The organism is Streptomyces sp. NPDC057424 (genome assembly GCF_042803315.1).
In the GTDB taxonomy this organism is placed as follows: Bacteria; Actinomycetota; Actinomycetes; order Streptomycetales; family Streptomycetaceae; genus Streptomyces.
This window is the reverse complement of record NZ_JBHVCP010000023.1, coordinates 1-56,093: the sequence shown is the minus strand read 5'-3', so window position 1 is coordinate 56,093 and position 56,093 is coordinate 1. Positions and strand designations below refer to the sequence as shown.

At 70.8% G+C, this 56,093-nt stretch carries 48 protein-coding genes, 2 tRNA genes and 3 pseudogenes (1 of these 53 running past the window's edge); 21 read left to right on the top strand and 32 right to left on the bottom strand.

Translation table 11 applies throughout. The features are described from left to right. A protein-coding gene (locus tag ACFU3E_RS19845) for an SOS response-associated peptidase (protein WP_384159538.1) crosses the window boundary here: on the bottom strand, positions 1–86 show its start. Its footprint begins 730 nt before the window's first position; the window shows 86 of its 816 coding nt (coding positions 1–86); the start codon lies at positions 84–86; its stop codon lies off the left edge, out of view. Positions 87–156: 70 nt separating this feature from the next. Between ACFU3E_RS19845 and ACFU3E_RS19840 the strand changes: the two genes are divergently transcribed. The 4 genes from ACFU3E_RS19840 to ACFU3E_RS19825 all read left to right on the top strand — a co-directional run bounded on the left by ACFU3E_RS19840 (position 157) and on the right by ACFU3E_RS19825 (position 3,789). Then, a complete protein-coding gene (locus ACFU3E_RS19840; RefSeq protein WP_384159535.1) occupies positions 157–879 on the top strand; it encodes a M50 family metallopeptidase in 723 nt (240 codons plus the stop codon). A 103-nt stretch (positions 880–982) separates the two neighbouring features. Then, positions 983–2,299, top strand: coding sequence for a 3-phosphoshikimate 1-carboxyvinyltransferase (gene aroA, locus ACFU3E_RS19835; protein WP_384159532.1), 1,317 nt, complete (start codon positions 983–985; stop codon positions 2,297–2,299). Between the two features lie 17 nt (positions 2,300–2,316). Further along, positions 2,317–3,327 carry a ribosome small subunit-dependent GTPase A gene (rsgA, locus tag ACFU3E_RS19830; RefSeq protein WP_384159529.1) on the top strand — a complete coding sequence of 337 codons (1,011 nt, stop codon included), beginning with the start codon at positions 2,317–2,319 and terminating at the stop codon, positions 3,325–3,327. Positions 3,328–3,465: 138 nt separating this feature from the next. Further along, a complete protein-coding gene (locus ACFU3E_RS19825) occupies positions 3,466–3,789 on the top strand; it encodes a DMT family transporter (protein WP_384159526.1) in 324 nt (107 codons plus the stop codon). Here ACFU3E_RS19825 and ACFU3E_RS19820 read toward each other — a convergent pair. The 4 genes from ACFU3E_RS19820 to ACFU3E_RS19805 all read right to left on the bottom strand — a co-directional run bounded on the left by ACFU3E_RS19820 (position 3,746) and on the right by ACFU3E_RS19805 (position 7,129). Further along, positions 3,746–4,402, bottom strand: a complete 657-nt coding sequence (locus ACFU3E_RS19820; protein ID WP_384159523.1) for a TetR/AcrR family transcriptional regulator — start codon at positions 4,400–4,402, stop codon at positions 3,746–3,748. The two genes, ACFU3E_RS19825 and ACFU3E_RS19820, sit on opposite strands and share 44 nt — an antisense overlap. A gap of 236 nt (positions 4,403–4,638) precedes the next feature. Continuing rightward, positions 4,639–5,457, bottom strand: a complete 819-nt coding sequence (locus ACFU3E_RS19815; protein WP_384159520.1) for an ABC transporter permease — start codon at positions 5,455–5,457, stop codon at positions 4,639–4,641. Then, entirely contained in the window at positions 5,454–6,425 is a 972-nt protein-coding gene (locus ACFU3E_RS19810) for an ATP-binding cassette domain-containing protein (protein WP_384159517.1), read from the bottom strand. Before ACFU3E_RS19810 ends, ACFU3E_RS19815 begins: the two co-directional genes overlap by 4 nt. A 32-nt stretch (positions 6,426–6,457) precedes the next feature. Continuing rightward, entirely contained in the window at positions 6,458–7,129 is a 672-nt protein-coding gene (locus ACFU3E_RS19805; RefSeq protein ID WP_384159514.1) for a DUF4097 family beta strand repeat-containing protein, read from the bottom strand. A 222-nt stretch (positions 7,130–7,351) separates the two neighbouring features. Here ACFU3E_RS19805 and ACFU3E_RS19800 point away from each other — a divergent pair, with 222 nt between their 5' ends. From ACFU3E_RS19800 to ACFU3E_RS19790, 3 genes are all read left to right on the top strand, one after another. Next, a complete protein-coding gene (locus tag ACFU3E_RS19800) occupies positions 7,352–8,098 on the top strand; it encodes a helix-turn-helix domain-containing protein (RefSeq protein WP_384159512.1) in 747 nt (248 codons plus the stop codon). Between the two features lie 33 nt (positions 8,099–8,131). After that, positions 8,132–8,932 carry a histidinol-phosphatase gene (gene hisN / locus ACFU3E_RS19795; protein ID WP_384159509.1) on the top strand — a complete coding sequence of 267 codons (801 nt, stop codon included), beginning with the start codon at positions 8,132–8,134 and terminating at the stop codon, positions 8,930–8,932. Positions 8,933–9,196: 264 nt separating this feature from the next. Continuing rightward, positions 9,197–9,943 carry a hypothetical protein gene (locus tag ACFU3E_RS19790; RefSeq protein ID WP_384159506.1) on the top strand — a complete coding sequence of 249 codons (747 nt, stop codon included), beginning with the start codon at positions 9,197–9,199 and terminating at the stop codon, positions 9,941–9,943. A 546-nt stretch (positions 9,944–10,489) separates the two neighbouring features. Here the strand turns inward: ACFU3E_RS19790 and ACFU3E_RS19785 are convergent. Then, positions 10,490–10,748, bottom strand: a pseudogene (locus tag ACFU3E_RS19785) (ATP-binding protein); the annotation flags it as partial. Between the two features lie 111 nt (positions 10,749–10,859). Here ACFU3E_RS19785 and ACFU3E_RS19780 point away from each other — a divergent pair. Further along, entirely contained in the window at positions 10,860–11,252 is a 393-nt protein-coding gene (locus tag ACFU3E_RS19780; RefSeq protein ID WP_384159503.1) for a cyclic nucleotide-binding/CBS domain-containing protein, read from the top strand. Between the two features lie 70 nt (positions 11,253–11,322). Here ACFU3E_RS19780 and ACFU3E_RS19775 read toward each other — a convergent pair whose 3' ends face one another. Further along, positions 11,323–12,774 carry a catalase gene (locus ACFU3E_RS19775; RefSeq protein ID WP_384159500.1) on the bottom strand — a complete coding sequence of 484 codons (1,452 nt, stop codon included), beginning with the start codon at positions 12,772–12,774 and terminating at the stop codon, positions 11,323–11,325. 145 nt (positions 12,775–12,919) lie between these two features. Here ACFU3E_RS19775 and ACFU3E_RS19770 point away from each other — a divergent pair, with 145 nt between their 5' ends. Further along, a complete protein-coding gene (locus ACFU3E_RS19770; RefSeq protein ID WP_384159498.1) occupies positions 12,920–13,336 on the top strand; it encodes a Fur family transcriptional regulator in 417 nt (138 codons plus the stop codon). 126 nt (positions 13,337–13,462) lie between these two features. On the opposite strand, the gene ACFU3E_RS19765 is transcribed toward ACFU3E_RS19770, so the two are convergent. The 4 genes from ACFU3E_RS19765 to ACFU3E_RS19750 all read right to left on the bottom strand — a co-directional run bounded on the left by ACFU3E_RS19765 (position 13,463) and on the right by ACFU3E_RS19750 (position 18,756). Beyond that, positions 13,463–13,536 (bottom strand) — tRNA-Met (locus ACFU3E_RS19765). A gap of 83 nt (positions 13,537–13,619) precedes the next feature. After that, a complete protein-coding gene (locus ACFU3E_RS19760) occupies positions 13,620–15,443 on the bottom strand; it encodes a tetratricopeptide repeat protein (protein ID WP_384159495.1) in 1,824 nt (607 codons plus the stop codon). A gap of 234 nt (positions 15,444–15,677) precedes the next feature. Next, positions 15,678–15,751, bottom strand: a tRNA-Met gene (locus ACFU3E_RS19755). A 56-nt stretch (positions 15,752–15,807) separates the two neighbouring features. Continuing rightward, entirely contained in the window at positions 15,808–18,756 is a 2,949-nt protein-coding gene (locus ACFU3E_RS19750; protein WP_384159678.1) for a UPF0182 family protein, read from the bottom strand. A gap of 162 nt (positions 18,757–18,918) precedes the next feature. On the opposite strand from ACFU3E_RS19750, the gene ACFU3E_RS19745 reads away from it, so the two are divergent. Continuing rightward, on the top strand, positions 18,919–19,461 hold the full coding sequence (locus ACFU3E_RS19745) for a PPA1309 family protein (protein WP_384159493.1): 543 nt from the start codon (positions 18,919–18,921) through the stop codon (positions 19,459–19,461). 47 nt (positions 19,462–19,508) lie between these two features. Here the strand turns inward: ACFU3E_RS19745 and ACFU3E_RS19740 are convergent, their stop codons facing one another. The 4 genes from ACFU3E_RS19740 to ACFU3E_RS19725 form a co-directional block, all read right to left on the bottom strand. Next, entirely contained in the window at positions 19,509–20,600 is a 1,092-nt protein-coding gene (locus tag ACFU3E_RS19740) for a PDZ domain-containing protein (protein ID WP_384159490.1), read from the bottom strand. 102 nt (positions 20,601–20,702) lie between these two features. After that, positions 20,703–20,867 carry a hypothetical protein gene (locus tag ACFU3E_RS19735; protein ID WP_384159487.1) on the bottom strand — a complete coding sequence of 55 codons (165 nt, stop codon included), beginning with the start codon at positions 20,865–20,867 and terminating at the stop codon, positions 20,703–20,705. Positions 20,868–20,982: 115 nt separating this feature from the next. Beyond that, entirely contained in the window at positions 20,983–21,444 is a 462-nt protein-coding gene (locus tag ACFU3E_RS19730) for a molybdenum cofactor biosynthesis protein MoaE (RefSeq protein ID WP_384159484.1), read from the bottom strand. A 94-nt stretch (positions 21,445–21,538) separates the two neighbouring features. Then, entirely contained in the window at positions 21,539–22,660 is a 1,122-nt protein-coding gene (locus tag ACFU3E_RS19725) for an SDR family oxidoreductase (RefSeq protein WP_384159481.1), read from the bottom strand. 192 nt (positions 22,661–22,852) lie between these two features. Here ACFU3E_RS19725 and ACFU3E_RS19720 point away from each other — a divergent pair, with 192 nt between their 5' ends. Continuing rightward, positions 22,853–24,313: a zinc-dependent metalloprotease gene (locus ACFU3E_RS19720; RefSeq protein ID WP_384159478.1), complete on the top strand. Its 1,461-nt coding sequence runs from the start codon at positions 22,853–22,855 to the stop codon at positions 24,311–24,313. Here ACFU3E_RS19720 and ACFU3E_RS19715 read toward each other — a convergent pair. After that, positions 24,299–24,349, bottom strand: a pseudogene (locus tag ACFU3E_RS19715) (hypothetical protein); the annotation flags it as partial. The gene ACFU3E_RS19720 and the pseudogene ACFU3E_RS19715 sit on opposite strands and share 15 nt — an antisense overlap. Between ACFU3E_RS19715 and ACFU3E_RS19710 the strand changes: the two are divergent. Continuing rightward, complete coding sequence (locus ACFU3E_RS19710; RefSeq protein ID WP_384159675.1) at positions 24,337–24,837, top strand: NUDIX hydrolase; 501 nt, start codon at positions 24,337–24,339, stop codon at positions 24,835–24,837. The pseudogene ACFU3E_RS19715 and the gene ACFU3E_RS19710 sit on opposite strands and share 13 nt — an antisense overlap. A 164-nt stretch (positions 24,838–25,001) precedes the next feature. Here ACFU3E_RS19710 and ACFU3E_RS19705 read toward each other — a convergent pair whose 3' ends face one another. The 4 genes from ACFU3E_RS19705 to ACFU3E_RS19690 all read right to left on the bottom strand — a co-directional run bounded on the left by ACFU3E_RS19705 (position 25,002) and on the right by ACFU3E_RS19690 (position 28,956). Next, the gene (locus ACFU3E_RS19705; protein WP_384159475.1) at positions 25,002–25,757 is read right to left on the bottom strand and encodes an AIM24 family protein; all 756 of its coding nucleotides are present in this window, start codon (positions 25,755–25,757) and stop codon (positions 25,002–25,004) included. A gap of 16 nt (positions 25,758–25,773) precedes the next feature. Then, positions 25,774–26,454, bottom strand: a complete 681-nt coding sequence (locus tag ACFU3E_RS19700) for an AIM24 family protein (RefSeq protein ID WP_031112077.1) — start codon at positions 26,452–26,454, stop codon at positions 25,774–25,776. A gap of 11 nt (positions 26,455–26,465) precedes the next feature. Next, positions 26,466–28,205: a TerD family protein gene (locus ACFU3E_RS19695; RefSeq protein ID WP_384159472.1), complete on the bottom strand. Its 1,740-nt coding sequence runs from the start codon at positions 28,203–28,205 to the stop codon at positions 26,466–26,468. A gap of 142 nt (positions 28,206–28,347) precedes the next feature. Continuing rightward, entirely contained in the window at positions 28,348–28,956 is a 609-nt protein-coding gene (locus tag ACFU3E_RS19690; RefSeq protein WP_384159469.1) for a M48 family metallopeptidase, read from the bottom strand. 333 nt (positions 28,957–29,289) lie between these two features. Between ACFU3E_RS19690 and ACFU3E_RS19685 the strand changes: the two genes are divergently transcribed. Together ACFU3E_RS19685 and ACFU3E_RS19680 are read left to right on the top strand one after the other, a co-directional pair. Then, on the top strand, positions 29,290–30,504 hold the full coding sequence (locus ACFU3E_RS19685; RefSeq protein ID WP_384159466.1) for a TOMM precursor leader peptide-binding protein: 1,215 nt from the start codon (positions 29,290–29,292) through the stop codon (positions 30,502–30,504). Continuing rightward, complete coding sequence (locus tag ACFU3E_RS19680) at positions 30,497–31,867, top strand: ABC1 kinase family protein (RefSeq protein ID WP_384159463.1); 1,371 nt, start codon at positions 30,497–30,499, stop codon at positions 31,865–31,867. The genes ACFU3E_RS19685 and ACFU3E_RS19680 overlap by 8 nt, the downstream gene beginning before the upstream one ends. Positions 31,868–31,883: 16 nt before the next feature. Here ACFU3E_RS19680 and ACFU3E_RS19675 read toward each other — a convergent pair whose 3' ends face one another. The 5 genes from ACFU3E_RS19675 to ACFU3E_RS19655 form a co-directional block, all read right to left on the bottom strand. Continuing rightward, entirely contained in the window at positions 31,884–32,102 is a 219-nt protein-coding gene (locus tag ACFU3E_RS19675) for a hypothetical protein (RefSeq protein WP_384159461.1), read from the bottom strand. A gap of 348 nt (positions 32,103–32,450) precedes the next feature. After that, positions 32,451–32,774: a hypothetical protein gene (locus ACFU3E_RS19670; RefSeq protein WP_384159458.1), complete on the bottom strand. Its 324-nt coding sequence runs from the start codon at positions 32,772–32,774 to the stop codon at positions 32,451–32,453. Beyond that, entirely contained in the window at positions 32,771–33,139 is a 369-nt protein-coding gene (locus tag ACFU3E_RS19665; RefSeq protein WP_031132355.1) for a WhiB family transcriptional regulator, read from the bottom strand. Before ACFU3E_RS19665 ends, ACFU3E_RS19670 begins: the two co-directional genes overlap by 4 nt. A gap of 172 nt (positions 33,140–33,311) precedes the next feature. Continuing rightward, the gene (locus tag ACFU3E_RS19660; protein ID WP_384159455.1) at positions 33,312–33,638 is read right to left on the bottom strand and encodes a hypothetical protein; all 327 of its coding nucleotides are present in this window, start codon (positions 33,636–33,638) and stop codon (positions 33,312–33,314) included. A 163-nt stretch (positions 33,639–33,801) separates the two neighbouring features. Beyond that, entirely contained in the window at positions 33,802–36,054 is a 2,253-nt protein-coding gene (locus ACFU3E_RS19655; RefSeq protein ID WP_384159451.1) for an ATP-dependent DNA helicase UvrD2, read from the bottom strand. 126 nt (positions 36,055–36,180) lie between these two features. Between ACFU3E_RS19655 and ACFU3E_RS19650 the strand changes: the two genes are divergently transcribed. The 3 genes from ACFU3E_RS19650 (at position 36,181) to ACFU3E_RS19640 (ending at position 37,167) form a co-directional block, all read left to right on the top strand. After that, positions 36,181–36,438 carry a mycoredoxin gene (locus tag ACFU3E_RS19650; RefSeq protein ID WP_384159447.1) on the top strand — a complete coding sequence of 86 codons (258 nt, stop codon included), beginning with the start codon at positions 36,181–36,183 and terminating at the stop codon, positions 36,436–36,438. A gap of 155 nt (positions 36,439–36,593) precedes the next feature. Then, positions 36,594–36,809: a hypothetical protein gene (locus ACFU3E_RS19645; RefSeq protein ID WP_384159445.1), complete on the top strand. Its 216-nt coding sequence runs from the start codon at positions 36,594–36,596 to the stop codon at positions 36,807–36,809. Then, positions 36,796–37,167, top strand: a complete 372-nt coding sequence (locus tag ACFU3E_RS19640) for a DUF6879 family protein (RefSeq protein ID WP_384159442.1) — start codon at positions 36,796–36,798, stop codon at positions 37,165–37,167. Before ACFU3E_RS19645 ends, ACFU3E_RS19640 begins: the two co-directional genes overlap by 14 nt. Here the strand turns inward: ACFU3E_RS19640 and ACFU3E_RS19635 are convergent. Next, positions 37,061–38,764, bottom strand: a complete 1,704-nt coding sequence (locus tag ACFU3E_RS19635) for a recombinase family protein (protein WP_384159439.1) — start codon at positions 38,762–38,764, stop codon at positions 37,061–37,063. The two genes, ACFU3E_RS19640 and ACFU3E_RS19635, sit on opposite strands and share 107 nt — an antisense overlap. A gap of 54 nt (positions 38,765–38,818) precedes the next feature. Between ACFU3E_RS19635 and ACFU3E_RS19630 the strand changes: the two are divergent. Continuing rightward, positions 38,819–38,914: pseudogene (locus ACFU3E_RS19630) on the top strand (NrdH-redoxin); the annotation flags it as partial. Positions 38,915–38,955: 41 nt separating this feature from the next. Here the strand turns inward: ACFU3E_RS19630 and ACFU3E_RS19625 are convergent. The 6 genes from ACFU3E_RS19625 to ACFU3E_RS19600 form a co-directional block, all read right to left on the bottom strand. Next, on the bottom strand, positions 38,956–39,588 hold the full coding sequence (locus ACFU3E_RS19625) for a class I SAM-dependent methyltransferase (protein ID WP_384159435.1): 633 nt from the start codon (positions 39,586–39,588) through the stop codon (positions 38,956–38,958). Positions 39,589–39,592: 4 nt separating this feature from the next. Next, entirely contained in the window at positions 39,593–40,537 is a 945-nt protein-coding gene (gene nudC / locus ACFU3E_RS19620; RefSeq protein WP_384159432.1) for an NAD(+) diphosphatase, read from the bottom strand. A 154-nt stretch (positions 40,538–40,691) separates the two neighbouring features. Beyond that, positions 40,692–42,095 carry a dipeptidase gene (locus tag ACFU3E_RS19615; protein WP_384159429.1) on the bottom strand — a complete coding sequence of 468 codons (1,404 nt, stop codon included), beginning with the start codon at positions 42,093–42,095 and terminating at the stop codon, positions 40,692–40,694. A gap of 10 nt (positions 42,096–42,105) precedes the next feature. Further along, positions 42,106–45,735, bottom strand: coding sequence for a UvrD-helicase domain-containing protein (locus tag ACFU3E_RS19610; protein ID WP_384159426.1), 3,630 nt, complete (start codon positions 45,733–45,735; stop codon positions 42,106–42,108). A gap of 91 nt (positions 45,736–45,826) precedes the next feature. Beyond that, positions 45,827–49,168, bottom strand: a complete 3,342-nt coding sequence (locus tag ACFU3E_RS19605) for an ATP-dependent helicase (protein WP_384159423.1) — start codon at positions 49,166–49,168, stop codon at positions 45,827–45,829. Between the two features lie 266 nt (positions 49,169–49,434). Beyond that, entirely contained in the window at positions 49,435–49,824 is a 390-nt protein-coding gene (locus tag ACFU3E_RS19600) for an MGMT family protein (RefSeq protein WP_384159420.1), read from the bottom strand. A gap of 186 nt (positions 49,825–50,010) precedes the next feature. On the opposite strand from ACFU3E_RS19600, the gene ACFU3E_RS19595 reads away from it, so the two are divergent. The 3 genes from ACFU3E_RS19595 to ACFU3E_RS19585 all read left to right on the top strand — a co-directional run bounded on the left by ACFU3E_RS19595 (position 50,011) and on the right by ACFU3E_RS19585 (position 56,063). Then, complete coding sequence (locus ACFU3E_RS19595; RefSeq protein ID WP_384159417.1) at positions 50,011–52,740, top strand: lysylphosphatidylglycerol synthase domain-containing protein; 2,730 nt, start codon at positions 50,011–50,013, stop codon at positions 52,738–52,740. 170 nt (positions 52,741–52,910) lie between these two features. Further along, the gene (locus tag ACFU3E_RS19590; protein WP_384159414.1) at positions 52,911–54,458 is read left to right on the top strand and encodes an alpha/beta hydrolase; all 1,548 of its coding nucleotides are present in this window, start codon (positions 52,911–52,913) and stop codon (positions 54,456–54,458) included. A gap of 135 nt (positions 54,459–54,593) precedes the next feature. Next, a complete protein-coding gene (locus ACFU3E_RS19585; RefSeq protein ID WP_384159410.1) occupies positions 54,594–56,063 on the top strand; it encodes an alpha/beta hydrolase in 1,470 nt (489 codons plus the stop codon). Positions 56,064–56,093 lie beyond the last annotated feature (30 nt).

The following is a 56,093-nucleotide window of genomic DNA, read 5'->3' as shown; positions in this document are numbered from 1 at the left end:
AGGGTCTCCTCGGGCTCCCACTTCTCGACCTCAAAGATTCCTGCGAGATCCTCTGGCCTACGACTCGCTGAATACCGTCCGCACATACGTGCCACACTGCCAGGCCCACCCGTCACCCGACCACCACCCCTCGCCCACAGGGAGCCGACGCCTTACATGGACAGCACCGCAACCGCCTCGCTCGCCTCCCTCTGGGACGAGGTCTCCGGCACCCAGCCCGACCCCGACCTGTGGGTGGTGATCGCGACCCTGGGCGCCGCGCTCGCCGTGGTCGTCCCGCACGGCCTGTGGCGCATCTCCCGCAACGCCATCACCATCGCCCACGAGGGCGGCCACGGGCTCGTGGCCCTGCTGACCGGCCGCACCCTCACCGGCATACGGCTGCACTCCGACACCAGCGGCCTGACCGTCAGCCGCGGGAAGCCGCACGGCATCGGCATGATCCTCACCGCGGCCGCGGGCTACACGGCCCCTCCCCTGCTGGGCCTCGGCGGCGCGGCCCTGCTGGGCGCCGGCCGCATCACGCTCCTGCTGTGGGCCGCGACGGTCCTGCTGCTCGCCATGCTCGTGATGATCCGCAACGCCTACGGCGCCCTGACCATGCTCGTCACCGGCGGCCTGTTCGTGCTGGTGTCCTGGCTGGCCGGCCCGCAGGTCCAGGCGGCGTTCGCGTACGCGGTGGTGTGGTTCCTGCTCATCGGCGGAGTCCGCCCGGCCTTCGAACTCCAGGCGAAGCGGGCCCGGGGTGGAGCCGGGGACTCGGACGCCGACCAGCTGTCCCGGCTGACGCACGTGCCGGCGGGGCTGTGGTTCTTCCTGTTCCACGCGGTGTCCCTGTGCTCGCTGATCGGCGGGGGGCGCTGGATGCTGGAGACGTGACGGCCGGCCTGTGGGCCCCGCCGGGACGTTCGGCTCCACCGCGCGGGCGCGACCGGCCCCACGGCACCGCACTCGCACGACGGCCTGCTTATAAAGTGGGGCCATGGCCCCGAACACCGCAGACACCGCCCTCTGGCCCGCCCCGCACGCGAGCGGAGCCGTCGACGCGACGGTCCACGTGCCCGGGTCCAAGTCGGTCACCAACCGTGCCCTGGTCCTCGCCTCCCTCGCCTCCGAGCCGGGCTGGCTCCGCCGCCCCCTTCGCTCCCGCGACACCCTGCTGATGGCCGGCGCGCTGCGCGCCATGGGCATCGAGATCGAAGAGGGCGTCGGCCCCGACGGCACCGGCGAGGCCTGGCGGGTGCTCCCCACGGGGCTGCGAGGCCCGGCCACGGTCGACGTGGGCAACGCCGGCACGGTGATGCGGTTCCTGCCGCCGGTCGCCGCGCTCGCCGACGGCTCCGTCCGCTTCGACGGCGACCCCCGCTCCTACGAGCGTCCGCTGAACGGGGTCATCGACGCGCTGCGTCAGCTCGGCGCCCGGATCGACGACGACGGCCGCAGCGCCCTGCCGATGACCGTGCACGGCAGCGGTGCCCTGGACGGCGGGACGGTCTCCGTCGACGCCTCCTCCTCGTCACAGTTCGTGAGCGCCCTGCTGCTGTCCGGCCCGCGCTTCAACCAGGGCGTCGAGGTCCGCCACACCGGCGCCACGCTGCCCTCCATGCCGCACATCCGCATGACCGTCGACATGCTGCGCGCGGTCGGCGCCCAGGTCGACACGCCCGAGTCGGGCGGCGAGCCCAACGTCTGGCGGGTCTCGCCGGGCGCCCTGCTCGGCCGGGACCTGGTCATCGAGCCGGACCTGTCGAACGCCCAGCCGTTCCTGGCGGCGGCGCTGGTGACCGGCGGCAAGGTCGTCGTCCCGGACTGGCCCTCCCGTACCACCCAGCCCGGTGACCGGCTGCGCGAGATCTTCACCGAGATGGGCGGCTCCTGCGAACTGACCGAGTACGGGCTCGCGTTCACGGGCTCCGGCTCGGTCCACGGCATCGATGTCGACCTGAGCGAGGTCGGCGAGCTGACGCCGGGCATCGCGGCGGTCGCGGCCCTCGCGGACTCCCCGTCGACCCTGCGCGGCGTGGCCCATCTGCGCCTGCACGAGACAGACCGGCTGGCGGCGCTGACCAAGGAGATCAACGAGCTCGGCGGTGACGTGACCGAGACCGCCGACGGACTGCACATCCGCCCGCGCCGGCTGCACGGCGGGATCTTCCACACCTACGACGACCACCGCATGGCCACGGCCGGCGCGATCATCGGCCTCGCGGTGGAGGGCGTGCAGATCGAGAACGTGGCGACGACGGCCAAGACACTGCCCGGCTTCCCCGACCTGTGGACCGGGATGCTCGGGGCGTAGGACGCGGGGATCAGGTCATGCGCCGCTACGGCAAGCACACCGACGAGGACGACATCCGCACCCGCCCGGGCCGCCGGAACACCCGCCCCCGGACGAACATCCGGCCCAAGCACGAGGACGCCGCCGAGGGCCTGGTCCTCACCGTCGACCGGGGCCGCCTCACCTGCCTCGTCGGGGACCGTGTGGTCCTGGCGATGAAGGCCCGCGAGCTGGGCCGCAAAGCCGCCGTGGTCGGCGATCGTGTGGCCCTCGTGGGTGACATGTCAGGCAAGAAGGACACCCTCGCCCGGATCGTCCGCATCGAGCAGCGGACCTCGGTCCTGCGCCGCACGGCGGACGACGACGATCCGTACGAGCGCGTGGTCGTGGCCAACGCCGACCAGCTGGCGGTCGTCACCGCCCTGGCCGACCCGGAGCCCCGCCCCCGCCTGATCGACCGCTGCCTGGTCGCGGCCTACGCCGGCGGCCTGGCTCCGTTGCTGGTCCTGACCAAGTCGGACCTCGCCCCGCCCGACAAGCTGCTGGAGCTGTACGGCCACCTCGACATCCCCTACGTCGTCACCAGCCGCGAGGAACTGCAGAACGGCACCGCCGTCGCCCGTGTGCGCGAGCAGCTCGACGGCAAGATCACCGCGTTCGTCGGCCACTCCGGGGTCGGCAAGACGACCCTGGTCAACGCGCTGGTGCCGGAGGAGCGGCGGCGTACGACCGGGCATGTGAACGCGGTGACGGGCCGCGGCCGGCACACCACCACCTCGGCGCTGGCGCTGCCGCTGTCGGACAGCGACGGCTGGGTGATCGACACCCCGGGCCTGCGGTCCTTCGGCCTGCACCACGTCGATCCGTCCCGGGTCATCCACGCCTTCCCCGACCTGGAGCCGGGCACCGAGGGCTGCCCCCGTGCGTGCAGCCACGACGAGCCGGACTGCGCGCTGGACGCGTGGGTGGCCGAGGGGCACGCGGATCCGGCGCGGCTGTACTCGCTGCGGCGGCTGCTGGCCACGCGCGAGCGCAAGGAAGGCGACTGACCTCCGCGTTGTTTGTCATGGCGTGCGGACGGTAAGTGCATAATCGCACCCAAGCCGGATGCAAGCCTGGCCACATCCTGACGAGCGCGATGAAATCGATGAAGCGGTCACTGAACGTGGGATACGGGAGGACGACTCATGGCGTGGCTGCTGGTGGTCGTGGCCGGGTTGCTCGAGACCGGCTTCGCCGTGTGTCTGAAGCTGTCGCACGGCTTCACCCGGCTCTGGCCGACGGTCGCGTTCTGCATCTTCGCCCTCGGCAGCTTCGGGCTGCTGACCCTGTCACTGAAGAAACTCGACGTCGGCCCGGCCTACGCGGTATGGACCGGCATCGGCGCGGCGGGCACGGCGATCTACGGCATGATCTTCCTCGGCGACCTGGTGTCGACGCTGAAGATCGTGTCGATCAGTCTCGTCATCATCGGCGTGGTGGGGCTGCAGTTGTCGGGGTCAACGCACTGATGGTCTGTGCCCCTGCCTGCCGGTGAAGGGCGCTGCGGACCAGGTCGGCGACGCCGCCCTCGCCGGGTGGTGCGGCCACGCACGACAGGGCGAGCCGGACAGCGAGTTCGCAGGAGCGGGCCAGGTCGGCGGTGTCGGACCGGGGCGTGCCGGGGGCTGCCAGGAGGGTGACGGCCCGGTCGCGGACGAGGGCCACGAAGTCGCCGGGTGAGGGCAGTGGCCCGTCGGCACGCCGCTGGGCCGGTACGGCGGAGGTGGACGGCACGGCCGTCAGGGCCGGGGCGGGCAGCCGCTCACTCCAGCAGCCGGTGAGCATGGCGCGGACGAGCACGTTGCCCCGGGCCGCCGAAGTGGTCCACTCGGCGGTGGCGGTGAGCCGGTCACGCGGATCGCTGTGCCCGGCGAGAGCGCGGTCCACTCCTGCGAGATATCCGTCGGCCTCTCTCCTCACGAGCGCCCGGGCGAGGCCGTCCTTGCTGCCGAACTCGTTGTACAGCGTCTGCCGGGACACTCCGGCCGCCGCGGCCACGTCCACCATCCGTACGCCGGACCACGGCCGGCGCACCAGCGCCGTGTAGGCGGCGTCCAGCAGAGATTCCCGCGCTGCAGGCATCTTCGCCTCCCCTTGGGGCGAGCGGTCTGCGCCCCAGGTTTGACGCGCGTGGGACCACTGTCAAGGGTTCGCGGGCGCGTGCGGGGGCGCGTTTCGGCCTTGTCGCGCGGTGCGTTGGCCTGCCTGCCGGGGCCTTGCCCCGTGCAGACGAACGGGCGGCGCACGCCGACGGGATGCCGGTGTACGCCGCCCTGGGGTGGGACGTTGGCGGGAGGTGGCCCGCGTGGTCACGACGGTCACTTCGGGGCGTCGTCGAACTTCGAGGTCGACCAGAAGTAGCCGAGCACCGCGAGCCCCAGGCACCAGGCGAGGGCGAGCCATCCGTGGTGGCCGATCTCGGTGCCGAGCAGCAGGCCGCGCAGGGTTTCGATGGCGGGGGTGAACGGCTGGTACTCGGCGATCGGCTGGAACCAGCCCGGCATCGCGTCGAGCGGGACGAAGGTGCTGGACAGCAGCGGCAGCAGGATCAGGGGCATCGCGTTGTTGCCGGCGGCCTCGGCGTTCGGGCTGACCAGGCCCATGCCGACCGCGATCCAGGTGAGCGCGGTGGCGAAGAGCACGAGCAGTCCGAAGGCCGCGAGCCACTCCAGGACGGTGGCGTCGGTGGAGCGGAAGCCGATGGCCACGCCGACGGCACCGACGAGCACCACGCTGACGACCGCCTGCAGCACGCTGCCGATGACGTGCCCGATGAGCACCGACCCGCGGTGGATCGCCATGGTGCGGAAGCGGGCGATGATGCCCTCGGTCATGTCGTTGGAGACGGAGACCGCGGTCCCGATCGTGGTGCTGCCGACGGTCATCAGTAGCAGGCCCGGGACGACGAAGGCGATGTAGGCGGAGCGATCCGGACCACCGCCGCCGATGCCCGCGCTCATGGTGTCACCGAAGATGTAGACGAACAGCAGCAACAGCATGATCGGGGTGAGCAGCAGGTTCAGGGTGAGGGACGGGTAGCGGCGGGCGTGCAGCAGGTTGCGGCGCAGCATCGTGGCCGAGTCGCGCACGGCGAGGGAGATCCGGGGCGGGCGGGCGGAGGCCAGGGGGGTACTCATCGGGCGGTCTCCTTGGTCTGGTTGGGCCGGTTCGGCTGGTCGGTGCTGCCGGTCAGGGCGAAGAACACGTCGTCGAGGTCGGGGGTGTGGACGGTCAGCTCGTCCGCCTCGACACCGGCCGAGTCGAGCCGGTCGAGGATGGAGCGCAGTTCGCGCTGGCTGCCGTCGCTGGGGATCCGCAGGGCGAGGGACTCGTCGTCCCGGGTGACCTCGCGCAGGGAGGCGGCGGCGTTGCGGTAGGCGGCCGGGTCGGTGAAGCGGAGTTGGACGTGCCCGCCGGGGATGAGGCGCTTCAGCTCGTCGGCGCTGCCTTCGGCGGCGATGACGCCGTCGTGGAGGACTGCGATGCGGTCGGCGAGTTCGTCGGCCTCCTCCAGGTACTGGGTGGTGAGGAAGACGGTGACGCCGCCGGTGACCAGCTCGCGGATGATTCCCCACATGGTGTGGCGGGCTCGGGGGTCGAGGCCGGTGGTGGGTTCGTCGAGGAAGATGATCCGCGGACTGCCGACCAGGGTCATGGCGATGTCGAGGCGGCGTTTCATGCCGCCGGAGTAGGTGGAGGCCGGCTTCTTCGCGGCGTCGGTGAGATCGAAGCGCTCCAGCAGTTCGGCGGCCACCCGGCGTCCCTCGCGCCTGGACAGGTGGTTCAGATCCGCCATGAGGAGCATGTTCTCCTCGCCGGTGATCAGGCCGTCGACGGCGGAGAACTGACCGGTGACTCCGATCGCGGCGCGGATGGCCTGCGGGTCGGTGGCGAGGTCGTGGCCACCGACCCGGACCTCGCCGCCGGCGGGGTCCGGGGAGACGAGAGTGGAGAGGATCTTGACGACGGTGGTCTTGCCGGCGCCGTTCGGGCCGAGCAGGGAGAAGATCGTTCCAGTCGGGACGGCCAGGTCGACACCGTCGAGGACGGTCTTGTCGCCGTAGGACTTCCGCAGCCCGTTCGCCGCGATGGCCAGGTCGGTCATGAGGGGTGCTCCTTCGGAGGGGCAGCGGGCTGCTACAGGCTGCGGGCGGTGATGTCGCCGTGGGCGGTGGTCGCGTGGATGGTCAGGCCGGCGGCGGCGCCGTCGGCGTTGTTGAGCGTGTTGTGGATGCGGCCGTAGCCGGTGCCGGCGTCCAGGGCGGCGGAGACGCCGTGGGCGGCGCCGACGGAGATGTCGCCCTGCTCGGTGCGCAGTGCGAGGGCGCCGCCTACGGCCTCGGTGATGCGGAGGTCGCCCTTCTGGGTGCTGATCTGCGCGGGGCCGTCCACGCGGCCGACCGAGATGTCGCCGGCGAGCAGGGTGAGGCGTGCGCTGCCGGTCTCGTCGAGCTTGACCGAGCCCTGGGCTGCCTCGAAGGCGACGTCGCCGAGCCGTCCGACGCCGCGGAGCTCGGCGGCGGCCGCCTTCGCCTCGACGCGGGAGCCGGCGGGCAGCTGGACGGTCACCTCGACGGATCCGGAGTGGCCGAGGATCCCGTGCTTCGCCGCCGGGGCCTCGATGCGCAGGACGCCGTTGTCGTAGGCGATCCGGATCTGCTCCGCGGCCTTCACGTCGCGGCTCTTCGAGGCGTCGGCGGGCAGGACCTCGACCGCGGTGTCGGACCGGTCTGCGGCGATGAACCGGATGCGTCCGGCGGGGATGTCGAGGACGGCCGAGACGGGGGCGGGGCTGTCGAACTTCTGCATCGTGCTCTCCTTCGATCTGTTGTTCGCGACGATGGAAAAGCTACGTTGCATTCACCATCCCGGCAACAATCGCGTTGCACGTAACATCGATATTCGCAGCTCAAAGCCTTGAAATCATTGCAATGACCATGACGCCTAACGCAACAACCTCACTCATCGCGTTGCAATGAGCTGAAGCTGAACGCTATGCTGCGGCCATCACGCATCACGAAGGAGGCCGCGATGCCGGGAGGCAGGCTCACTCAGCAGGAGCGCCAGCAGATCGCACTGGGGCTGGCCGACGGCCTCGCCTACGCGGAGATCGCCCGGCGTCTCGACCGCCCCACCTCGACGATCACCCGCGAGGTCATGCGCAACGGCGGCCCGACGGCCTACCGCGCCGACCTGGCCCATCGCGCCACGGAACACCGCACCCGCCGCAGGCAGGCCGCACAACGGGCCCCGAAGACTCCCCCGCAGACCGACGAGCGGGACGTCGAGGCCATACGCGAGTACGAGGAGACGTTCACCACCGTGCTCATGGGGTCCGGCATGCCCAAGATGATGTCCCGGGTGATGGCCTGCCTCTGCATGACCGACTCGGGCAGCCTCACCGCGGCCGAACTCGCCCAGCGCCTCCAGGTCAGCCCGGCGTCCGTCTCCAAGGCGGTCGCGTTCCTCGACAGCCAGGGCTTCGTCCGCCGGGAGGCGGACGCAGGCCGCCGCGAGCGCTACGTCGTCGACGACGACGTCTGGTACCAGTCGATGCTGGCCAGCGCGCAGGCCATCGCCCAGGTCGTCGGGATCGCGCGGCAGGGCGTCGGCGTCCTCGGCCCCGGCACCCCGGCCGCCGCCCGCCTCGAGAACGTCGCCCGCTTCCTCGACTTCGTCTCCGAGAGCACCGCCCGCGCCGCGGAGCAGGCACGCGACATCCTCCACACTCAGCCCGAGACGGCTTCCGGCTCCCCCACCCCCACAGGTCCCCTGTAGCCCCACCCCCACCTCGGCAGATAGGTTCGTGGCATGCCCGACTACCTCGACGACCTGCGTCTCGCCCACGTCCTCGCCGACGCCGCCGACGCCGCGACGACGGACCGGTTCAAGGCCCTCGACCTCAAGGTCGAGACCAAACCGGACATGACCCCGGTGAGCGAGGCGGACAAGGCCGCAGAGGAACTCATCCGCGGTCACCTCCAGCGCGCCCGCCCCAGAGACGCGATCCTCGGCGAGGAGTACGGCGTCGAGGGCACCGGCCCCCGCCGCTGGGTGATCGACCCGATCGACGGCACCAAGAACTACGTACGCGGCGTACCCGTCTGGGCCACGCTCATCTCACTGATGGAGGCCGGCGAGGAAGGCTTCCAGCCCGTCGTCGGCGTCGTCTCCGCCCCCGCCCTCGGGCGCCGCTGGTGGGCCGCGAAGGGCCATGGCGCATTCTCGGGCCGCAGCCTCACCAAGGCCTCCCGGCTGCAGGTCTCCCGCGTCTCCAAACTCTCCGACGCCTCCTTGGCGTACTCCTCGCTCAGCGGCTGGGAGGAACAGGGCCGCCTGGACGGCTTCCTGGACCTGACCCGAGAGGTGTGGCGCACGCGCGCGTACGGCGACTTCTGGCCGTACATGATGGTCGCGGAGGGCGCCGTCGACATGTGCGCGGAGCCGGAGCTGTCCCTGTGGGACATGGCTGCCACCGCCATCGTCGTCACCGAGGCCGGCGGTACGTTCACCGGCCTCGACGCCCGCCCTGGCCCCCACAGCGGCAACGCTGCCGCGTCGAACGGCCTGCTGCACGACGAACTGCTCGGATATCTCAACCAGCGCTACTGAAGCCGATCACGGCCTGACCTGCAAGTTCCCTCCTCTCGCCTGTCTCCTGGGCCGTCATAGGGCCGTCATCAGCGTCAGCGCAGCAATGGCGACCTGTGAACCGTCGACCGGCGGTCACAGCGCTAGCGACGCGTGAATATCAGGCGGAGGCCGGAGTGCTTCGTTCGGCGTAAACCTTGTTTGCACTCATGCACACCTGGGGTATTCACGGGTCTTGATGAACGGAACCTCTCACTTCCTATCGGCTCAGCGCGGTGCAATCCCATGAACACGGAGCTGATCGTGGCGACCGTTTCCGGGGCTGTTGCCCTGGTGAGCGCGGCCTACAGCTCCCAAGCGAACAGAAGGAATTCACTACTCGCAAGCGACCTGGAGAGACAGGAGGTCGAGCACCACCGCGCTTTGGAGCGACAGGACGCCATGAGTCATTTTCGCGACCCGCTGCTCTGGGCCGCCTTCGATTTCCAGTCTCGCCTCTTCAACATTATCAAGGGAGGGTTTCTGCGAATCTACTTCACTGAATCCCATGACCGTCAGTACGCAGTCCGCAGCACTCTACATGTGCTGGCCGAGTACCTCGGATGGGTTGAGATCCTCCGGCGCCGCATCTATTTTCTTGATCTCGGCAACCAAGAAGCCAATCGTCAAGTGGTAGCACTACTTACCGGCATTGGCACCATCCTGAACAGCGACAGCTACCCAGATCGGCACTTCCATCTGCTTCGTAGCAACCAGAGAGCCATCGGAGAGCTTGTCTTAAGAGATGGCGAAGAAACTTGCATGGGATATGCAGAGTTCTCCGCGAGGCTGGAATCGGACTCAGAGTTCTCCGCCTGGTTCGCGCGCCTTTCCGACAGCATCGCCGAACTTGCTGTACTTCCGGGACGACACCCACGCCTGGTAGACCTGCAAGTTGCCTTGATGGACTTGATTGACTTCCTTGACCCGGAGCAAGAACGCTTCCCTCAGAAGCGCCGCTACAGAACCACTATTGACGGCCAACTGTACTGACCAGCCAGCCATATCGCGCGATTACGACGCTGACAGCGATCAGCAACGAGAGGCGACGGCGGTGCTGCGATTCCCCCCTCTCTTCTCCCCTCGCTGGCCGCACGCCGCCACCGAGACAGCACTCTCAAGCGTCCTCAGCTACAGCTTTCCTGGCCTAACCCATGTGCTCTCTACGGCCTGCCGCATGGGTATGTTCTTGACCTTCGAGCCGTCCTCAACGCGCGATTCCCCGCTTCCCGGGTCCGCTTCTCGCTGCTCGGCATGAGGTGCGTGCGGTCCGCAGGGTGAAACCCGGATCGTGGTGCCCCACGCACTCCGACAGGGCCTTGATGCTCTCGCCGGCGTCCAGCAGCACGGACGCGTAGGAGTGCCGTAGCGCGTGCATCCCGTTCATTCGGCAACGCGGGATACCCGCCGCCCCAAGAGCAGGACGCCATGCCTTCTCGTTGAGGACGGTGCGGGTCACGAAGCGCGCTTCGGCGTTGAGGAAGAGCAGGGCCGCCGCGACCGCCGGACCGTCGACCGACCGCCACGGCAGCGAAACCGCAGTGGGCAACGGGGCGGGGACGGGCACGGACGGTCCGAGGCAGCCGATGAGCCATGCGATGGCCAGGCACTCGGTCTCGACACCTGCGAAGTTGCACAGCCTCAACAGGAGGTCGATTCCCTTGCCGTCGGTGTCCTTGACGGGCAGGGGCAGTTCGCCGGTGAACCGGATGCGGCGCCAGCACACTTCGCACCGGTCGGGGATGGCGATGCCCCAGCCGGTGGGTGGGTGCGGACTGAGCCCCCCGTTGTTACCGAGCGCCCCCTTGTTGACCCTCCCTTTGCCTGCCACTCTGAGAGTCCCCCCTGCTTGTGAATTTGTGAAGCGCTGAACAAACGGCGGGGACACTCCCAGGAGGTGGCTCCATACATGCTCGTCAGTGACGCCATGAGCACGGTCGTCCTCACCATCGGCCCGACCCATACCCTGCGCCAGGCCGCAGCCCTGATGTCCGCACGCAAGGTGGGCGCGGCGGTGGTCCACGACCCCGACGCCGGCGGCATCGGCATCCTCACCGAACGCGACATCCTCAACTCCGTGGGCCTGGGCCAGGACCCGGACACCGAACGCGCCCACGCCCACACCACCACCGACGTCGTGTTCGCCGCTCCGGCCTGGACCCTGGAGGAGGCGGCGAGCGCCATGGCACACGGCGGCTTCCGGCACCTCATCGTGCTGGACGGTGGCGAACCCACCGGCATCGTCTCGGTCCGCGACATCATCCGCTGCTGGGCGCCGGCGCGGCAGCAGGTTCCGGCGTAACCACACGGACGGGCCGGGCCCCGAAAGGGACCCGGCCCGTCCACTACCGCAAGCGGTCCAGTGCTGGAGTTCAGCCGCGCAGGGCCTGGACCGCGGACTCCAGCCGCTTGCCGTAGTCTCCGTCGGCCCGACGGAAGTTGTCGATCGCACGCTCGACGATGTCGTCGCGCGAGACCTTGGCGATGAAGCCCGCCAGATTGGCGATCAGGCGCTCCTTCTCGTCCTCGCTCATCAGGCGGTAGAGGTTGCCCGCCTGGACGAAGTCGTCGTCCTCGGCATGGACCGGGGCCGGGTGGTTGCCCGTCGCGCCGCTGACGGCCGTGGCGGACCACAGCGGACGGTCCGTCTGGAACGGACCGCCGAAGCTGTTCGGCTCGTAGTTCTTCGCGCCGCCGTGACGGCCGTCGTAGAGGTATCCGTCACGGGAGTTGGTGCGCGCCACGGTGGCGTGCGGGCGGTTCACCGGCAGGTGGTCGGCGTTGCTGCCGACGCGGTAGCGGTGGGCGTCGCCGTAGGCGAAGAGTCGGCCCTGGAGCATCTTGTCCGGGGACGGGCCGATGCCCGGCACGAAGTGGGCGGGGCTGAAGATCGACTGCTCGACTTCGGCGAAGACGTTCTCCGGGTTGCGGTTGAGCTCCAGCTTGCCGATCTCGACGACCGGGTAGTCCGCGTGCGGCCAGACCTTGGTCAGGTCGAACGGGTTGAAGCGGTACGTCGCCGCCTCGGCCACCGGCATGATCTGCACGCCGACGGTCCACGTCGGGTACTCGCCGCGCTCGATGGCCTGGCGCAGGTCGCGCTGGTGGGAGTCGGGGTCCTCACCGGCGAGCCGCGCGGCAGCCTCGGCGGTCAGATTCCTGATGCCCTGGTCCGTCTTGAAGTGGTACTTCACCCAGAAGGCCTCACCTGCCTCGTTGCTCCACTGGAAGGTGTGCGAGCCGAAACCGTCCATGTGGCGGTACGAGGCGGGGATGCCGCGGTCGCCGAACAGCCAGGTCACCTGATGCGTGGACTCGGGCGACAGGCTCCAGAAGTCCCAGACGTTGTCCGCCTCCGTCGAACCGGTGTACGGGTCGCGCTTCTGGGTGTGAATGAAGTCCGGGAACTTGACGGCGTCCTTGATGAAGAACACCGGGGTGTTGTTGCCGACGAGGTCGTAGTTGCCTTCCTCGGTGTAGCACTTCAGCGCGAAACCGCGCGGGTCGCGAACGGCGTCCGCCGCGCCCAGGTTGCCGGCCACCGTCGAGAAGCGCAGGAAGACCTCGGTCTGCTTGCCGGCCTCGGAGAGGAACGCGGCGCGCGTGTACGGGGTGACGTCGGCGGTCACCGTGAAGGTGCCGTACGCACCCGCGCCACGGGCGTGCACCACGCGCTCCGGGATGCGCTCACGGTTGAAGTGGGCCAGCTTCTCCAGCAGGAGCTGGTCCTGGACGAGCACCGGGCCGCCGACGCCCGCGGTCTCGCTGTTCTGGTTGTCGGCGACCGGGGCCCCGGTCTCCGTCGTGAGCGGTCCCTGCGTCACGTGCGCCTCCTGCACCGTTCCTGACCAGTCCTGTCCACCGGTCAAAGTCAACCTCGATCCTACATTAGACAATATCTAAAGCAAGTAGGGCTCTAAACTCACACCTGTTCGGGACCTGGTCCCTTTTGCTGTTAGGCTGGTGGCCATGAGTGACCTTCTGGAACGGCTGCGCGGACGCGGATGGCGGATGACCGCGCAGCGGCGTGTCGTGGCCGAGGTCCTCGACGGCGAACACGTTCATCTGACAGCCGACGAGGTCCACGCACGGGCCGTCGCCAAGCTGCCCGAGATCTCCCGGGCGACCGTCTACAACACGCTCGGTGAGCTCGTGACCCTCGGCGAGGTGCTGGAGGTCTCGACCGACCAGCGCGCCAAGCGGTACGACCCGAACGCCCACCAGCCGCACCACCACCTGGTCTGCGCCCGGTGCGGCGCGATCCGGGACGTCCACCCGACCGGCAACCCGCTGGCGGACCTTCCCGACACCGAGCGCTTCGGCTTCACGGTCTCGGACGTCGAGGTCACCTACCGCGGCGTCTGCCCGAACTGCGCGGCCGCCTAGCCCGCCCGCGCGAAACGCACGAGAGCCCCGGCACCGATGGGTGCCGGGGCTCTTCGCTGCCGTGCCACATGACGCCGAATGCACCGAGGGGCGGAATCCATTCGGATTCCGGCCCTCGGTCTTCAGTAGCGGGGACAGGATTTGAACCTGCGACCTCTGGGTTATGAGCCCAGCGAGCTACCGAGCTGCTCCACCCCGCGTCGTTGAATGCAACGTTACGTCACCGCAGAGGACGGATGCAAATCCATTACCCGGACCACGCTCCGGCCCCAGCGGCAACGCCTTACGCGGACAGCTCCTGCCGCAGCGCGTCCCTCAGCCGCTCCGCCCTCTCGGCGACCGACGCCGGCCCCAGCGACACGGCCCGGTCAGCCCACCGCTGCCCCTCCGCCAGCTCTCCCCGACGCGCGTAGACCAGGGCCAGCCGCAACGCCGCCCGCCCATGCCCGGCGTCGGCGGCCCGCTGCCACCACACCGCCGCCTCCGGCTCGCTCCCCTCCCGGGCCAGCAGCAGCCCGAGATTGAAGGCGCCGTTGCGGGACCCGGCCTCGGCCGCCTCCCGGTACCACCGGGCCGCCTCGACGACATCGCCCCGGGCCGCCGCCAGCATGCCGACCCGCACCTGCGCCCGCCGGTGCCCCTGGGTCGCCGCCCGCTCGTACCACTCCTCGCACTCGCTCCGCCGGTGCACCGGCTCCCCGAGCTCATGCGCCGGCTCCGGCGGCCGCCGTGCGTCGAGCACGGTGGCCAGCCGGTACGCGGCCTCGGCGCTCCCGCCCCCGGCCGCACACCGCAGGTGCCGCTCCGCCTCCTGCTCGTCGCCCTCCCGCAGCCTCGCCATACCGACCTGCAGCGCAGCCTCGGTGTGCCCGGCGGCAGCGGCACGCTCGTACCAGCGCAGCGCGGCCTGCTCCTCGCCCCGCCCGGCGTGCAGGATGCCGAGGTTGAAGGCCGCGTCGACGCTCCCGGCCTCCGCGGCCTTGGAGAACCACGGCTCCGCGCCCGTCTCGTCGCCGCCGCGCAGCAGCAGGATCGCCAGCGCGTTCGCGGCCTCCTGGTGACCGGCGTAGGCCGCGCGCCGGTACCACTGCTCGGCCTGCGGCGTGCGCCCCTGCTCGGCGCAGAGCAGGCCCAGGTTGTACGCGCCGTTCACGTCGCCCGCGTCCATCGCGGCCCGGTACCACCGCTCGGCGGTCTGGGTCTCGCCCCGCTCGGCGTGCAGCGCGCCCAGCGCGTTCGCCGCGTTGCCGTCGCCCTCCTGGGCGGCCCGCAGCCACCACACAGCGGCGTTCTCGGTGTCCCCCGCGTCGCGCAGCAGGAAGCCCAGCGCGCAGGCGGCCCGCGCCTCGCCGTCCTTGGCGGACGTCAGGTACCAGCGCCCGGCCTCCTTGAGCTCGCCGCGCCGCTCCAGGATCGTCCCGAGGTGCAGCGCGGCCCTCCGGTGGCCGCGCGCGGCGGCCTGCCGGTACCACTGCTCGGCCCCCTCGGGCACCTGGACACCGTTGTCACCGTCGGCTTCCCGCGCCGCCTTCCGGTCCAGCGCACGAGCCAGCCGGTACGCCGCCTCCCGGTGCCCGCGCTCGGCCGCGACCCGCATCCACCGTTCGGCCCCGGCGTCACCGCGGTGCTCCAGCAGGTCGGCGAGCGCGTACGCGCCCAGCGTGTGCCCCTGTTCGGCGGACTGGCGCAGCCAGTACTCGGCAGCGGGCTCGTCGCCGCGCTCGCGGTGGTGCCGGCCGAGGGCGTGCGCGGCCGCCGTGGATCCGGCGACGGCGGCGATCCGCCACCACCCGGCGGCCTCGTCGGCGTACCCCCGCTGGTGAAGGAGGACTCCCAGATTGTTGGCGGCCGCCCGGTCGCCCGCGGCGGTGGCGGCACGCAGATGAGGCTCGGCACCGTCGAGGTCACCACGGCGCAGCAGCATGGCCCCGAGGACACTCATCGCCTCGACGTCGCCGGCCTCGGCGGCGAGCCGCTGACGCAACTCCTCGGCCGCCTCGTCGGCGATCTCCCCGGTCTCGTCCGGGGTCTCGGTGTCCTCCCGGCTGGAAGGCTGCACAAAACGCCCTGTCTCGAACAGAGTTGCCTTGTCCCCCATAACGTCCATCGTCGCACCACCTGCAACCTGGGTACACCTGGTATACCGCAGCCAGTGAGGTCACTACAGCGTTTTGTCGACATGCCCACAGAGAGACAAGTCAAACACAGATTGCCCAACTCCCCCTGGCGGCGCGGCCACAGCCTGCGCCAGCACATGCGTTCACACATCACGAAGGCCCGGATTCCTGTGTGGAATCCGGGCCTTCGTTGCCGCTCCGTCACTCGGACATCGCGACTTCAGTAGCGGGGACAGGATTTGAACCTGCGACCTCTGGGTTATGAGCCCAGCGAGCTACCGAGCTGCTCCACCCCGCGCCGTTGTGTTCACAACCGTATCACGGCGCGGGGTGGGCATTGACCAGGCCAGGGCCCTAGCTGCTCGGCTTGGGACTCGGACTGCCGCTCGGGCTGGCGCTGGGCTTGCTCTCGCCGCCTCCGGCACCCCCACGGCCGGCCTCGGCCTGCGCGTCCTCGGCCCGCTTGAGAGCGTCCTCGAGGTCCTCCTGCGCCCGGCCGTACGCCTCCCAGTCGTTCTTCTTCAGGGCCTCCTGACCCGCGTCGAACGCCTTCTGGGCGTCCTCCAGGGCCTGTTGGACCGTCGGATTGTCGGACGTCGGCGGTGGTGGTGTCGTATCGCCGTCGCCATCGCCCTCGTCCGGTGGCTCGGTGGCCTGGCCGTCCGCTCCGAAGATCTTGTTGAGGGCCTCGTCGAGCGTGTTCTCGAAGGCGGTCTCACCTCCGTAGGTGACCAGCACCTTGCGCAGCAGCGGGTACTTCAGCCCACCACCGCGTACATAGACCGGCTCCACGTACAGCAGTCCGCCGTCGAGCGGCACCGTCAGCAGGTTGCCGTACTCGACCTCGGAGTCGCCGCCTCTCAGGAGCCTGATGGACTCGGCGATCTCTTCTTGTGAGTTGAACTGGCTCTGGACCTGCTTGGGTCCGTTGACCGTGGTGTTCGTCGGCAGTTTCAGGATTCTGATCTTGCCGTATTCATCGGTCCCCGCTTCGGCGTCGACCGCCATGAAGGCACTCAGGTTGTCCCGGCCGTTGGGCGTGAAGGTCGTCGTCAGCGAGAACGCCTGAGCCTTCTGGTCGGGCATCTTCATGCTCAGGTAGTACGGCGGCACCGCGCTGCCCGACCGGTTCGTCGGATCGTCCGGCACCTGCCACACCTCGCTGCCGCTCAGGAACGTCGTGGCGTCCTTCACGTGGTAGCGGGTGAGCAGCTCCCGCTGCACCTTGAACAGATCCTGCGGGTAGCGCAGGTGGCCCATCAGGTCCTTGGAGATGTCGCTCTTGGGCTCCACGGTGTCGGGGAAGGCCTTCATCCAGGTCTTCAGGACCGGATCCTTGGTGTCCCACTGGAAGAGCTTGACCTCGCCGGTGTACGCGTCGACGGTCGCCTTCACCGAGTTGCGGATGTAGTTGACCTGGTTCTGCTGGGCCACCACCGCGCGGCTGTCGTTGGTGGCGGTCAGCGAGTCGGCGGTCGTGTCACCGAGGGTCGTACGCGAGGAGTACGGGTAGCCGTTCGTCGTCGTGTACGCGTCGACGATCCACTGGATCCGGTTGTTCACCACCGCCGGGTAGGCGTCGCCGTCGATGGTCAGCCAGGGGGCGACCGCCTCGACGCGCTCCTTGGGCGTGCGGTTGTACAGGATCCGCGAACCCTCGCCGATGGCACCCGAGTACAGGATCTGCGGCTCGCCGAGCGCCGCCGCGTACGCGGCCCGGTTGACCGGGTTGGAGAGGTTGACCCCGCTGTCGCCCTTGTAGCTGGTGGTCTTCTCGCCGTTGTCGTCGGAGTAGTCGATCTCCTTCTGGGGACCGCCGACGATCGAGTACGTGGTGGTCTTCTCGCCGTAGTAGACACGCTGCTCGTACGTGCCGAGGGTGCCCTTGGAGGGCAGGTCGGACTCGGTGAAGACCGGGCGTCCCTGCGCGTCGGCGCTGGTGCCCTCGGCGGCGACCACTCCGTAGCCGTGGGTGTATCGGAAGTGGTTGTTGATCCAGTTCTTCTTCGGGATGCCCGCGAGGTTGATCTCACGCAGGCCGATGACCGTGTCCTGGTCCTTGCCGTCCTTGGTGTAGCGGTCGACGTCCAGGTTGTTCGGGAACGCGTAGTAGTTCCTGATCTGCTGGAGCTGCTGGAACGTCGGCGAGACGATGTTCGGGTCCATGATCCGGATGCTCGCCGTGGAATCGACGTCGTCGCGGAGCTGGGTCTTGTCCTCGGTCTTCCTCGTGCCCGAGTAGTCGGTGACCTGGGTGCCGTCGATGCCGTAGGCCTTGCGCGTCGCCTCGAGGTTCTTCTCGACGTACGGCGCCTCCTTGGCCTGCTCGTTCGGCTGGACCTGGAACTTCTGCACGATCGCCGGGTACAGGCCGCCGATGAGGATCGCGGAGAGCACCATCAGGCCGAAGCCGATCACGGGCAGCTGCCAGGTCCGCCGCCACAGGGTGGCGAAGAACAGCAGCGCACAGATGACGGCGATGCAGAACAGGATCGTCTTGGCCGGCAGATAGGCGTTGGCGTCGACGTACCTCAGGCCCGTCCAGTTGTCGGTCGCCCTGAAGTCGCTGGACTTCACCGCGAGTCCGTACCGGTCGAGCCAGTACGCGACCGCCTTGAGCGCCACGAAGACACCGATGAGCACCGACAGGTGCCCGGTGGCTGCGGCCGTGGCGCGGGCACCAGGGCTGGTGACGCGCAGGCCGCCGTACAGGTAGTGGGTGAGCGCGGCGGCGATCACGGACAGGATCGCGGCGGCGAAGCCGAAGCCGAGCAGGAACCGGTACCAGGGCAGGTCGAAGGCGTAGAAGGAGACGTCCAGCTTGAACTGGGGGTCCTTCTGCCCGAAGGGCACGCCGTTGACCCACATCAGCCACGTGCGCCACTGGCCGGAGGCCGAGGCGCCGGCGATCAGGCCCACCAGGGCGGTGACCCCGAGCAGGAGCCACTTCTTGTAGGGCGCGATGCCCATCCGGTAGCGGTCGAGGTTCTGCTGCTCCATCGACATGGCGCTCAGCGGCGGCCGCAGCCGGTGCGCCAGCCAGATGTTGAAGCCGACGGCGAGCGCCATGAGCAGGCCGAAGACGGAGAAGAGCCCGATCTTGGTCCACAGGGTGGTGGTGAAGACCGAGGAGTAGTCCACCGAGCGGTACCAGAGCCAGTCCGTCCAAAAGCCCGCGAACATGGTGAACACCATGACGAGGACGGCCAGGACGCCCAGCGTCATGAGCAGGGTCCGGACACGCCGGGACGGGCGGCCCACTCTGATCCGCGGCCCCGAAGGGCCTCCGCCGCGGTCCGGCATCTGGAAAGCCAAGGTGCGCACCTCGAAGTTCGCTGTTGATTCGTCAGGCCCGCGTCTTACGGACCGTTCGTGGCCCCCGTGATGGTGGGCCCCCACCTATGCAACTTACTCACCGTTTACTCGGTTCCCGATTCCGGCCGGGAACGAGGCAGGATTGTGACCATGTCCAACACTCCCATGGCTGCGAACCCGCTCACCCGGGCCGTCCTCGAGATCGACGAGTACGTCTCCGGCCTCAGCTGGGACCAGCCGGCCCGCCTTTTCGCCCTCGTCGACACCGTACGGCTACGGGCTGAACAGCCCTCGCTCGCGGACCGGCTCGGTCTGGGGGAGGAGTCGGAGAACTCCGGCCTCACCCCGATCGAGCAGGACGAAGTTCCAACGGGCAAGCCGCTCGATGAGTTCCTCGCCACCATCGCCTGGCCCGACGCGGTGGCCGGCTGCGCCCTCGCCGTGGAGCGCCTGATGCTGCCGCCGTCCGCGGAGGCCCAGGTCCCACAGGGGCTGAGCGAGGCCGCGCTCACGAAGTGGGTGGCGGACCACCCGGACCGCCAGGAGGTCCGCATGACGGTCGCGGTCCTGCGCGACGGCACCCGTGAGTCGGCCCTGCGGCTGCGCGAGAAGGACTCCCCCACCGAGGTCCTGACCGGCTCCGACCTGGTTCCGGGGCTGGCGGAGGCGCTGGCGGCGACGTTCGAGGAGTAGTCCCGCAGGACCGTGGGGCCCGGCTTTCCGGGCCCTTGGTCCCCGGGCTACTTACCGCACTTCGGCAGGTCCGCGGTGTCGCCGCTGCGGATGTCCTGGAGCGCGCCGAGGGCGTCCTCGATGGTGCCCACCTTGATGAGGGTGAGACCGTCGGGGGTGTCCTCGGCGGCGGCCGCGCAGTTGTCGGTGGGCGTCAGGAAGTACTGCGCGCCCTTGGCCCGCGCGCCCACGGTCTTCATCTCGATGCCGCCGATCGGCCCGACCTTGCCGGCGTCGTCGATCGTGCCGGTGCCGGCCACGAACTTGCCATCGGTCAGGCTGCCGGGGGTGAGCTTGTCGTAGATGCCGAGAGCGAACATCAGCCCGGCGCTCGGCCCGCCGACGTCGGCGAGCTTGATGTCGATGGTGAACGGGAACGTGTGGTCGGTCCCGGCGGAGATCCCCACGATGGCGCGCTTCTCACCGGTGTCGTCGGACGTCGTGGTGGTGATGGTGATGTCCTGCGTCCGGGTCGGCGTCCGCTTCTCCTTCTCCGCGGCAGCCTGCTCCTTGGCCGGCACGATCGTGAAGCGGACGTCCTGGCCCGGCTTGTGCTTGGTGACGAGCTCGGCGACGTCGGCCGGCTCCTTCACCGCCGTACCGTCGACGGCCTTGATCACATCCCCCGCGTGCAGCTTGTCCTCGGCCGGGGAATCCTTGACGACCGTCGAGACGATCACCCAGGACTTCACCGGAACGTCCAGCTCCTTCAGGGCGGCGACCTTGGCGCTCTCCTGGGACTGGCTGAACTCCTCGGCGTTCTCCTGGGTGGACTGCTCCTCGGTCTTGCCGTCCGGGTAGAGCGTCTCGTGCGGCACGACCTTGTTGTCATGCGCGAGCCAGCCGTAGACGGCTTCGACCAGGTTCATCCGGTAGTCGGCACTCGTGACCCGGACCGTGGTCATGTTCAGATGGCCACTGGTCGGGTAGGTCTTCTTCCCCGCGATCTGCAGCACCGGCTCACCGTCGTGATCGCCCAGCGTGTTCACCGTCGGCCCCGGGGACATCTCCGCGTAGGGCACGGGGATGAACACTCCCGCGCACAGGAGCGCGATCAGCATCAGGGTGGAGGCGAGCATCGTCGCGGTGCGGCGTGGCATGACTCGACAGTACGGGACGGTCCTGTCAGCGCACCGTCAGGGCCGCCCGTCCGGGGCGGTCCTCCGCCTTCCCACGCCTGTGACCTGCTGCTTCTCTGGCCGTCAGGCACCCGGCCGGGGCTTCTCCATGGCCTCGCGGAAGCGGGCGTAGCCGATGAGCTCCGGGCCGTCGTTACGGACCTTGCGGGTCCGGTTTGCCCAACTGCCCCAGAGCCCCGCGCCGATGGCAGCCGCAAGCGGAATCAGCAACCAGGCGAGCGCCGCCATGCCGACCTCCAACCCCTTTGAGCATCCGCAACTGACTGATCAGCAGATTAACGATCCGCAGTGACAACGCTCACGCCAGGGGGGCGGTTACGCAACCGGAAGGCGGCTTCCCGGATCAGCAGGCGCCGACCCACTCCTCGGTGCCGTCGGAGAACCTCTGGTGTTTCCAGATGGGCACTTCGTGCTTGAGGTCGTCGATCAGCTTCCGGCAGGCCTCGAAGGCCTCTCCGCGATGCGGGCAGGAGACGGCGACGACCACGGCGAGGTCCCCGACCCGGAGGTCCCCCACGCGGTGGACGGCCGCCAGGGCCCGCACCGGGAACTCGGCGGCGACCTTCTCGGCGACCCGCCGCATCTCGGCCTCGGCGCTGGGGTGGCACGAATACCCCAGCGCCTCGACATCGGCGCCCCCGTCGTGGTTCCGCACGGTTCCCACGAAGAGCGCGGTGCCACCGGCCGCATCGTCCCCGACGGCACGGAACACCTCGTCCAGGGAGAGGGCCGAGTCCCGGATCCCGATCAGCTTGATCGGGTCCTGCGCGGCCTGCTCGCCGGGGTGTTCGTTCGTGGTTGCCATGTGTCCATCGTGCCGCACGCGACCGACAGCACGGAATAGAGCCATCGACCGGCACACGCCCCTGGGCGTTTGGAGTCTCCTACAGGGGCGTCCCTCAGATTCGCCGCCGCGCCTTCCGCGCCCGCCGCACCACCGCCGCAGCGCCCAGCAGCGCCACCGTCGCGCCCGCGGCGCCCGCGGCCGTCGCGTCCTTGCGGCCCAGGCGTCGTCCGGCGACCGTGTGCCGGCCGGACACCTCCTCCAGGAGTTCGGCCAGCACCTCCTCGTTGGTGTACTGCGGCCGCCACCCGGCGTCGTGCAGCCGGCTGCCGCTCACGACCCAGGGGTACATCGTGTACGCGAGGTCCCCGGCCGGGGACGGCGTGAGCCCGATCCGGTGCAGTCGCGCCGCCGCGCCCAGCGCGACCGCCGACGGCAGCTCCATGCGGCGGATGCCGCTGAGCTCCTCGACCTCCTCCTGCTCGAGCCAGCCGTCGCAGCCGACGGTCAGTTCCCCGTCGACCTTCTCCAGGACGGCGTACTCCAGCGCGCTGCACAGGTCCTCGATGTGGCAGAACTGCCACGCGGGCCGCGATCCGGCGACGACGAGGAGCCGGGGAGACTCGAAGTACCTGGTCAGCGCGGTGTCCGTGCCGCCCACCAGCACGGCGGGCCGTACCACGGTGACATTGAGTCCCGGGTGCGCCCGGGGCGCTCGCCGCGCCAGCCGTTCGATCTCCAGCAGGTCACCGACGCCGGTCGCCTCGGCCGTGGCCCGCAGCTCGGCGTCCTCGGACAGGGGCAGCTCGTTGTCGGGCAGCGCCCCGTAGACCATCGCGGAGGTGCAGAGCACGACGCGGTGCACTCCGGCCGCCGCGGCCGCTGTCAGGACGGTCTGCGTCCCCCGTACGTTGTAGGCCGTTCGGGCGGCGGCGTCGGTTTCGAGATCGAGATCCAGCGCCAGGTGCACCACCACGTCGGCCCCGCGCAGCTTGTCCGCGATGGCCGGATCCCGTACGTCCAGGATGTGCCACTGGGCCGCCGCGCACTCGCCGCGCCGCTCGTCGATGGCCACGACCTGCTTGACCTCGTCGGACGCGGCGAGCTGCTCGGTGAGCAGGGCTCCTACGCCGTACGCGGCTCCGGTGACCGCGACGACGGGGCCGCGCGGCGCGGGACTCGCGGAACTGGTTGACTGGTTTCGCGCTGCGCGAACCTGCGGATCTGGGGAACTCACCGGGCGTCTCCAGCGGTTGTCTTCAGTACGAGCGCGTCCGACGCGTGCGTACCAGGTGGCATCCATCCTGCCGCAGGCCGTCAGCCGGCGAAGCACCGAGGCCCGATCCGCCCCAGGTGTCTACGCTGGGTGGTGTTGTCGGGCAGCCGTGCCGCCGGAAAGAACCGGCGGCCCTACCAGCCGAGGAATCCCGTGAGTGACACCCCATTCGGATTCGGCCTTCCGCCGGAGGAGCCGGACGACGGCGACGAGGGCAAGAAGAAGGACCAGCAGAGCGGTGGTGGTCAGGGACCGGCCAACCCGTTCGGATTTGGCGGCCTGCCCGGAGCCGGAGGCTTCGGCGCGGGCCCCGGCGGCCCCGGAGGCCCCGGTGCGGACAATCCGTTCGCAGCCATGTTCGGGTCGCTGAACCCCACCGACCTGGGCGCCGCGTTCCAGCAGCTCGGCCAGATGCTCTCCTACGAGGGCGGCCCGGTGAACTGGGACATGGCCAAGCAGATCGCCCGCCAGACGGTCTCCCAGGGCAGCCCTGACGGCACCAAGGACGCCAGCGTCGGCCCCGCCGACCGCAAGGGCGTCGAGGAAGCCGTCCGCCTGGCCGACCTGTGGCTCGACGATGCCACGTCCCTGCCCTCCGGCGCCGCCTCCGCGGTGGCCTGGAGCCGCGCGGAGTGGGTCGAGGCCACCCTGCCCGCCTGGAAGGAGCTCGTCGACCCGGTCGCCGAGCGCGTCGGCACCGCCATGGGCGATGTCCTGCCGGAGGAGATGCAGGCCATGGCCGGCCCGCTGATCGGCATGATGCGCTCGATGGGCGGCGCCATGTTCGGCACGCAGATCGGGCAGGCCGTCGGCGTGCTCGCCGGCGAGGTCGTCGGCTCGACCGACATCGGCCTGCCGCTCGGCCCGGCCGGCAAGGCCGCGCTGCTGCCGGTGAACATCGAGACCTTCGGCAAGGACCTGAGCGTCCCTCAGGAGGAGGTACGGCTCTACCTCGCCCTGCGCGAGGCCGCCCACCAGCGCCTCTTCGCCCACGTGCCGTGGCTGCGCTCGCATCTGTTCGGCGCCGTCGACGGCTACGCGCGCGGGATCAAGGTCGACACCGCCAAGCTGGAGGACGTGGTCGGCCAGTTCGACCCGCAGAACCCGGAGCAGATGCAGGAAGCCCTCCAGCAGGGCATGTTCCAGCCCGAGGACACGCCCGAGCAGAAGGCCGCCCTGGCCCGTCTGGAGACGGCTCTGGCGCTCGTGGAGGGCTGGGTGGACGCAGTGGTCCACGCCGCCGCGAAACCCCGCCTGGCGTCCGCCGACGCCCTGCGCGAGACGCTGCGCCGCCGCCGCGCCTCGGGCGGTCCGGCCGAGCAGACGTTCGCCACGCTGATCGGCCTGGAGCTGCGCCCGCGCCGTCTGCGGGACGCCTCACGTCTGTGGGCCTCGCTCACGGACGCGCGCGGTGTCGACGGCCGGGACGCCCTGTGGCACCACCCGGACATGCTGCCGACGGCGACCGACCTGGACGACCCGGACGGCTTCGTGCACCGCGAGCAGATCGACTTCTCCGAGCTGGACAAGATGCTCGGCGAGGCGGCCGACAAGCCCGACCTGAAGAAGAAGGACGAGGGCGAGGACGAGAACAAGGGCGACGACGCCGGGTGAGCCTGTACGACGACGCGGCCCTCGTGCTGAAGGGGTACGAGGGCCAGGCGGAGCTGCGCCAGGCCTATCTCGACCACCTGGCGGAGCACCCGGACGGCCTCTGGAAGGCCTGCCACGCGGGTCACATCACGGCGAGCGGCCTGGTGATCGACCCCGAGGGCGGCCGGGTGCTGCTGACCCTGCACAAGAAGCTGCGGATGTGGCTGCAGATGGGCGGCCACTGCGAGCCGGGCGACAGCTCCCTGGCGGATGCGGCCCTGCGCGAGGCGACGGAGGAGTCCGGCGTCCCGGGGCTCTCCCTGCTGCCCGGCGGCCCGGTACGCCTGGACCGGCATCCGATCCCGCCGCCCTGCCACTGCCACTTCGACGTCCAGTACGCGGTCCTGGCGCCCCCGGACGCCGCACACGCGATCAGCGACGAGTCTCTGGACGTGCGCTGGTTCGGCTACGGCGAGGTGGCGGAGGTGGCGGACGAGTCAGTGGTCCGCCTGCTGGAGGCCACGCGCGCGAGGCTCGCGGCCTGAGTACGTGTAAGGGGCGGCTGATCGGTCGGCCGCCCCTTACGTTCGATTCCGCCGGTGGCCACACCCCTTCAGGGGCGCGGGGGAACTGCGCGACCGGCCGCACACGGTGTGCGGCCCGGACCGGACCGTACAGCCACGAACCCCTCGGCTGAACCGCGAAGCGGTCAGCTCCAGACGTTGCCCTGGTTCTGCCCGCGTGCTCCCTGCTGGCCCATGCCGTACTGGGCGGAGAGGCCCGAGCCGATCTGGGCGTTCTGCGGTGGCAGCAGTTCGCTCGGCTGGACGAGCGCGACGCCGGTGCCCATGAAGCTCAGCTCCCAGCCCTCGCCGGTGCTGCCGCGGCGCCGCCACACCCCGGAGGAGTGCGTCTGGGCCTGCATCTGCACGCGCAGGCTCGTCGACCAGGCGACGATGGCGTCGGCGTCGCAGTTGACGTACTTGTCGGGCGTCACCTGCAGCAGCAGCGGCATCCCGGAGGTCATCAGGGCGACCTTGCCCCGGCCTGAGATGTTGAGCTGGTACTTCCCGGAGCCGGAGATGCCGTACACGCTGTCCACGGCGATGACCTCGTGGTGCAGGGAGGAGTCCATCGCCAGCACGTAGCTGCTGTCGACGGTGAGGCCCTCCTGGTCCACCTCCATGACGTGGACGTGCTGCTTGAGGTTGGCGAGGTAGACCGTGCCCTGCCCGTGGCAGCGCATGAGGTCGAGTCCCTCACCGGTGTGCGCACGCGAGCGTGCCTGGTCGTTGCTCTGGTACTCGGCGTCGAACTCGACGAGGCCCTGGTAGGCGACCATGGTGCCCTTGCGGGCCAGGATGTCGTCGTGGCCCTCCAGGGCGACGCGCAGCATCTGCTTGTTCTGCAGGCTCCAGCGTTCCTGGGTCTGCTGCTCGTTGTAGGCGAAAATCGGGCTCTGCATGGCGTGTGGTTCCCCCTCAGCCCCGGACCCGGAGGCGGTCGGTGCTGTCCTCGCTGGGCTGGACGACGACGATGCCCTGACCGGAGAAGGCCATCTGGTAGGCCTCGCCGCTGCCGCGGCCGATCAGCGACTGGGCCCGGAAGCTGCGCTTGCCCTTCACCTTGAGGTTCGGGGACCAGGCGACGAGCGCGTCGGGGTCGACGTACGTCTCGTCCTCGCCGCCTCCGCAGTCGACGACGATGGGCTTGCCCCGGGAGGTCAGCGCGACCCAGCCCTGCCCGGAGATCTTGGTGTTCCACAGGCCCTGCCCGGCGAACTTCGCCAGGCCCTTGACCCGCTCCACGCCCCAGGTGAGGTGGGCGTCGAAGGCGAGCAGGTTGGTGGCGTTGACGGAGATGCCGTCGCCGTTGAGGTTGATGACGACGACGTTCGCCCCGTAGTCGGCGAGGTAGAGCAGGCCGTCGCCGGAGCACTTCATCAGGGGCGCGCCCTCGCCGGTCATCCAGTCCTTGGCGATCTGGCGCACGGCCGGCGGGTTGGGCTCGTACTGGACGAACCCTTCGTAGGCGACCATCGACCCCACGCGCGCGAGGAGGTCGTTCCCGGTCTGCATGGCGACCTTCAGCATGTGGTTGCCGTGGTTCTCCATGCGGGCGGTGACAGGGGCGGGGGCGTGGCCCGCGAGCTGCTGTGTCATGACGGGCTCCCTCAGACCTCGTACGGCTGGACGACGATGAAGTTGCCGGGCGCACCCCGGAACTGGAGGTTGACGCTCTCCCCCGTGTCACCGGGGTAGGCGTTGCGGCGCATCCGCACCTGACTGGAGACGACGACCTGGGCGGCGGCCGACCAGGCGACCACGGCGTTGCAGTCGGCGAACGTGGTGGGCGTGACGGGCAGCACCACGGGCGTGCCGTGCGTCTTCACGACGATGGTGCCGGTGCCCTGGAACTGCATGGTGAACAGTGCGCCGCCGGGGATGCCGTGCCCTTCGATGCGGCGGACCTCGTAGGTGAGGCTCTCGTCGAAGGCGAGGACGTTCTCGGCGGAGACGCAGACGGCGTCGCCCTGGAGCTCGAGGGGGTGCAGCATGGTCGAGTTCTCGGCGAGGAACACCTGCCCCTGGCCGGTACAGCGCATCAGCTGCATCTCCTGGCCGGTCGCGTTGCCCACGATCCGGCCGGCGAAGCCGGCGCCCTTGTAGCTGAAGTCGACCTTGCCCTGGTAGAGCACCATGCTGCCCTGCCGGGCCAGCACCGGCTGTCCGCCGATGCCGAGGTCGACGCGGACCAGCTTCTTGTTCTGCTGGGTCCAGCGCTGCCCCGTGGGGGTCTCCTTGAACTGCTGGAGCGCGGCGGACACACCGGGGCCCTGGGGAGCGCCTTGAGGGGCACCCTGCGGGGCTCCGTAGGGCGCCGCCTGCCCGAACGGCTGCTGCTGGCCGTAGCCCGGAGGAGGGGTGGGCTGGCCGTAACCGGGAGGCGGGGTGGCCTGGCCGTAACCGGGGGGCGGGGCCGGGGCATGGGGAGCCTGCGGCGCGTGAGGTGCCTGCGGCTGGCCGTAGCCGGGAGGCGGCGGGGCCGTCTGGCCGGGGACCTGGCCGTACTGCGGCGGCTGCTGGCCCGGATGGCCGTACGGTGCGGGCGCCGGGGGCGGGGGCGGCACCGGGGAGCCACCGGGCGGGGTGTTCAGGGGCGCGACGATGGTCGGGGCGGCGTGCACCTGGGGTGCGGGCGCCGGGGCTGGAGGCGGGGTGGGTCCGGGCGGGGGCGCGAAGCCCTGTGCGGCGGGCTGGGGCGCGGGAGCCGGAGGCGCCGCCGGTGCGGATTCCGGAGTTCCGGGGACTCCGAACGCGGGCGGGGCGAAGCCCGGGGCGGCGCCGGCCTGCGGCTGCTGCGGGGCGGTCGCGGACGTCTCCTCCTCGGCCACCTCTCCGCCGAAGTTCTTCAGCAGCGCATCCAGACCGCCGTCGAAGCCCTGCCCGACGGCGGCGAACCGCCAGACGTCCTTGAGGTAGAAGTCGCCCAGCATCACTGCACGTTCGGTGGAGAACTCCGAGCCGTTGAAGGAGTAGCGCGCCACCTCCTCGCCGCCCGCGACGATGCGGATGTAGCCGGAGGCGATCTGCGACATCTGGCCGGCGCCGTCGATCGTCGCCGTGAAGGACAGCTTCTGGATCTGCGACGGGATCCGGTCGAGCGTCACCCGGAAGGACTCCGTGTCGCCCGCCTGGGCGCCCAGGAGCTGAATGGACTCCTCGGGGGACTTCGGCTGGTTGAAGAAGACGAAGTACCGGTCGTCCGAGAGCCGTTCGTCGGCGTCGAGGCCGAAGCAGCTGATGTCGAAACTCAGTCCGGGGCCGGCGATCTGTACGCCTACGTACAGATCCGTGCCCGCGGTGAGGTCACTGATCCTGGCCTTGTGGCCGCGTTGGAATTCCCTGGCCATGCGTAACGACCGTCCCCCATCCAGAACGTGAGTGCGTCGCGCCAGGCTAACGGCAAACTCGGACACCGGACGAGGTCGGTACAGAGCCGGTACACAACGCCCGCTCAGCCGTATCGGCTGTTCGCTCGCGGAAAGCGGCCGGTCACCCCTCGGGGCCCTCACCCCGCGCACCGGGTACATGGGGCAACCGCTCGGCGGCGACCACGCCTTCGAGATATCCCCGCGCCCGCTCCGTGCGCGGATAGGCCTCCAGGAGTTCCCAGAAGCGAGGTCCGTGTCCGGGGACGAGCAGATGGGCGAGTTCGTGGACGAGAACGTAGTCGACGACGTACTCGGGCATGCCCTGAAGGCGGTGCGACAGGCGGATGCTGCCTTCGGAGGGGGTGCAGGATCCCCAGCGCGTGTTCTGGTTGGTCACCCAGCGCACCGACGCGGGCCGGGCACGCCCGTCGAAGTACTGGTCCGAGAGGCGCCGGGCACGCTCGGCCAGCTCTGCGTCACCGAGCGCCCGCTTGCTCTCCTGGGCGGCCAGTTTGTCGAGCATGACGTTCACCCAGCGCTGCTCCTCCGCCTCGGACATCCGGGCGGGGATGAGCACCACGGTGCGATCGCCCTCGCGGTACGCGGAGACCGTTCTGCGTCGGCGGGTGCTCCTGCGGACCTCGATCGCGCTCGCCCTCGAGCCGCTCGGCGGCTGGCTCGTCGTGCTGCGCTGTGCGGTTCCGGCGCGGTGCAGTGGGTCGGCGGGCACGCCCCGACGTTACCCGCTGCACACCGGGAAGTCCCGGCTCCGGGACGGTTCGGTGCAGCCGCTCCCGCCGGGTGCCGGATTTGTACGACGAATGCCCGCGCCTGTGGACAACTTTCGGCAGCAGACGGCGGGTTTGGGCATGCTGGATCTCGTCGGCGAAGCGATGGCGGGACCGGCCCGGGACCAGGGGCCGTATCCGCGCTCGAGTTCGGCCTGCGCACGGGCCGTGCCTGTGCTCGGGCCCCGCTCGTGACGGGCTCGGCGTGACCAGCTGGGGCCTGCGTCCGCGCTCCACCGGCATACGGGGACGATCTGCGGCATACGGGGGCTGTGATGCATCCAATCGTGAAACCCGCACTCAGGCGTGGCTGGCGCGACCTCAAGACCGTGCAGTTCGGAATGACACCGGCGCATGCGATGACGGTCGGTCCCATAGACCTGGCGACGGGCAGCTTCCTCGACCTGCTGAACGGCACGCGGGGTCTGGAGCTCCTGCGCGAGGAGGGACGCCGCATGGACCTGCCCGACGGGCATGTCGACGGGCTGGTGCGGGGGCTCGCGGGAGCGGGGCTGCTGGACGACGCCCGGGGCGGCGGGCCGGCCGCCGACGCCCTGCGGAAGAAGAAGGAGGTCCTCGACCGGCTGCGCCCCGACCTGGCCTCCCTCTCCCTGACGACCTCGGCGCCCGGCGATGCGATCGGGCAGCTGGCCGCCCGGCGCTCGCAGCGCGTGCAGGTGCGGGGCGCGGGCCGGGTGGGTGTCGTGCTGGCCTCGCTCCTGGCCGGGGCCGGCGTGGGTGAGGTGGACGTGCTCGACGGTGGCCGTGTGGAGCCGTGGGACGTCGCGCCGGGCGGGCTTCCCCCGGAATCCGTCGGCGACCGCAGGGACGAGTCGGCCCGCCGCGCCGTGCGCCGGGCGGCCCCGGACCGGCCGCCGCGCCGCAGGGCGACCCAGGCGTCCCCGGACGACGGCGACCCGGGGTTTTCACTGGTGATCCTTGCCCCGCGGGACGATGTCGCCGTGCACGCGCCCGACCCGGCCGCCGCCGAGCCGCTGATGACGTCCGGGACACCCCATCTGTACGCCGGTGTCGTGGAGGGCACCGGCGTGGTCGGCCCTCTCGTCCTGCCCGGGGAGACGGGCTGCGCCGGCTGTCTGCACGAGAGGCGTGCCGACCGGGACCCGACCTGGCTGCGCCTGGTGGCCCAGTGGCGCTCCGGCAGGCAGCGTCAGGTGCGGCCCTGCGATCTGACGCTGGCCACGACCGTGGCCGGACTGGCGGCCGCCCATGCGCTCGCTTTTCTGGACGGCCGGGTTCCGTCCAGCGCCGGGGCGCGCTGGGAGGTCTCCGTCCCCGCTCTCCACTGGCATGCGCGGCCGATCTGGCCGCATCCGGCATGCCCGTGCGGGGCGTCGGAGAGAGGAAAAGGGGAGCACCTCTCGGAGGACGGGGAGCCGGAGGGGACAATGGCGGTGCAACGGCCGTCGGAGCGGTGCCGTGAGGCAGAGGCGGAGCGGCCGGCTGGGACTTGGAGGGCGCATGTCTGATCTTCCCCGGAAGGCGGTCACCCGGACCGCCAAGCTCGCCGCGCTCCCGCTCGGCATCGCCGGGCGGGCGACCTGGGGATTCGGCAAGCGGATCGTCGGCGAGTCCGCCGATCTCGTCGGCCGGGAACTCCAACAGCGCACGGCGGAGCAGCTGTTCAAGGTGCTCGGCGAGCTCAAGGGCGGCGCGATGAAGTTCGGCCAGGCCCTGTCCGTCTTCGAGTCCGCGCTGCCCGAGGAGGTGGCCGGCCCCTACCGGGCCGCGCTGACCAAGCTCCAGGAGGCGGCGCCGCCCATGCCGACCCGCACCGTGCACGCGGTGCTCGCGGAGCGGCTCGGCGACGGCTGGCACGAGCTGTTCCTGGAGTTCGAGGACAAGCCCGCCGCGGCGGCCTCGATCGGCCAGGTCCACCGGGGAGTGTGGCACGACGGCCGCGAGGTGGCGGTCAAGGTGCAGTACCCGGGCGCCGGTGAGGCCCTGCTGTCGGACCTGAACCAACTGAGCCGCTTCTCGCGTCTGCTCGGTCCGCTGATCCCCGGCATGGACATCAAGCCACTGATCACGGAGCTGAAGGACCGCGTCTCGGAGGAACTGGACTACGGCCTGGAGGCCCAGGCCCAGCAGGCCCACGCCGGGGAGTTCACGGACGACCCGGATGTGGTCGTGCCGCAGGTGGTCCACCAGTCCGACCAGGTCCTGGTCACCGAGTGGATGGACGGCATCCCGCTGTCGGAGATCATCTCGGACGGCACCCAGGAACAGCGCGACCGAGCCGGTCAGCTCCTGGCCCGCTTCCTCTTCTCCGGCCCCGCCCGCACGGGCCTGCTGCACGCCGATCCCCACCCGGGCAACTTCCGGCTTCTGCCCGGCGGCCCGGAGGGCGAGGACGACTGGCGCCTGGGTGTCCTGGACTTCGGCACGGTCGACCGTCTCCCGGGCGGGCTGCCGGCCACCATCGGCGAGTCCCTGCGCATGACTCTCGACGGGGAGGCCGAGGCGGTCTACCAGCTCCTGTGCACGGAAGGGTTCGTGAAGGAGACCGTAGAGCTGGACCCGGACGCCGTCATGGACTACCTGCTGCCGATCATCGAACCGGCCCAGGTGGAGGAGTTCACCTTCACCAGGGGCTGGATGCGCAGCCAGGCTGCTCGTGTCGCCGACCCCCGCTCCCCCGCCTACCAGCTCGGCAAGCAGCTCAATCTGCCCCCGTCCTATCTGCTGATCCACCGGGTGACGCTGAGCACGATCGGCGTGCTGTGTCAGCTGGGGGCGACGGTGCGGCTGCGCGAGGAGCTGGAGGAGTGGCTGCCGGGGTTCGTTCCGGAGGACCTGGTGGACGGCGAGGAGGCGGTGGCGGAGGCGTGAGTCCCGGCTGCGGGCCTCACCACCAGTCCAGATCCAGGCGCCCCTCGATGGACCTGAGGTTCGCCCGGGAGCAGGTCTCGCAGTAGTGGTGGCGGGCGCCGTTCTCCACGGAGTAGGTCCAGGTGAGTGGGGGACCTTCGGTCAGCACTTCGGCCGACGTGCCACAGCGGGCGCAGACAAAGCGGCGCGGCTCCGCGGCAGAGCCGTCGTCGCTGCCTCCTGGAGGACTCGTCATCCGGCGACGATATCTCCGCGCCCGGTGACTCGGTGAGCACAACGCCCCGGGCTGGGCTGGCGCGCCCCCCGGCTGCTGACCGGCATCACGCCCCAGCTCAGTACGCACCGCGCCCTGTCGATGGCCGGGCGTGCCCGGGGCTCGGTGCGCCATGCCCTGGCGCAACGCCCCAGCCCGTTGGGCACCGTGCCCCCGCACCACAGCCTGGCTCGGTGGGCGCCGCCCGCCCGCTTGGCCGGCACAACGCACCGCGGGGGCCGGTCGGTTCGGCACGGACCGGCCCCCGCGTGACAGCTCGGCGGCGGCAGCGCGGCCTCTCAGCTGGGAGGCCCCCGCTTCAGGTGCGGGTTACTGCATGACCGCCATGGCGAGCGCCCGGCGGGCACGCATTGACGCGCGCTCCGCCCTGCGCTGCATCCGGCGGGCGGCCGCCAGGCGCACGGCCTGGCGATCCCGCTCCGCCTCCTGCAGTCGCTCGTGCATATGCGCACGAGCCATGGCTTCTGGAATGAGTTGCATCTCACGGGTCCTGTTCTGACGCGAGTCCTTCGCGCCGCTGATGGTGAAGTCTTGGGTAGCGGAGCCTGCGGGCTCGTAAGTGGACGGCTTCATCGGGGCCTGCTTCTGGGGGTCGTGCGTGAGGGGGCGGTCGATCGTTCCTGCGGTGTTCATGCTGTGACCGGGTTCTTGCGCGGGCGGCCACGCGGCCGCTTCCGGGCGACAACGACACCCTGGACGAACAGCTCGCCACCCCAGACGCCCCAGGGCTCGCGCCGCTCCTTGGCGCCGGCGAGGCAGGCCTCGACCAGCGGGCAGGTGCGGCAGAGTGCCTTGGCGTACTCGACGTCCGCGGGCGACTCGGCGAAGAAGACCTCCGGGTCGTAGGAGCGGCACGGGACGGGTACGCCGAGGTTCTCGATGGCGTCGTCGAGCGCGGTGAGCGCGGTGAGCGGGGTCAAGGCGGGGTCCTCCGTGGAGCCGGGCTTGGGGATCGTGTCGGAAGGCGGTACGGACGGGGCGTGCGCTTCGAGTTGCACGGTTCGTCTTCCTCGTCTGGTCGTTCCGGCCTGTTGGCCGGGGGTGGTGGTACCGGGTTCTTTTCTTGTCCCGAGGCGCCTTCGGTCCGTCATCCCTGTTCAGGGACAAACAGAAGGGCCGCGGATCCCGGATGGGGTTCCGCGGCCCTGAAGGCGCCGGCCTGATCGGCGATCAGGCTGGATCACTCCAGGGTTCTGGCCCACGGAAGGCCCACATCTGGTGGTGCTGCGTCGTCTGCTTCCGGAATCCGGCACCGGTCGTGGTGAAGGCATAGGCCTTTGCCTGTGCCTCTACTGCCGCTTCCAGTGCCTTGGTCGGTCGCTCATTGCGCTCACGGACGGGAAGGCCCGCGGGAGCAACGGAGAGGGACGCCGGACGGGCGGCACGAATGCCGGACAGACCGGTGCCCAGGTTCGAAACGCCGAGCATGCACGCGGAGACGGCCGAGCGATCGGTCATTTTCACGATGCTGACGGAGCTGGTGTTGATGCTGATCACTGGACTCGCCTCCTCTCGGCGTCTCGGGGGACTGGTGAACCAGTCCGACGGATGTGCAAGTACAACACGGAATCAGGGCCTCCGAGAAGGCCGCTGCTCTCGTGCCTAAGAACCTATGGGGATTGCTGGGGCATGCGCAAACTATTTTTTCGACGAGTTCGTGTCAGTCCTGATCCGTGCTCTCCGCGAGTGACTGGCCTGCGCAGATGGCCAGTACGTCGGCGCCGTAGCGGGTGAGCTTGCGCATCCCGACACCCGGGATGCGGGCGAGCTCACGCTCGTCGTCGGGGGCGGACTCGGCGATCGCCATCAGGGTCCTGTCAGTGAACACGCAGAAGGCGGGCTGACCACTGCTGCGCGCCTGGTCGGCGCGCCACTCGCGCAGCCGCTCGTACAGGCCCTCGTTCATGTCGGAGGGGCAGTCGTCGCAGCGCATCAGCTTCATCTCGCCCGGGTCGGTCAGCGTGCGGCCGCAGACCCGGCAGCGGGCGGGAACTCGCTGGGCCCGTTTCGGGGCGGACCCCCTGGTTCCGGGGATTCCGCGCTCGATTCCGCCCACTCCGCCGGCGGTGGCGCGTCCCGTGGTGCCCGTCGAACCGGGGCGCAGCCCGTCGAGGAAGCGACTGGGGCGGCGGTTCGGGCGTCCGCCGGGTGAGCGGGAGAGCGCCCACGAGACATGGAGGTGTTCTCGCGCGCGGGTGACACCGACATAGAGGAGGCGGCGCTCCTCCTCGACCTGTTCGTCGGTCTTCGCGTAGGTGATCGGCATCATGCCCTCGGCGACGCCGACCAGGAAGACGACGTCCCACTCCAGGCCCTTGGCCGAGTGCAGGGAAGCGAGGGTGACGCCCTGCACGGTGGGGGCGTGCTGGGCGTTCGCCCGTTCGTCGAGTTCCGCGACGAGGTCCGCCAGGGTGGCACCCGGTTTGGCGGCGGCGAAGTCCTGGGCGAGGTTCACCAGGGCGGCCAGCGACTCCCAGCGCTCTCTGACGGCACCGGAACCGGCCGGTGGCTGCGTCGTCCAGCCCTCTCCCGACAACACGGCGCGCACCTGGGAAGGAAGGTCGACGACGTCGTCCAGGAGGGAGTCGTTGCCGCCGAAGCGGGCTGCGCCGCGCAGGGCGATGCCCGCCTTGCGCACCTCCGGGCGGTCGAAGAACCGCTCGGCACCGCGCAGCTGGTAGGGCACCGCGGCGTCGGCGAGGGCCTGTTCATAGGTCTCGGACTGCGCGTTCGTGCGGAAGAGGATGGCGATCTCGGAGGCCGGGACCCCCGCGTCGACGAGTTCGCGGATCCGGCGGGCCGCGCCTTCCGCCTCGGCGGGCTCGTCGGTGTACTCGGCGTAGACCGGCTCGGGCCCCGGGGCACGCTGGGAGACGAGCTCCAGGCGGTGGTCGGCGGCCCGGCCCCGGGCCTGGGCGAGCAGGCCGTTGGCGAGGTGGACGACCTGAGGGGTGGAGCGGTAGTCGCGGACCAGTTTGACGACGGTGGCTCCGGGGTGGCGGGCGCGGAAGTCGAGCAGATGGTCCGGAGTCGCCCCGGTGAACGAGTAGATCGTCTGGCTGGCGTCCCCGACCACGCACAGACTGTCCCGCTCCCCCAGCCACAGTTCGAGCAGGCGCTGCTGGAGGGGGCTGACGTCCTGGTACTCGTCGACCACGAAGTGCTGGTACTGGGTGCGGATCTGCTCGGCGATGTCGTGCCGATCCTGGAGGACGGCCACGGTCAGCAGCAGCACGTCCTCGAAGTCGATGACGGACCGCTCGCGCTTGACGTCCTCGTAGGCGGCGTAGAGCTGGACGATCTCGGCGGGGTCGCGGGGGGACTCACGGCCGGCCTTGGCAGCGGCGGGCGCGTAGTCGGCGGGGACGGTCTGGGTGACCTTGGACCATTCGATCTCGGCGGTGACGTCCCGCAGCTCGCCCCGGTCGAGCCGGATGCGGCAGGCGGCCGCCGCGTCGGCGACGAGCTGGATCTTGCGGTCGACGAGCCGGGGCATCGAGCCGCCGATCGCTTTCGGCCAGAAGTACTGGAGCTGCCGCAGGGCGGCCGAGTGGAACGTACGCGCCTGGACACCCCCGGCGCCGAGCTGGCGCAGCCGGCCGCGCATCTCCCCGGCGGCACGGTTGGTGAAGGTGACGGCGAGGACGCTGGAAGGGTGCAGAATGCCGGCGCGCACTCCGTAGGCGATGCGGTGGGTGATCGCCCGTGTCTTGCCCGTCCCCGCGCCCGCCAGGACGCACACCGGACCGTGCAGGGCCGTGGCCACCTCGCGCTGCTCGGGGTCGAGCCCGTCGAGCACCGCGTCGGCGGAGTCCGGTACCTGCGGGAACAGGGTGGAGTGCGTTGCTGCTGTCACACAGCCATGCTGCCAGGTCGCGCGAGACGGCTGCGTCGGTTGTCCACAGGCAGGCACTGATAGTCGTACCAATGCGGCAGTCGTTACGTCGGGCCGGGCCCGGGGGCGGGAATGGTGGACCTTTCACATACGTTCCCCCCACTGCGACCACCCGCCCCGAGCCACCGAAGGAGCACGAGAGACATGCTGGGCACTGTGACGATGTACAGCACCACGTGGTGCGGCTACTGCCGCCGGCTGAAGAGCCAGATGGACCGCGAGGGCATCGCGTACACCGAGATCAACATCGAGCAGGACCCGGACTCCGCCGCGTTCGTGGAGAAGGCGAATGGCGGAAACCAGACGGTGCCGACGGTTCAAGTAGTTCCCTCCAGTGGTGGTGCTGAGGTCGTCATGACGAACCCGAGCCTTGCCCAGGTGAAGCAGGCGCTCGGCGTCTGATCCCGCGATACGCAACCCCCGGTCGGCCTGGAGCTGATCGGGGGTTTGCGCGCTCCGGGGACTTTCCCGTTTTGGAAAGCCGGGGATCTTGACCGTGCTGGCCGAAGGCCAGAAGCATCGAACGCGACAAGGACCGTCGACCTGAGGGGGAAGCCGTGGGCACACCGCTGCGGAAGCTGTCGGGAGACCCGGAGTGCAAGAACGGCACGTGCCCGACGCTGTGGGGTACGGACGATGGCAAGGACTACGTGGTACAGGGTTACGTGATCACCGACCCTGAACGGCTGGCGCAGCTCGATCTCCCCGAGGGAGAGACGGCCGTCATGGTCCCGGCCGCCGCACTTGAGGAGTTCTTCCGTGCTCAGCGGTGAGGAGTTCGGCCGTCTCTTCGAGACCTTCGAGCGGACCGCGTTCCGGCTGGAGACGCTCGACGTGTATGACGTGGAGGAGGAGCGGGAGGAGATCGCTCGGTTCCTCGCGGGTGAGGACATGGGCCCGGAGTGGAGCGACAGCCCATGGGTGCGCTCGATGACCGACAAGGGCAAGAGCGTGTCCCGCCCTTCTGACTCGGAACGACAGAAGGCCCCCAAGCCGGGAGCCTTCCTCGCTCGCTCATGCTGCATCAAGCGGACGCCGGTACCACCGTGGCTTCCCCTGCTCCCTGGACTTCCTCCTGGCCATTCGCCCGCTGTGCTGTCCGCTCCGCTTCGAAGTCCTCCCAACGGCTGACGATCTCCCACTCCACACCCGTAAGCGGCTTCGGCTTCTCGTACGGCTTTCCCGGCAACGAGATCGGCGTGATCGGTGAGAGCACCTGAGAAGACCTGGAGGGCACATCCCAATACGTGATGCCCTGCAGCTTGATGTTCTCGATCAGGTCGCCGGGATCGATGGCCAGGACGTCATGTCCGAAGTACGCCTTGACCTTGTGCTTCTTCAGCCATTCACGCCGTTCGTCGACACTCGACCGCTCCCACCACTCCGCGTAACTCTCGCCCGTACCCGTCCACACGGTCACCGGCTTCGGTCCCTCCTGGCTGGTGACCTTCTCTCGGTCCTGGGCAAGGCTGGCGACTTGTGAGGCGTACGCGACGGCGCTGATCTCGTCCTGCTGGAGTTCCTTCAGGAGCTGGTTCATCTTGCCGTCGATCACGGCGAGCTTCGCCGCACGACTGTCGTCGATGGTCGTCTTCGACTCCATCCGTTCCAGGTGGCCGATCTCGCCCAACAGGGCCGACTCCAGCCAGGGATACAAGTCCTCTGCCCAGAACCTCTGCTTCGGGCATGCCTGGATGCCCTTGCTCTTGTTGCCGTGACACCGATACCGCTCGCGCTTGCCCTTGGTCGGGTCCCCCTTCACGAAGTAGAGGGAGCTACCGCACAGCATGCAGAACGTCACGCCCACCGTCGGCGACGTAGAGCCCTTCTGCTTCTTGTACTTGACCGAGGCGACGGCTTCCGACAGCTTCGTCCACTCCTCCTCGTTCAGTACCGGCTCAGACCGCATGACGGGTGTGCCGTCGTCGTTGCGGACCACGGCGCCATTGGCTCGCACGTACTCCCCAAGCAGAGACCGGCTGACCAGTACGGCTTGCACTGTGGTCGGCGTCCATCTGGCGCCCCGAGGCTTCGGTTCCGCCAGCCGAGTTGTGCTCTCGCCTGCCGCCGCGCGGATGCGAGCGATGTCCTGAGCCGTGGGCACGCCTTGCTCGTTCAGCCAGTCGGCGACGGCCGAGAAACTCGGCTTCTCGATGAAGCGCCGGATCATCTCGATCAGCGTCGAGCCGTACTCGGGGTCGAGTTCCAGGCTGAAGCCTGCGTCGCCCTTCACCGCTCTGCGTCCGAAGGGGACAAGGCCACCCGGCCAGCGGCCGGTCTTCCGCATGGTCTCCCGGGAAGCCTTGTTGCGGGCCTTGATGGCGTCCAACTCGGCCTCTGCGACCACGGCCAGGATCTTGGCGATGGTCTTGCCCCATGGCTTCGAGAGGTCGAATCCCTCCTCGCAGGAGATGAGGCCCTTACCGTTCGCCTCGCACCACTCGATGATGTCCGAGAGGTGGCGGACCGACCGCGCGATGCGGTCGATCTTCAGGATGATGATGTGGTCGAACTGGTCCTTCTTGTTGTTGAGCCAGTCCCCCAGGGACGGACGCACCCACGGCGAGATGGACGCCGACACGTCGATGTCGACCGCAAAGTCGACCAGCTCCATTTCCTCCGCGTCGGCCCGCTTGCTGATGCGGGTCCGCTGCGTTTCCTCGCCGGTCTGGTTCTCGTTGCCTACAGACAGACGGACCACGCCAAGCGCCCTGGGCTTGTCGCTCACCCTTGCCCCTCCCCAAGACAGGGGCGGCCCTCCCTGGCCGCCACAAGTAAGGAGGGAAGTCTACAGACTGTGCCCACCGTCCTCTTCCCGGACGGCTCGACGCTCACGAACCCCTCGCTGGCTCAGGTGAAGCAGAGGATCGGCGCCTAGTCGCCGGGGCCTTGTGCGGGGTAGGCGGCTCCTGGGACAGCTCAGGGGCCGCCTTCTCGTGGTCTGTCCCACACGACGACGTAGCGCCACAGCAGCCTGCGGCGGTAGTCGCAGCCGGGCAGCAGCCGGTGGATCGCCTGCCGGATCTGCCCCCGGGACATGTGCACGTCCTCCATGGGCAGGCCGGCCGGTCCTCGCCTGCCGCCGCGCCGCCGCGCGTGCAGCCGGCTCGCGGGCACGCCGCACGCACTGATGAGCCGGTCCAGGGGCGTCCGGTTGGCGGCCATGCCGACGATCACCAGGCATCCGCCGGGTGCGGTGAGCCGGGCGAGGCGGGCGAGGCGGGCGACCGACTGCGCGAACGGCGCGTGGTGCACCACGGCGACCGCGCTGACGAAGTCGAACGCGCCTTCCGGCAGGGCCCCGGCGGCGAGATGGTCCGCCTCCAGATGGGTGACGTCGCCGGGCCCGTCCGCGTGCCCGCGGGCGAGTTCGATCATCTCCGGCGATCGGTCGACGCCCGCGACGGATGCCGAGCGTGCCGCGAGCTCGCGGGCGAGCAGTCCGTCGCCGCAGCCGGAGTCCAGGGCCGTGCGGCAGCCGTCCGGAACGGCGGCCAGCACCGCGGGATGGTGATGGACGTTGTGGTTCCGGTACGGATCGGTCACCCGCATCCCGTCAGGCGGCGCTCCGCGACGGGAGCGGCTTGCCGTACCAGAGCTCGATCAGGCGGGCCGCGATCGAGATGCCGTAGGGCGGGAGCATCTCGCCGGACTCGAAGGCGGCGCGAAGCTCCTCGCGGGAGAACCAGCGGGCCTCGTGGATCTCGTCGCCGTCGACGTCGATCTCGGTCGAGGTGGCGCGGGCCATGAAGCCCAGCATGAGGCTGGACGGGAAGGGCCAGGGCTGGCTGGCGACGTACTCGACCTGGCCGACGCTGATGCCGACCTCCTCGTGGACCTCGCGGCGGACCGACTGCTCGATGGACTCGCCCGGCTCGACGAAGCCGGCCAGCGTCGAGAAGCGGCCCTCGGGCCAGTGGACCTGGCGGCCGAGCAGGATGCGGTCGTCCTCGTCGGTCACGGCCATGATCACGGCGGGGTCCGTGCGCGGGTAGTGTTCCGCGCCGCAGGCCTGGCAGCGGCGGATGTGTCCGGCCGCGGCGATGACGGTGCGCTCGCCGCAGCGCGAGCAGAAGCGGTGCGTGCGCTGCCAGTTCTCCAGGCCCACCGCGTGCACCATCAGGCCCACGTCGCGGGCCGACAGCAGCGCGCCCGCCTCGCGCAGCCCCGCCGGGCGCGCGGACTGGTCCATGCGCCCGGGCAGGGAGTCCTTCTGGAGGGCGAAGTAGCTGACGCCGTCCTCGTCGATGCCGAGGAAGTAGCGGTGTGCCTCGGTGAGGGGAGCCTCGAAGGAGGGGGTCATGACGAGTTCGGTGCGCCCGTCCGCCGTCTCGTCGATGAGGACCTGTCCGCCGGAGACCACGAAGCAGCGCGTCGTCGGGTGGCTCCACGCCGCCGCGAGCCAGGCCTCGTCGAGCCGGTGGTGGGCGGCCCGGTCGATGCCGCTCGGGGCGGTGAGCGAGATGGGGCGGTCGGCGTTGTGGTCGGTCCAGGTGGTCACGGGTGCTTCCAACTCCCCGGTGGGACGATCGGGTTCGGCGGGCGGTTCAGCGGGACGTACGGAGGGGGCGACCTGGTCCGGCGGGCGCGGGCGGTGCGGGGCGGCGCTTCCAGTGTGCCCCGCGCGCCTGGCCGGTCCGGACGGAACGGGACGCTCAGGGCGCAGGGCGGCAGTTCTCGGCGAGGTCACCCCACAGGTACGCGGTGGTCTCGACGCCCTTGAGGAGGAGGTCGAGTTCGACTTTCTCGTTCGGTGCGTGCCAGCCGTCCGACGGGACGGAGATGCCCAGGAACAGCACCGGGGCGCCGAGGACGTCCTGGAGGTCCGCCGCCGGCCCGGAGCCGCCCTCGCGCGTGAAGCGGACCGGCTTCTCGAAGGCCCGGCCCATGGCGCGGGTGACCGACCGGAGGGCCGGGTGGTCCAGCGGCGTCAGGCACGGGCGCGTGGCCCCGCTGAACGTGATGTCGCAGCGGATCCCGGGCGGCACCTGCTGTTCGGCCCAGGCGCGGACGGCCTTCTCCACATGGCCGGGGTCCTGGCCCGCCACCAGGCGGAACGACAGCTTCACCATGGCGGCGGAGGGGATGATCGTCTTGCTGCCGGGGCCCTGGTAGCCGCCCCCGATGCCGTTGACCTCCGCGGTGGGGCGGGCCCAGATCCGCTCCAGGGTGGTGTAACCGGCCTCCCCCTGGGTGGCGTGCGACGTGGCTGTGCGCAGCCACTGCTGCTCGTCGAAGGGCAGTTCGGCGAGGAGCTCGCGCTCGCGGTCGGTGAGTTCGACCACGCCGTCGTAGAAGCCGGGGATCGCCACGCGCGCGTGCTCGTCGTGCAGGGCGGCGACCAGGCGGGCGGCGGCCGTCGCCGGATTGGGCACCGCGCCGCCGAAGGAGCCGGAGTGGATGTCCTGGCCGGGGCCCTGCAGGCGTATCTCGCACTCGGCGAGGCCGCGCATGCCGGTGCACACCGTGGGGGTGTCCTCGGACCACATGCCGGTGTCGGAGACGATCACGACGTCGGCGGCGAGGCGCTCGGCGTGCTGCTCGACCAGGGCCCGGAAGTGCGGCGAGCCGGATTCCTCCTCGCCCTCGACGAGCAGCTTGAGGTGCACGGCCGGGGTGCTGCGGCCGGTGGCGGCGAGGTGGGCGCGGACGCCGAGGGTGTGGAAGAACACCTGACCCTTGTCGTCTGCCGCCCCGCGCGCGTAGAGGCGGTTCCCGCGCACGACCGGCTCGAAGGGCTCGCTGTCCCAGCCGTCCTCCCGGGTGGCGGGCTGCACGTCGTGGTGGCCGTAGACCAGCACCGTGGGCGCCCGCGGGTCGTCACAGGGCCACTCCGCGAAGACGGCGGGCGCGCCCGGGGTCTGCCAGACCTCGGCCGTCGGGAAGCCGGTCTCCTTCAGCTTGGTGGCGAGCCAGTCGGCGCTGCGTCGCACGTCGGGCGCGTGGTCCGGCTGGGCGGACACCGACGGGATGCGCAGCCACTCGGCGAGGTCGTCGAGGAAGGCGGCGCGGTGCTGCTGGATGTACGTACGGACGACGCTGTCCGGGGTCTGGCTCATGGTCACGAGCCTATCGGCCCGCACCGGCGTCCTCGGAGTGCGGTTCCTCACCGGGGTCCCCACCCGTCCGCGTGCCCGTCCGCGCACCCTCCGTCGCACCGGACTCCCCGCCGGGTGGCTCGTCCAGCAGCAGCCGCTCCAGGGCGGCGCGGTCCGGCAGCCCCTCGGGGCGTACGACCTCCCCGCTGCGCACGTACAGGAAGGCGGCGGTGACCGACGCCGGAGGGACGCCCTGCTGCTCGGCCCAGGCCTGGCGGTAGACGGCGAGCTGGAGCGGGTCGGCGGTGCGGGAGCGGTTGGTCTTCCAGTCGACGATCTCGTACGTCGCGTCCTGCCCGTGGCCCTCCTTGTAGACGGCGTCGATGCGGCCCCGGACGATGCGGCCGGCGATCGCGAGCTGGAAGGGTGCCTCCACCCGGTGGGGCGTGCGGTGCGCGTACTCCGTGCGCTCGAAGGCCTCCTTGAGGGCCTCCAGATCCTGTTCGTCGGCGATCTCGGCCTCGCTGCCGGGCAGTTCCTCCGGCTCCAGCATGGGCAGCGTGAGCTCTTCGAAGCGGGCCTCGACCCAGGCGTGGAAGCGGGTGCCGCGGCGTGCTGCCGGCTGGGGCGGGCGGGGCATGGGGCGGGCGAGTTCCTGGGCGAAGCCGTCCGGGTCGGCGGCCAGGCGCAGCAGCTGGGACGCCGAGAGTGACGCCGGGAGCGGGACGTCGGTGACGCTGTCGCGGGCGCGCAGGAGCTCGCCGGTGAGGGCGTCGAGGTCGCTGTCCCAGGAGGCGATGGTGCGGGCTTCCTCCGGGGTGAGGTGCGGGTGTTCCCGGCCCTTGGGGCGCGGGTGCCCGGGGGCCCTGGGGTGGGGGCGGGCGGCCGGGGGCTCAGGTGGGCCGGCCTGGTGGGGGACGGTGGGGCAGACCGCGGGACGGGCGTCCCCGTCCGCCGGGTCTTCCCGGTCTTCCCCGTGGGCGACTGCGAGGGGGCCCTCTTCGAAGGGGGCCTTCACGAAGGAACCCTCGTCGAAGGGGTCCTCGTCGTACGGGTCCGGTTCGTCGTAGGGAGGCTCGTCGTCCTCGGGAGGCGGGGGCCACTCCGGGTCGTCGAGGGCATCAGGGTCGTGCGCGGCCGCGGCGTGCCCGTCCTCGTGGGACGCGAGGTCCTCCAGGTGCGCCAGGACGGTCTCGGCGGCCGCGCGGCGCCGGGCGAGGGCCGCCTCGTCCAGGGGCAGCGGCCACACCTGGTCGGACGTCGCCTGGTGCAGGGCCGGGTTCTCCTCGTCGTCGGCGGGTTCCTCCGCCCAGGCCTCGATCTCGCCGTATCCGGCCTCGCAGTGCTCGTAGAGGGCCTGGAGGAACGCGGACGGCCCGCGTCGCCTCTTCTGGGTGGGGCCCCACCAGTGGCCGGAGCCCAGCAGGAGGGAGCGGGGGCGGGTGAAGGTGACGTAGCCGAGGCGGAGTTCCTCGGTGTGCTGGTGGTCCTTCATGGCCTCGTGGAAGCTCTTCAGGCCCTTGGCGTCCCAGGACATGACGTCGGGCAGGGTGTCGGCGTCGCCGCGCAGCTCGTGCGGCAGGACCTTGCCCTGGGAGGTCCACTTCTCACGGCCCTGGCTGCTGGGGAAGGTGCCGGTGACCAGGCCGGGGACGACCACGACGTCCCATTCCAGGCCCTTGGACCTGTGCGCGGTGAGCACCTTGACGGTGTTCTCGCCACCCGGGAGGGCGTTGTCGAGCCCTTTCTCGTACTGGGCGGCCGTGCGCAGGAAGCCGAGGAAGGCCAGCAGGGTCGCCTCGTTGTCGCCCGCGGCGAAGGAAGCGGCGACGTCCAGGAAGTTGGACAGGGTCTCGCGGCGGCGGGCGGCCAGGGCATGCGGGGACGCCGACAGCTCCACCTCGAGACCGGTGACGGCGAGGACGCGGTGCAGTACGTCCATCAGCGGGTCGGCCAGGGAGCGGCGCAGTTCGCGCAGTTCGGTGGCCAGCCGGGCGAAGCGCACGCGCGCGTCGGGCGAGAACGGCAGTCCGTCGTCGTCGCCGCGGCCGTCCAGCGGTGTCTCCAGGAAGGTGTCGAGGGCGTCCGCGAGGGAGATCACCTCGGACGGGTCGACCCCCTCGACGGCCTCGGCGAGGCGGCGGTCCTGGTCGTCGTCCGCCACGCGCGCGTGGGCCACGAGGCGCCGGGCGCGCCGCCCCAGGAGGGCGAGGTCGCGCGGGCCGATGCGCCAGCGCGGGCCGGTGAGCAGGCGCACCAGGGAGGCGTTGGCGCCGGGATCCTGGAGGACCTCGCAGACGGCGACGAGGTCGGCGATCTCGGGCAGGTGCAGCAGCCCGGACAGGCCGACGACCTCGACGGGGATGTCCCGGGCGACCAGGGCGCCCTGGATCTCGGCGAAGTCGGTCGCCGTGCGGCACAGGACGGCGATCTCGCCGGGTGCCGTCCCGGTCCGGACGAGGTGGGCGACGGAGTCGGCGGCCCAGTCGAGCTCCTCGGCGTGGGTGCGCAGCAGGGCGCAGCGGACCATGCCGTCGCGTTCGGCGCCGGGGGCCGGGCGCAGGGCCTCCACGCCCGCGTGGAGGGCGCGCAGGGGCTTCGCGAGGCCGTTGGCGAGGTCGAGGAGGCGGCCGCCGCTGCGGCGGTTCTCGCTGAGGGACTGGCGGGTCGCGGGGCGGCCGTCGGCGTGGGCGAAGTGCTCGGGGAAGTCGTCGAGGTTGGCGACGGAGGCGCCGCGCCAGCCGTAGATCGCCTGGCAGGGGTCGCCGACGGCGGTGACGGGGTGGCCGGTGCCCTCGCCGAACAGGCCTGCCAGGAGGACGCGTTGGGCCACCGACGTGTCCTGGTACTCGTCGAGCAGGACCACCCGGAACTCGTCGCGCAGGGCGCTGCCCACCTCGGGGGTGCCGGCGAGCCGGGCCGACAGGGCGATCTGGTCACCGAAGTCGAGCAGGTCCCGCTCGCGCTTGGCGGTGCGGTAGCGGGTGACCAGCTCGGCGAGTTCACGCCGGGCGGCGGCGGCCTCGGGGACCTTGCGCAGGTCGGCGTTGCTGAGCTTGGCGCCCCGCAGGGTCAGCAGCAGTTCGGCGTCGTACGCGCGCAGCGCCTCCGGGCGGACGAGGTGCTCGGCGAGCTCGGCGTCGAGGGCGAGGAGGTCGCCGACCAGGTCCGGGAAGGAACGGGTCAGGGCAGGGTAGGGCCCGGGGGCCTCGCGCAGGACGCGCGCGGCGAGCTGGAAACGGGTGGCGTCGGCGAGCAGCCGGGACGTGGGCTCCAGCCCGATGCGCAGGCCGTGGTCGGTCAGCAGGCGGCCCGCGAAGGCGTGGTACGTGGAGATCACCGGCTCGCCCGGCGGGTTGTCCGGGTCGATGGCGTCCGGGTCGGTGACACCGGCCTTGACCAGTGCCTTGCGGACGCGCTCGGCGAGTTCGGCGGCGGCCTTGTTGGTGAAGGTGAGGCCGAGCACCTGCTCGGGAGCGACCTGGCCGGTGCCGACCAGCCACACCACACGTGCCGCCATCACCGTCGTCTTGCCCGAGCCGGCGCCGGCCACGATCACCTGCGGAGCGGGCGGCGCGGTGATGCAGGCCGTCTGCTCCGGGGTGAAGGGGATGCCGAGGAGCTCTTTGAGCTGTTCGGGATCGGTGATACGGGCGGGCACATCGAAAGGCTAGCGGCGGCCACTGACAGCGGCGGCCGGATCGGGCTCTCGGGGCCGGAGAACCGCAGGTCGGCTCAGGGGGTGCGATGGATCACTCCACCACCTGACGCCCCTCCGGCCGCGCGCTGCACGAGGCCCGGAACGCGCAGTGCGTGCAGTGCTGCCCGGCGGTCGGCGTGAACCGTTCGTCGAGGACCTTGCCGGCGGCGGTGGCGAGCAGGTCGCCGACCCACTCCCCCTCCAGCGGCCCCTGGGCCTGCACCTTGGGCAGGCCCTCGCCGCCGTCACGCTTCGCCGCTCCCTGCCGGAGGTGGACGAGTTCGGCGCCGCCCGGCTCGGGACGCACCCCGTCGAAGGCCTCGTCGACGGCGCCCTCACGGACGGCCAGCTGGTAGACGGCGAGCTGCGGGTGGCGCTCCACCTCCTTGGAACCGGGCGCCTGCTTGCCTGTCTTGAAGTCGACCACGTAGGCGCGGCCGTCGCCGTCCGCCTCGACCCGGTCCATCTGGCCGCGGATGCGCACCTGGTAGTCGCCCGCTTCGAGGGTGACGTCGAAGTCGTGCTCGCTGGCCGCCGGGGTGCGCCCGGTGCGGTTCATGACGTGCCACTGCAGGAACCGCTCGAGCGCCACGCGCGCGTTGTCCTTCTCCTGGGCCGACTTCCACGGCGCGTCGAACGCCAGGGCGTTCCACACGGAGTCGAGGCGTTCCATGAGGACGCCGAGGTCGGCCGGGGTGTGCCCGGAGGCGACCTCGTCGGCGAGGACGTGCACCACGTTGCCGAAGCCCTGGGCGGCGGTCGCGGGTGCGTCGGCCTTCACCTCGCGGCCCAGGAACCATTGCAGGGCGCAGGTGTTGGCCAGCTGATCGAGGGCGCTGCCGGAGAGCACGACGGGCTGGTCGCGGTCGCGCAGCGGCATCTTGGACTCGGTCGGCTCGAACATGCCCCACCAGCGGTAGGGGTGCGCTGACGGCACCAGGGGGCGGCCGTCTTCGTCGGCGAGGGCGGCGAGCCGGGCCAGGCGGTGGGCGGCGGCCTCCCGGAGGGCATCGGAGACGCGCGGGTCGACCGTGGTGGCGCGCAGTTCGGCGACGAGTGCGGCGACGGACAGCGGGCGGCGGGGGCGGCCGGTGACGTCCTTGGGTTCGACGCCGAGTTCGGTCAGGAAGCGGGAGGGCTGGTCGCCGTCGTCCGCGGGGGCCTTGACCGCGGTGACGACGAGACGCTCCCGCGCTCGCGTGGCGGCCACGTAGAACAGGCGGCGCTCCTCGGCGAGCAGCGCGCCGGGGGTGAGGGGTTCGGCGAGTCCGTCGCGGCCGATGCGGTCGGCCTCCAGGAGGGAGCCGCGGCGGCGCAGATCCGGCCACAGGCCCTCCTGGACGCCGGCGACGACCACGAGGCGCCACTCCAGGCCCTTGGAGCGGTGCGCGGTCATCAGGCGGACGGCGTCGGGGCGTACGGCACGCCGGGTGAGGGTGTCGGCGGCGATGTCCTCGGCGTCGATCTCTTCCAGGAAGTTCAGGGTGCCCCGGCCGCCGGTGCGCTCCTCGGCGCGGGCCGCGGTGGCGAACAGGGCGCAGACGGCGTCCAGGTCGCGGTCCGCGTTGCGTCCGGCGGCGCCGCCCCGGCGGGCGGCGCGCTCCAGCCGCGTGGGCCACGGCGTGCCCTCCCAGAGGTCCCACAGCGCCTCCTCGGCCGTACCGCCGCCGGCCAGGCGCTCGCGGGCCTTGCGCAGCAGCGCGCCGAGGCGCTGGGCGCCGCGCGCGTACGTGGGATCGTGCACGGCGAGACGCTCCGGCTCGGCGAGCGCCTGAGCGAGCAGAGCGTCGGAGGGCGGCGGCAGCGGGTTGCCGGCGGCCCGCTCCTCGTCGCGCAGGGCGCGGCCGAGGCGGCGCAGGTCGGCGGCGTCCATGCTCGCGAGGGGGGAAGTCAGGAGGGTGAGGGCGGTTTCGATGTCGAGCCAGCAGGTGTCCTGCCGCGCGGAAGGAGTGTCCTCGGAAGCGGGATCCCTCCCGGGCTCGTGAGGCTCTGGAGATCCCGCCTCCGCCACGGCCACCGCCCGCAACGCCGTCAGCAGCGGTGCCACCGCAGGTTCGTGGCGCAGCGGCACGTCGTCCCCGTCGACGTCGACGGGGACACCCGCCGCTGTGAGGGCGCGGCGGACCGTAGGGATGGTGCGGGAGCCGGCGCGCACCAGGACGGCCATGTCGCGCCACGGGACGCCGTCCTCCAGGTGGGCCCTGCGGAGGATGTCGGCGATGTTGTCCAGTTCCGTGCCGGACGTCGGGTACGTGTACGCCTCGACGCGGCCGCCGTCCCGTACGGGGGCGAGTTCGCGGTGGGCGCGCACCTTCTCGGCGGGCAGGCGGGTCAGTGGCATGCGCTGGGTGAGCAGCCGGGTGGCGGCCAGCAGGCCGGCGCCGGAGCGGCGGGACGTGCGCAGCACGGCGACGGGCGCCGGGCGGCCGTCGCCGCGCGGGAAGGCGTGCGGGAAGTCCAGGATGCCGTTGACGTCGGCCCCGCGGAACGTGTAGATCGACTGGTCCGGATCACCGAAGGCCACGAGGGTGCGGCCACCGCCGGCCAGGGCCTCCAGCAGCCGCACCTGAGCGGGATCGGTGTCCTGGTACTCGTCGACGTAGACGGCGTCGTACCGGGCGGCGAGCCACGCCGCGCCCTCGGGGCGGTGGGCGAGGAGCACCGCGCGGTGGACGAGTTCCGCGTAGTCGATCACACCCTGCAGGTCGAGCACGTCGAGGTACTCGGCGAGGAAGGCCGCCGCGGCTCGCCAGTCGGGCCGCCCCGTACGGCGGGCGAAGGCGTCCAGGGCGTCGGGGCCGAGGCCCAGTTCACGGCTGCGGGCGAGGACCGCACGGACCTCGTCGGCGAATCCGCGGGTGGTCAGGCAGGCGCGCAGTTCGTCCGGCCAGCGCACGTGCGCGAGCCCGAGTCGTTCCAGATCCATCTGGCCCGCGAGCAGCTCCCGCACCGACACGTCCTGTTCGGGTCCGGACAGCAGCCGCAGCGGCTCCACGAACAGGTCGCTGTCCTGGTGGGCGCGGACCAGGGCGTAGCAGAACGAGTGGAAGGTGGTCGCCTGGGGAGCGCGGGCGGCGCCGGCCCGCTGGGCCATGCGGTCGCGCAGCTCGACGGCCGCCCGGCGGCTGAACGTGAGGACCAGGAGGCGCTCGGGGTCCCCGCCCCGGGCGACGCGCTCGGCCACGGACTCGACGAGCGTGGTGGTCTTGCCGGTGCCCGGGCCTGCGAGGACGAGCAGCGGGCCCGCCGTGTGGTCAACCACGGAGCGCTGCGAGGCGTCCAAAAGTGGGGGGTCCATGCGAGCAGGAGGGGTACGTACCAGTCGGTAGGCGCCACGGCTCCCCCGCCGCACCCGGGGGTGCGACAGGCCGCTGGTGGAGGAAGAGGAGCTCACGTGGTTCGCCGGTTCTGGTGGAAGTACTGGTTGGCGGGCCACCGCGCGTGGCGGGCGGTGACCGCGGGGTGACGGGGGCACGCGCAGCCGACGCTACGCCGACGGTTCGGGCGGAAGCAGGGCTTCCCCTTCTTCCCGTCGACCACTCACGGCACTCGCGGCACTCATGTCCCTCGCCTCACGAACGTACGTCATGTCCCCGAGATGCCCCGATTCCCCCGTACGGATCACGGGTCACACAGGAGGCCGTCCGATGGCGGAAGCTGTCAGGTGTGGCCCTCCGCTCGATCACCGCCGTCCCACCGCGCCCGTCTCATGTCGATGCGCGGCAGGTGGCCCTCGGCGGCGCGGCTCGCCTCCTTCAGGGGCGTGCCCTCCGCCCGGTAGTGGCCGAGCGCCCTCTGCTCGTGCCCCGGCAGCAGGACGCCGTCCGCGCGGACGACCCGCCACCACGGAGCGGCTCCCCCGTAGAGCGCCATCACCCGGCCGACCTGCCGGGGCCCCCCTTGTTCCAGCCACTCGGCGACGTCCCCGTAGGTCATGACCCGGCCCGGCGGGATCAGTTCGGCGACGTCGAGGACCCTCTCGGCGTACTCGGGCAGCGCTTGCGCGGCCTCGTCCTCGTACCGGCCCCCCTCAGGGCTCTGCTCACTCATCCGCCCCATCCTGCCGCACCCCACCGACAACGGGCCGGGCGTGCTCCCGAGCGATTCCCTCGCCCGGCAGGAGCGCGTCGGGCAGACTGTCCGCCCCCGCATGTGCACCCTGATTGCCCCGTGCGCCGGTGCGGCATGCCACCATCGTGCGGGCGGTGACCGGTGATACGAGACCAAGAAGAGACGATGAAGCAGCAGGGTGCGCACCCCGAGGACACGGAGGGCACCTCTGACGCTGCGTCGCGCCCGGGCACTCCGGACGACGGCCCGAAGGGGGCTGCGAAGAAGAGCCGGGCGCCCGCCGAGGAGCCCGCCTTCACGCACATCGACGAGGTGGAGGGCGACGAACCGCTGCTCCCCGCGCGCGTGCACCGCCCGTCCGACCTGATGCGCCTCATGGTGGGCGTGCTGGCCGTCGCGATCCTGATCGGGGTCGCCGCGTTCGCGCACGGCACCACCTCGGGCCTCGAACAGGACATCAACAAGGGCACCGGGCAGGCACCCGACCTGCTCATCAAGATCGCGGGTCTGGCCTCCAGCATCGCGATCCTGCTGGTGCCCGTCGCCTTCGCGATCGAGCGGCTGATCAAGCGGGACGGACTGCGCATCGCCGACGGTGTGCTCGCGGCGGTCCTCGCGCACGGTGTGACCCTCGCCACCGACCTGTGGGTCGCCCGGGCCGCCCCCGACTCGATCCAGGAAGCGCTCACGCAGCCCTCCCCCGGCGACATCCACGCGCTGACCGATCCCGTGCACGGATATCTCGCCCCGGTCATCGCCTACATGACGGCTGTCGGCATGTCCCGCAGACCCAGATGGCGCGCGGTGCTGTGGGTCGTGCTGCTCCTCGACGCCTTCTCGATGCTCGTCACCGGGTACACGACGCCGTTCTCGATCATCCTGACCGTGCTGATCGGCTGGACCGTGGCCTACGGCACGCTGTACGCGGTCGGCTCCCCCAATGTCCGGCCCACGGGGCAGACGCTGATGGCCGGCCTGCGGACCGTCGGCTTCCGCCCGGTCAGCGCCTCACGCGACGACGCCTCGGACAACCCGGACACCGGGGACCGGGGCCGCCGCTATTTCGTCACGCTCGAGAACGGTCCGCCCCTGGACGTGACGGTGGTCGACCGGGAGCAGCAGGCGCAGGGCTTCTTCTACCGTGCCTGGCGCAACCTGACCCTGCGCGGCTTCGCCACCCGCAGCAGCCTCCAGTCGCTGCGCCAGGCCCTGGAGCAGGAGGCACTGCTGGCGTACGCGGCCATCGCGGCCGGCGCCAACGCGCCCAAGCTGATCGCCACCTCCGAGCTCGGCCCCGACGCGGTGATGCTCGTCTACGAGCACAGCGGCGGGCGCACCCTCGACTCGCTGTCGGACGAGGAGATCACCGACGACCTGCTCCGCGACACCTGGCACCAGGTGAAAGCCCTGCAGTCGCGGCGCATCGCGCATCGCAGGCTGGTGGGCGACGCGATTCTGGTGGATGGTTCCGGCACGGTGATCCTCACCGACCTGCGCGTCGGCGAGATCGCGGCCGGTGATCTGCTGCTGCGCATGGACACCTCCCAGCTCCTGGTGACGCTCGGGCTCCGGGTGGGTGCCGAGCGGGCGGTGGCGTCGGCCGTCGGGGTGCTCGGTCCGGACGCGGTGGCGGACTGCCTGCCGATGCTCCAGCTCATCGCGCTCAGCCGCTCCACGCGCGCGACGCTGCGCAGACTGGCCCGGGAGCGGGCACAGCGTGAGCGCGACGCGGTTCTGGAGGCGTCCCGGCAGGTCAAGCAGGCCCGCATGGGGGAGGGCGCGGACGAGTCCGTGCCCGTCCCGGAGAAGCCCGGCAAGAAGGCCGCACGAGTGGAGCAGCGGGCCGAGAAGCGGGCGATCGACGAGGCCATGGAGGAAGCGCGCGAGGAGGACCTGCTCACGCAGATCCGGCACGCGGTGCTGCGGATCAGGCCACAGGCGCCCGTCGAGCCGGCCCGGCTGGAGCGGGTGCGTCCGCGCACGCTGATCAGTTTCATCGCCGGCGCGATCGGCGCGTACTTCCTGCTGACACAGCTCACGCACATCGAGTTCGGGCCGCTCATCGCGAACGCCGAGTGGGGCTGGGTCGCCGCGGCCGTGCTGTTCTCGATGTGCAGCTATGTCGCGGCGGCGATGGCGCTGCTGGGATTCGTGCCCGAGCGGGTGCCGTTCGTGCGGACCGTGGCGGCACAGGTCGCCGGGTCGTTCGTGAAGATCGTCGCTCCGGCGGCGGTGGGCGGTGTCGCCCTCAACACGCGCTTCCTGCAGCGCGCGGGCGTGCGGCCGGGGCTTGCGGTGGCGAGTGTGGGCGCGTCCCAGCTGTTCGGTCTCGGCTGCCACATCCTGATGCTGCTGGCCTTCGGTTATCTGACCGGCACGGAGAAGACGCCGTCCCTGTCGCCGTCCCGGACGGTCATCGCCGGTCTGCTGACCGTGGCGGTACTCGTGCTCGTGGTGACGTCGGTGCCGTTCCTGCGCAAATTCGTCGTCACGCGCGTGCGGTCACTGTTCGCAGGTGTCGTACCGCGCATGCTGGACGTGCTCCAGCGGCCGCAGAAGCTGGTCACCGGCATCGGCGGCATGCTGCTGCTGACCGCCTGTTTCGTGATGTGCCTGGACGCGTCGATCCGCGCGTTCGGCGACGAGTCCACGTCGGTCAGCCTCGCCAGCGTCGCCGTCGTGTTCCTCGCGGGCAACGCCCTGGGGTCCGCGGCGCCGACACCGGGCGGTGTGGGCGCGGTGGAGGCGACCCTGACCGTCGGTCTGATCGCCGTCGGGCTCCCGACGGAAGTCGCGGCACCGGCGGTCCTGCTGTTCCGCCTGCTGACCCTGTGGCTGCCCGTGCTGCCGGGCTGGCTGGCCTTCAACCACCTCACGCGCAAGCAGGCCCTCTGACGCACCGGGCCGGAAGCGGGCCCTCCGACCCGAGCGGGGCCGGCAGGACCTTGCGCCACGATCAGCCCGGCGAGCGGGAGCTTTGGCCTCACAGAAGCCTCACCGACCCCTCCTACCTCGTACGGCACGCGTCCCGCGCGCCCCGTTCGGTACCGCCGCAGGATGGAACCATGCCAACCCTCCTCCGGCTGCGCGCCGCCGCCCTGACCGCCTCAGCCGTGCTGCTGTCCACCGTGCTGGCGGGCTGCGGCGGCGACGACGCCGCGGACGAGGACCTCACGCGGCAGGAGCTGAGCTGGAAGGCCTGCCCGGCCCCGGACGAGGCCCAGGGCGGAGGCGCCTCGCCCTCTCCCCTGCCGGACGACGGTGAGTGGCAGTGCGCGACCATGAAGGCCCCGCTCGACTGGGGCGACCCGGAGGGCGACACGATCGGCCTCGAACTGATCCGGGTCAGGACGACCGGCGACCAGAACGAGCGCATCGGCTCGCTCATCTTCAACTTCGGCGGCCCCGGCGGCTCGGGCGTCACCTCGCTGCCCGCCTTCGCGGAGGGCTACGAGACCTTGCGCACCCGCTACGACCTGGTCAGCTTCGACCCGCGCGGGGTCGGCCGCAGCGTCCCCGTGATCTGCCAGAACGATCAGCAGCTCGACGCCTACTTCCAGCAGGACGCCACACCCGACGACGCCGCCGAGCGCACCCTGCTCGTGGACAACACCAAGGAGTTCAACGACGCCTGCGAGGAGAACTCGGAGAAGATCCTTCCGCACGTGCGCACCACCGACGCGGCCCGCGACCTGGACCTGATGCGGCAGGTCCTGGGCGACGGCAAACTGCACTACTTCGGCATCTCCTACGGCACCGAACTGGGCGGCGTCTACGCCCACCTGTTCCCCGAGCGGGTCGGCCGAGCCGTGTTCGACGCCGTCGTCGACCCCACGCAGGACCCCGAACAGGGTTCGCTGGGGCAGGCCAAGGGCTTCCAGCTCGCGCTCGACAACTTCGCCGAGGACTGCGTGTCGCAGACCGAGGAGTGCCCGATCGGCGACAGCGCCCAAGATGTGAAGGACCGTATCGCCAAGCTGCTGAACGACCTCGACCGCAATCCGCTCCCGGGGATCTTCCCTCGCCAGCTGACCCAGACCGCGGCGACCGGCGGCATCGCACAGGCCCTGTACTCGCAGGACTTCTGGGAGTACCTCACCGAGGGCCTGGAGAACGCGTACGACGGGGACGGCAGGATCCTGCTGTCGCTGTCCGACTCGATGAACGGGCGCAGTGAGAACGGCGAGTACAGCAACATCACCCCCGCCAACGTCGCCATCAACTGCGCCGACGACAAACCCCGCTACGACACCGCCTATGTCGAGCGGAAGCTGCCCGAGTTCCGGGCCGCGTCCGACCTGTTCGGCGACTACCTGGCGTGGTCCATGCTCAGCTGCACCGACTGGGCCGTGGCGGGCGCGGCCGACCACCCGGACGTGAGCGCTCCGGGCGCGGCGCCCATTCTGGTCGTCGGGAACACGGGGGACCCGGCCACGCCGTACGAGGGCGCGCGGGCGATGGTGAACGCGTTGGGCAAGGGTGTCGGTGTGGAGCTGACGTACCGGGGCCAGGGGCACGGCGCGTACGACAGCGAGAACGAGTGCGTGCAGGGCGCGGTGAACGGCTATCTGCTGGACGGGAAGGTGCCGCCGGCGGGGACCGTCTGCACCTGACACCCTTGGCACTCTTGGCAAAATTGCAGGTCAGAAGGTTATCCACAGGCAGAAACGGCGGACGCGGGATCTGCCTACCATGGCCTGACCGCCATCCGCGGCACGGAGCGGACGGCCTGCGAGGGGGGATGGGCAATGACGCGCTTCGTTCGGTGGACCGCTCTGGCGGCCGCCTCGGCCCTGCTGGCCGCGGGCTGCAGCGGCGGCTCGTCCGGCGACGACAGGAGCGGGCTCTCCTGGGGCCGTTGCAAGGCCACCGCCGACGGCCCCGCGCCGAGCAGCGAATGGCAGTGCGCGACGCTGAAGGTGCCGCTGGACTGGTCGAAGCCGGACGGTGAGACGATCGGCCTGGGCCTGATCCGTGCCAAGGCCCGCGGCGACGACCGCGCCGGGTCGCTGCTGTTCAACTTCGGCGGCCCGGGCGCCTCGGGCGTGTCCATGATGCCGTCGTACGCGCCGACGGTCTCCTCACTCCGCGAGCGGTACGACCTGGTGAGCTGGGACCCGCGCGGCGTGGGTGCCAGCGAGGGCGTGCGCTGCCGGGACGACCGGGAGATCCAGGCCGCCGAGTCGGTGGACGTCTCCCCGGACACCCCCGCCGAGGAGAAGGCCTACTTCGAGGACGCAGCCGACTTCGGCGAGGGATGCCAGAAGGACGCGGGGAAGCTGATGGCGCACGTCTCGACCGCCGACTCGGCCCGCGACATGGACCGCATCCGGGAAGTGCTCGGCGACGAGAAGATGCACTACTTCGGCATCTCCTACGGCACCGAGCTGGGCGGCACGTACGCGCACCTCTTCCCGGAGAAGGTGGGACGCATGACGCTGGACGCGGTCGTCGACCCCGGAGCCGACACCGTGGGTCATGCCGAGAACCAGGCCAGGGGCTTCCAGCGCGCCCTGAACGGCTATCTCACATCCACAGGCCAGGACCCGGAGGACGGCACACGCAAGATCGCGGATCTGCTGCGGCGGATCGACGCCCGCCCTCTGCCGACGGGTGCGCCCGGGCGGAAGCTGACCCAGACCCTCGCGGTCACGGGCATCATCCTGCCGCTGTACAGCAAGGACAGCTGGCCGACCCTGACCAGCGCCCTCGACGCGGCCGAGCAGGGAGACGGCTCGGAGCTGCTGGTTCTCGCCGACCGTTACAACGAGCGCGACCCGTCGGGCCGTTACGGCACGACGACCCATTCCCAACGGGTCATATCGTGCCTGGACGACAGGCAGCGGCCGACCGCGGCCCGGACGAAGAAGCTGCTGCCTCGGTTCGAGAAGATCTCCCCGGTCTTCGGGACGTTCCTCGGCTGGGACACGGCCGGCTGGTGCCACGACTGGCCGGTGCCCGGGCAGCACGACACCCCGGAGGTGAGCGCTCCCGGCGCGGCACCGGTCCTGGTGGTCGGCAACACCGGCGACCCGGCCACCCCGTACGAGGGCGCGCGCAGGATGGCCGACGAACTGGGCGAGGGCGTCGGGGTGATGCTCACCTGGCGGGGCGAGGGGCACGGCGCCTACGGGAGCGGGAACAACTGCGTCGACTCCACGGTGAACCGCTACCTGCTGGACGGCGAGGTACCGAAGGACGGCAAGGTCTGCTCATGACGACGGCGGGGGCTTCGGGCACCCGTGGTG

What these genes read in the sequence shown, in the direction of transcription:
- ACFU3E_RS19770 (WP_384159498.1), top strand. Translation starts at nt 12,920, where the DNA reads ATGAGTGACCTTCTGGAACGGCTGCGCGGACGCGGATGGCGGATGACC.
- ACFU3E_RS19805 (WP_384159514.1), bottom strand. Translation starts at nt 7,129, where the DNA reads ATGCAGAAGTTCGACAGCCCCGCCCCCGTCTCGGCCGTCCTCGACATC.
- ACFU3E_RS19650 (WP_384159447.1), top strand. Translation starts at nt 36,181, where the DNA reads ATGCTGGGCACTGTGACGATGTACAGCACCACGTGGTGCGGCTACTGC.
- ACFU3E_RS19730 (WP_384159484.1), bottom strand. Translation starts at nt 21,444, where the DNA reads ATGGCAACCACGAACGAACACCCCGGCGAGCAGGCCGCGCAGGACCCG.
- ACFU3E_RS19585 (WP_384159410.1), top strand. Translation starts at nt 54,594, where the DNA reads ATGACGCGCTTCGTTCGGTGGACCGCTCTGGCGGCCGCCTCGGCCCTG.
- ACFU3E_RS19825 (WP_384159526.1), top strand. Translation starts at nt 3,466, where the DNA reads ATGGCGTGGCTGCTGGTGGTCGTGGCCGGGTTGCTCGAGACCGGCTTC.
- ACFU3E_RS19750 (WP_384159678.1), bottom strand. Translation starts at nt 18,756, where the DNA reads ATGCCGGACCGCGGCGGAGGCCCTTCGGGGCCGCGGATCAGAGTGGGC.
- ACFU3E_RS19840 (WP_384159535.1), top strand. Translation starts at nt 157, where the DNA reads ATGGACAGCACCGCAACCGCCTCGCTCGCCTCCCTCTGGGACGAGGTC.
- ACFU3E_RS19820 (WP_384159523.1), bottom strand. Translation starts at nt 4,402, where the DNA reads ATGCCTGCAGCGCGGGAATCTCTGCTGGACGCCGCCTACACGGCGCTG.
- ACFU3E_RS19760 (WP_384159495.1), bottom strand. Translation starts at nt 15,443, where the DNA reads ATGGACGTTATGGGGGACAAGGCAACTCTGTTCGAGACAGGGCGTTTT.
- ACFU3E_RS19745 (WP_384159493.1), top strand. Translation starts at nt 18,919, where the DNA reads ATGTCCAACACTCCCATGGCTGCGAACCCGCTCACCCGGGCCGTCCTC.
- ACFU3E_RS19680 (WP_384159463.1), top strand. Translation starts at nt 30,497, where the DNA reads ATGTCTGATCTTCCCCGGAAGGCGGTCACCCGGACCGCCAAGCTCGCC.
- rsgA (WP_384159529.1), top strand. Translation starts at nt 2,317, where the DNA reads ATGCGCCGCTACGGCAAGCACACCGACGAGGACGACATCCGCACCCGC.
- ACFU3E_RS19815 (WP_384159520.1), bottom strand. Translation starts at nt 5,457, where the DNA reads ATGAGTACCCCCCTGGCCTCCGCCCGCCCGCCCCGGATCTCCCTCGCC.
- ACFU3E_RS19670 (WP_384159458.1), bottom strand. Translation starts at nt 32,774, where the DNA reads ATGAACACCGCAGGAACGATCGACCGCCCCCTCACGCACGACCCCCAG.
- ACFU3E_RS19600 (WP_384159420.1), bottom strand. Translation starts at nt 49,824, where the DNA reads ATGAGTGAGCAGAGCCCTGAGGGGGGCCGGTACGAGGACGAGGCCGCG.
- hisN (WP_384159509.1), top strand. Translation starts at nt 8,132, where the DNA reads ATGCCCGACTACCTCGACGACCTGCGTCTCGCCCACGTCCTCGCCGAC.
- ACFU3E_RS19740 (WP_384159490.1), bottom strand. Translation starts at nt 20,600, where the DNA reads ATGCCACGCCGCACCGCGACGATGCTCGCCTCCACCCTGATGCTGATC.
- ACFU3E_RS19780 (WP_384159503.1), top strand. Translation starts at nt 10,860, where the DNA reads ATGCTCGTCAGTGACGCCATGAGCACGGTCGTCCTCACCATCGGCCCG.
- ACFU3E_RS19685 (WP_384159466.1), top strand. Translation starts at nt 29,290, where the DNA reads ATGCATCCAATCGTGAAACCCGCACTCAGGCGTGGCTGGCGCGACCTC.
- ACFU3E_RS19695 (WP_384159472.1), bottom strand. Translation starts at nt 28,205, where the DNA reads ATGGCCAGGGAATTCCAACGCGGCCACAAGGCCAGGATCAGTGACCTC.
- ACFU3E_RS19790 (WP_384159506.1), top strand. Translation starts at nt 9,197, where the DNA reads ATGAACACGGAGCTGATCGTGGCGACCGTTTCCGGGGCTGTTGCCCTG.
- ACFU3E_RS19705 (WP_384159475.1), bottom strand. Translation starts at nt 25,757, where the DNA reads ATGCAGAGCCCGATTTTCGCCTACAACGAGCAGCAGACCCAGGAACGC.
- aroA (WP_384159532.1), top strand. Translation starts at nt 983, where the DNA reads ATGGCCCCGAACACCGCAGACACCGCCCTCTGGCCCGCCCCGCACGCG.
- ACFU3E_RS19800 (WP_384159512.1), top strand. Translation starts at nt 7,352, where the DNA reads ATGCCGGGAGGCAGGCTCACTCAGCAGGAGCGCCAGCAGATCGCACTG.
- ACFU3E_RS19615 (WP_384159429.1), bottom strand. Translation starts at nt 42,095, where the DNA reads ATGAGCCAGACCCCGGACAGCGTCGTCCGTACGTACATCCAGCAGCAC.
- ACFU3E_RS19595 (WP_384159417.1), top strand. Translation starts at nt 50,011, where the DNA reads ATGAAGCAGCAGGGTGCGCACCCCGAGGACACGGAGGGCACCTCTGAC.
- ACFU3E_RS19735 (WP_384159487.1), bottom strand. Translation starts at nt 20,867, where the DNA reads ATGGCGGCGCTCGCCTGGTTGCTGATTCCGCTTGCGGCTGCCATCGGC.
- ACFU3E_RS19675 (WP_384159461.1), bottom strand. Translation starts at nt 32,102, where the DNA reads ATGACGAGTCCTCCAGGAGGCAGCGACGACGGCTCTGCCGCGGAGCCG.
- ACFU3E_RS19810 (WP_384159517.1), bottom strand. Translation starts at nt 6,425, where the DNA reads ATGACCGACCTGGCCATCGCGGCGAACGGGCTGCGGAAGTCCTACGGC.
- ACFU3E_RS19700 (WP_031112077.1), bottom strand. Translation starts at nt 26,454, where the DNA reads ATGACACAGCAGCTCGCGGGCCACGCCCCCGCCCCTGTCACCGCCCGC.
- ACFU3E_RS19590 (WP_384159414.1), top strand. Translation starts at nt 52,911, where the DNA reads ATGCCAACCCTCCTCCGGCTGCGCGCCGCCGCCCTGACCGCCTCAGCC.
- ACFU3E_RS19625 (WP_384159435.1), bottom strand. Translation starts at nt 39,588, where the DNA reads ATGCGGGTGACCGATCCGTACCGGAACCACAACGTCCATCACCATCCC.